We start from the raw sequence: 57,671 nt of genomic DNA, 5'->3' as shown, positions 1-57,671 counted from the left end.
ATGGGCGCCGCCTCCGGTTCGGCTGCGTGCCTGGCGGCCGTGATTCGCAACAACATCCACTACGAGAGCCTCTCGATCCTCGAGAGCGCCTACGGTGTGAGCCTGCGCGAGCTCGCGCTCTTCTCCGAGGCGACCTACACGCAAGACGACGGCATGACGCCTATGGAGAAGGCCATCTCGGTCATCCTGTTCAAGCTTGAGGGACAGGTCATCATGCGCCATCCCAACTGGCACATGGAGGGCAGGCTCCTGCTCGAGCACGTAGACGCCGCCCGGGGTGTCCTTGAGCTTGGCGGCAACGAATACGAGATGCGTACGCGCGACTTCCCCACGCTCGACCCCGCGCACCCCTACGAGCTATCCAAAGACGAGAAGTGCGTGATGGACGGCCTCATGGATGCCGTTCGCTCCTCGGACAAGCTCCGTGCCCACATTGGCTTCCTGTACGACCATGGCGCTGCCTATCTGGTGCGCAACGGCAACGCAATCTTCCATGCGTGCGTGCCCATGAACGAGGACGGCACCTTCCGCGCCGTGCGTCACCAGGACAGACTCCTTGCCGGCCGCGCGTACTACGACTATGCCGACCGCCTTGCGCGCCAGGCGTGGCATGAGCATGACCAGGTCTCTCTCGACTGGATGTGGTACCTCTGGTGCGGGCGCTACTCGCCGCTTTCGGGGCGCGTGGTGAAGACCTTCGAGCGCACCTACCTCACCGACCGTGCCGCCTGGGAAGAGCCGAGGGACCCGTACTTCAGACTCACCGAGCGTCCAGAGGTCGCGCGGCGCATCCTCTCGGAGTTTGGGGCAGACCCGGTGCACGGCCACATCATCAACGGCCACACTCCCGTGCATGTCTCGGAAGGGGAGAGCCCCGTTAAGGCGGGAGGCCTTCTCGTTGTGATAGACGGTGGCTTCTGCCAGGCCTACCACAAGACCACGGGCATTGCGGGCTACACCCTCATCTCGGACCCCAGGGGCATGCGCATCAAGGCCCACCGTCCCTTTGGGACCATCGCTGACGTGCTCGACCTCAACGCCGACATCATGAGTGACGACGACCGCTTCGAGATACACCCTCGGCCCAAGACCATTGGTGACACCGATACGGGCACCCAGATTCGCGGGCAGGTGGCAGACCTGAGGGCGCTGCTCGAGGCGTATCGCACGGGCCTTCTGTCCGAGAGGGGATAGCCCGGGTTGACCGTAGCCCTCGTCCGGCGCGTCCCCTGCGCGCCGCGTGCGGCACTCGTGAATGGTTGTTGCGCGAATACGATCGAAGCACGGCAAATGGGTACGCTAAAGCCAGGTTCTTGCACGGCACCGGACGAAAGGGTCCACAGATGGACATGGATGACAACAAGAGACGCAGGTCGATGCTGGTCTACGTGCTCATCGCGATTGTGGTGTACCTCGCGGTGAGCCAGACGCTCTACCCCAACCTGGTAAGCTCCCGAGTGACCGAGACCAGCTACTCTCAGTTCCTCGAGGATGTCGACAACAACAAGGTTGTCGCCGCCGAGATTGACACGAGCAACTCCACGATCAAGTACACCGAAGGCACGGGCGACTCGCAGAAGGTCTACAGCACAACCGCCTGGCCCAACGACGACAGCCTTGCAACCACGCTCAAGGAGCATGGCGTTGACATGACGGCGTCGATCCCCGATACCTCCGGTGACCTGTGGCTCTACATGTTCATCGCCTATGGGCTGCCGCTCGTCGGATTGCTCCTGCTCGGCTGGTGGGCAAACCGCCAGATGAAAAAGCAGATGGGCGATGATGGCCCATCGATGAACTTTGGCGGCGGCTTTGGCATGGGCGGCGGCCTTGGGCGCTCCAACGCCAAGGAGGTCAAAGGCGAAGACACCGGTGTCACATTCAAAGACGTCGCAGGCCAGGACGAGGCCAAGGAGTCGCTTCAGGAGATCGTCCACTTCCTCAAGAACCCCGGCAAGTACAACGAGATTGGTGCCAAGTGCCCCCGCGGCGCGCTGCTCGTGGGCCCTCCGGGCACGGGCAAGACGCTGCTTGCCAAGGCCGTTGCAGGTGAGGCGGGCGTGCCCTTCTTCCAGATTTCCGGCTCCGAGTTTGTCGAGATGTTCGTGGGCCGCGGTGCCGCCAAGGTGCGTGACCTCTTCAAGCAGGCCAAGGAGAAGGCCCCCTGCATCGTCTTCATCGACGAGATCGACGCCGTGGGCAAGAAGCGCGACATGTCAATAAACTCCAACGACGAGCGCGAGCAGACGCTCAACCAGCTCCTCTCCGAGATGGACGGCTTCGACAACCACAAGGGGATCGTTGTCCTCGCCGCAACCAACCGCCCCGAGACGCTTGACCTGGCATTGCTCCGTCCCGGCCGCTTTGACCGCCGCATTCCCGTTGAGTTGCCCGACCTTGCCGGCCGCGAGGCCATCCTCAAGATCCATGCCAACGACGTCAAGATGGATCGTGACATCGACCTCAGCGTGATTGCCCGCTCGACGCCTGGCGCCTCCGGTGCAGACCTTGCCAACATCATCAACGAGGCCGCCCTTCGCGCCGTCCGCTACGGCCGCAGCCGCGTCTCGCAGGGGGACCTCGAGGAGTCCGTCGACGTGGTTATCGCCGGCGAGAAGAAGAAGTCCACGGTTCTCTCCGAGCACGAGAAGGAAGTCGTGGCCTACCACGAGACCGGCCACGCCATTGTCGCGGCCATGCAGAGCGGCTCTGCCCCCGTGCAGAAGATCACGATCGTGCCGCGCACCTCGGGCGCCCTGGGCTTTACCATGCAGGTGGAGGAGGACCAGCACTTCCTCACCACGCGCAAGGAGGCCAAGGACAAGATCGCGGTGCTCTGCGGCGGCCGTGCGGCAGAGGAGCTCATCTTTGGCGAGATGACCACAGGCGCCTCGAACGACATCGAGAAGGCAACGCAGATTGCGCGCGCCATGGTGACCCAGTACGGCATGTCCGACAAGTTTGGCATGGTGGCCCTGGGCCAACAGCGCAACCGCTACCTTGGCGGCGGCCAGGAGCTCACGTGCTCCGAGGGTACTGCCCAGGAGATTGACACCGAGGTCCAGACGCTCGTCGAGGAGGGTCACGCGCAGGCCATAGAGACCCTCAAGGCCAACCGCTTCAAGCTCCACGAGATTGCCCACTACCTCCAGAAGAAGGAGACCATTACGGGCGAGGAGTTCATGAAGATGCTCAAGCGCGACGACGGCTTTGCCCCGCAGTTCTCCGCCCAGAGCGCGCAGTAGCGGCGCAGCGTCGGACCCGGCGCCCCGGTTCGGGGGTGTCATGAAACATCGGGTGCCGCGCGGGCCCATGTGTCCGCGCGGCACGCCGCTCTTCTCGGATGAAATCCGTCAGCGACGCGACGAGTCCGGCGAACGTGCTATCATGCAGCCCCGAAGGCTGTGAAGGGGACAGGTAGCCTCGGTGTGCGTCATGAGGAGCGAGCGGGGATGGTGGGAGCCCGCCTTGGCGTCCGTCGCAAGATCACCCCGGAGCTGCGGCCCCAAAGCGGGAGGTTTTCTCGCCCGCAAGTAGGCGTCGACGGAGTGGCCGCCGTGACAGGCCAGCCGAGTTTGGCGGAATGTTCGCTCGCTGGGTGGTCATAAGCGAAGTGTGAAGTGAGCGCTTCGTCCCAGCAGGAGGGACGGGCGCTCTTTTGTGCCCGCGAGATGGGGGTTGTCCAGGTGGCAAATGAGTACAAGAAGACGATGAACCTCCCCAGGACGGGGTTCCCGATGAGGGCGTCGCTCGCTCAAAACGAGCCCAAGCGTCTCGCCCAGTGGGACGAGGACAAGCTCTACGAGCAGCTCCTCAAGAAGAACGAGGGGCACGAGAAGTTCGTCCTCCACGATGGTCCCCCGTACGCCAACGGCCCCATCCACCTGGGCCACGCTCAGAACAAGATCAGCAAGGACATCATCAACCGCTACTGGTCCATGCGCGGCTTCCAGACCCCGTACGTGCCCGGCTGGGACTGCCACGGCCAGCCCATCGAGCACAAGGTCGAGGAGATGCTGGGTACCGAGAAGTTCAACCAGCTTCCCACCGTCAAGATCCGCGAGCTTTGCCGCAAGATGGCGGTCGAGCAGGTCGACACGCAGCGCCAGGGCTTCAAGCGCCTGGGCGTTCTCGGTGAGTGGGATAACCCCTACCTCACCTATGTCCACGACTACGATGCCACCGACGTCGAGATCTTCAAGGCCATCTTCGACAAGGGCGCCATCTATCGTGGCCGCAAGCCCGTCCATTGGTGCACCCACTGCCACACGGCACTCGCCGAGGCCGAGATCGAGTACGGCGACGAGGTCTCTCCCGCAATCTTCGTGCGCTTCCAGATGACGACCGTTCCCGAGGGGCTCGAGGCCTATGGGGGCAACCTCTGGGTGGACATCTGGACTACGACCCCGTGGACGCTGCCTGCAGACGACTGCGTCATCCTGCACCCCGAGGCCGATTACGTTGCCGTTGTGGTGGACGGCCGCGCCGAGATCATGGCACAGGCGCTTGTCGAGAAGGATTGCGAGAAGTTTGGCTACGAGTCCTTTGAGCTTGCCAAGCGCGCCGACGGCTCTGTGTGGAGCATGACCGGCATCGAGCTTTACCGCAATAGGTACAAGCAGCCCATCTTTGGCGATCGGGGTGTCGAGGGCGAGTTCATCTACGCCGACTACGTCACGCTTGATGACGGCACCGGCATCGTTCACTCCGCCCCCGGACACGGCGTCGACGACTACAACGCCGGCATGAAGTTTGGCATCCCCGTCGTCATGCCCGTTGACGACGATGGCAACTTCTACAAGGGCGATGACATGGGGACTGGCGGCCCGTGGTCCGGCATGAACGTGAACGACGCCAACCCCAAGATCATCGAGTGGCTGGACGAGCGAGGCGAACTCATCCTCCACGAGGACATCTCCCACAGCTACCCGCACTGCTGGCGCTGCAAGGAGCCAGTCATCTTCCGTGCCACGAGCCAGTGGTTTGTCTCGATGGACAAGACGGGCCTTCGCAAGGATGCCCTTCGCGAGCTCGAGAAGGTCAAGTTCTATCCCGCGCATTCCCGCAACCGCATCACCTCGATGGTCGAGGGGCGCCCAGACTGGTGCATCTCGCGCCAGCGCAACTGGGGTGTGCCAATTCCTGCCTACACCTGCCAGGACTGCGGCGAGACGGTTATGAACGACGCCACGCTTGACAAGGTCATCGAGCTCTTCCGCGAGAGGGGCTCCGACGCCTGGTTTGCCGAGGACCCCGCGAGCTACCTGGGCGCCGCCTGCGTCTGCCCCAAGTGCGGCAGCCACAACCTCAAGGCCAATTCCGACATTCTCGACGTGTGGTGGGACTCCGGTGTCTCCCACACCGCCGTGTGCAAGCACCGTGGCTACCTCAAGTTCCCTGCCGACATGTACCTCGAGGGTTCCGACCAGCACCGTGGCTGGTTCATGAGCTCGCTCATGACCTCGGTGGGTGCCTACGACACGGCTCCCTACGAATCGATTGTCTCGCAGGGCTTCACGCTTGACGGCCAGGGCCGCAAGATGTCCAAGTCGCTCGGCAACGTGATTGACCCCAACAAGGAGTGCGACACCCGCGGTGCCGACGTCTTGCGCCTGTGGGTCGCCTCCGTTGACACCTCGACCGACGTCCCCTGCGACAATGCGATCCTTGACCACGTGGGCGATGCGTACCGTAAGATTCGCAACACCTTCCGCTTCCTCCTCGGTGAGATCGAGGACCAGTTTGACCCCGCTACCCAGGGCGTGCCCCTGGACCAGCTTGCGCCGTATGACCGCATCACGCTTGCGCACATGTGCGAGGTCCACGACACCGTGGCGCGTGCCTACGGGGGCTACCGCTTCAACGTGGTCTTCCGCACGCTCTACGACTATGTGACCGAGCTCTCGAATGGTTACCTCAACGCGACCAAGGACCGCGTCTACTGCGGTGCCACCGACTCGCCCGAGCGCCGTTCCGCGCAGACCACGTGGGCACACATCCTCTCGATGCTGGTCCACGACCTCCAGCCCATCCTCGTCTACACCACCGACGAGGTCATGCCCCACCTGCCCGCATCCATGCGCGACAGCCAGGGGCATGCGGCACTTCTCGACTGGTACGAGGCCCCCATGGCTCCTGCGGAGTACGAACCGCTGCTCAAGGCCCACGAGGCCTTGACCGAGGTGAGGGGTGCCTTCACGAAGGCCTACGAGGAGGCGGCTTCCGAGGGCGTCATACCCGAGAAGACCTCCCAGGCCGCTCGCGCGGCGCTCACTATGCCCGCCGATGCCCTGGAGGTGGTCTGCGCCACGGGCATCGACCTCGCAGAGCCCCTCGTGTGCTCTTCGGTCACAGCCGAGGCGGCAGACGAGTTCTCCGCGACCGTCACCCACGCCGAGGGAGAGCGTTGCCCCAGGTGCTGGAACTGGCGCGAGCTCGGCGAGGACGGTCTCTGCGACCGCTGTCATGATGCTGTTGAGAAGGCGGGCGAGCAGGACTAGCATCACTTGTACGGAACGTATTGGGGACGGCACGCGTAGGGGGACTTTGTGACGGTTGACGCAATGCATAAGGCACGGTCGTGGCGAGGGGCGAGGCTCGTCGTGTTCTGGGTCGTCTGCGTGCTTGCCGTTCTCGTCGACCAGGTCACCAAAGCCGCTGCGCGCGCGTCCCTCGTTCCCGGACAGCCCCAGACCTTCATTCCGGGCATTCTTGACCTCGCGTTTGTGAAGAATGTGGGCGCGGCGTTCTCTATAGGGGAGGGTGCCGGCCCCGTGTTCATCATCTTTGCGGCGGTTGTGCTGGCGTTTGGCATTTGGCTCGTGTGGTCCCATGACGCGCTGCCCATGTCGCTTGTGGTGTCTGTCGCCTGCGTTTGTGGCGGTGGCGTTGGCAATATGATCGACCGTATGATCTTTGGCTACGTCACCGACTTCTTTGCCACTACCTTTATGGCCTTTCCCGTCTTCAATGTGGCGGACATCTTCGTTACCGTGGGCATTGCGGTCTCAGTGGTTCTCTACGTCGTGATGGTTGACGCTCCCGAGAGCGCTGCCGAGAGTGCCGCGCATGCCGACGAGTCCGCACCTTCCAGCGCTGGGGATAGCCAGGATGCCTGATCGCCTCATCGGCCTGCTCGTGGGGCCTGAAGGGGATGGCGTTCGCATCGACGCGTTCCTCTCCGCACAAGACGGCCTGCCGTCGAGAAGTGCCTGCGCTCGTCTCGTCGAGGAGGGCCGCGTGACGCTCAACGCCACGGCCGTATCGTCCAAAAGCGAGCGGCTCTGCCTGGGTGACCGTCTGCAGGTGACGCTGCCCGAGGCAGAACCCGTCATGGGGGGCCTCGCTCCCAACCCCTACATCCCCCTGGACATTCGCTTTGAGGACCAGTATCTCATGGTCCTCTCGAAGCAGGCTGGCCTCGTGTGCCACCCAAGCCCGGGGCACGTGGACGATACGCTGGCAAACGCCCTTGTCGCCCATTGCGGTCACGCGCACCTGGGGCGTCTTCAGGGCGATGACCGTCCCGGCATTGTGCACCGACTGGACATGGACACCTCTGGGCTCATGGTGGCCGCCAAGGACGACGATACCCAGAAGGCCCTGCAGGACCTCATCCGCCTGCGCGTGCTTGACAGGCGCTACGTGACCCTTGTACAGGGCTACGTAGCGCCTGACCAGGGCACCATCGGGAGTGGCATCGCGCGTTCGACGAGGGACCGCCTGCGCATGATGGTCACGGATGACCCCAATGCGCGTGAGGCCATCACCACCTTTACGACGCTCGAGCGCTTCGAGGCTGGTCGCAGAGACGATGGCTACACGCTTTTGGAGTGCCACCTCTACACGGGCAGAACGCACCAGATTCGCGTCCACATGCGCCACATAGGCCATTGCGTGGTGGGAGACCCGCTCTACGGCCGCGGTGACCTGCGTCAGAACCTAGGCCTTACCAGGCAGTTCCTCCATTCGTGGCATATCCGCTTTGACCACCCCGTTACAGGAGAGACCATTGAGCTTGCCAACGAGCTGCCGGAGGACCTGCGCTCTGTACTAGAATCACTGAAGGATACCTCCATGGGCAGGACCGAGGCCGGGGAGCGCATCTGCCCACAGCTCGGCGTATGACGCTATGACGCGTTTTGTCCCGCACGTACGTCACCTGGCGCACGTGAAGATGTGAGAGAGAGCTTGATATGGAGTTCAACAGGATCGGACTCACGCCCATCGTGATTTTCAACTTGGTCGTGTGGCTCTTCTTCACGCTGGCGTACTTTTACCAGTTCGTCTATCTCATCCGCGTGGCCGCACGCGGCACGGTCAAGCTGCCGCCCGCCAAGAAGCTGCACCGGTATGCCTATTTCATCTCGGCACACAACGAGGAGCCGGTCATTGGCAACCTCGTACGCTCGATTCTTGCCCAGGACTACCCCCGTGAGCTTATGGACGTCTTCGTGGTGTGCGACGCCTGCACCGACAACACCCATGAGGAGGCCGAGCGCGCCGGTGCCATTGTATGGGATCGAAACGACCTTGCTCGCCGAGGTAAGAGCTGGGCCATGGACTATGGCTTTGATCGCATCCTCGACGAGCATGGCGACAAGTACGAGGCCTTCTTCGTGTTTGACGCCGACAATCTTGTCTCACCCAACTATACCCGCATCATGAATGACGCGTTCGACGCGGGATACCTTGTGTGCACAAGCTACCGCAACTCGAAGAACTTCGACTCAAGCTGGGTCTCTGCCGCCAATGCGCTGTGGTTTATGCGCGAGGGCAAGTTCTTGAACAACGCCCGCACGATGGTAGGCACGAGCTGTGCCATCTCGGGTTCGGGCTGGCTTGTCTCGGGCAAGATTATCAAGGGCATGCATGGGTGGGACTTCCACACCCTGACCGAGGACATCCAGTTCTCCACGTTCTGCTGTGCGAACAACATCCAGATCGGCTATGCCCCGGCTGAGTTCTTTGACGAGCAGCCAGTCACGTTCAAGGCCAGCTGGGTGCAGCGCCTGCGGTGGACAAAGGGCTTCTACCAGGTCTTTTTCTCGTACTGCAACGACCTTTTCCACGGGATTCGCCACGGCCGCTTTGCCTCGTACGACATGCTCATGACCATCGCACCGGGCATGATCTTGACGCTGCTCTCGGCCTTTGTGAACGCGACCTACCTTATCGTTGGCGGCCTGAGCCACGGTTTTATCGCCACGGAGGCGGAGCTCTCCATGTGCGCGGGATCGCTGGTTATGACGTTCCTCTCGATGTACGTTGTGTTCTTCCTGCTCGCCGTCATCACAACCATCTCGGAGCGCAAGCATATCCACTGCCACAAGAGCAGGCGCTGGATCATCTTCACGAACCTGTTCACGTTCCCGCTGTTCATGATGACCTACATCCCCATGACCGTGGTGGCGCTCTTCAAGAAGGTGGAGTGGATTCCCACCAAGCACGACATCGCCGTGAACGTCGAAGACGTGCTGGGGGAGGACCCTGCGACGTAGCGGCCGGGGCGCGCGGGCGCGGATGGCAGTGCGGCGGGTGGCCCTCCGCGCACGTGGTCCAACCTGTGGCGCGTTGTCGCAGGTCGGCAGCCGGGGCCAAAGAGCTCCCCGCTGGATGCTACAATGGCCCGCAATGGTGGCTACTAGTACCGCAGTGGCGGAGAGTAGGAGCGCGCACGTATGGCAACGTTCTTCGAAGGGGAATCGCACACCTTCTCTGAGTATCTGCTTGTCCCTGGCTATTCCTCAGCGGAGAACATCCCCGCGAACGTCTCGCTGCGCACGCCCCTCGTGCGCCACAAGCGCGGCGAGGAGTCGGCCCTGAGCCTCAACATCCCTATGGTCTCGGCCATTATGCAGGCGGTCTCTGGTCCCAAGCTCGCCGTCGCACTTGCGCAGGAAGGTGGTCTCTCCTTCATCTACGGCTCCCAGAGCGCAGAGGATGAGGCAGCCATGGTCCGGGAGGTGAAGTCCTACAAGGCAGGCTTTGTGGTCTCGGATTCCACGCTCACGCCCGACATGACGCTTGCACAGGTCATGGACATGAAGGAGCGCACCGGCCACTCCACCATGCCCGTCACCGATGACGGCACCTCCCACGGCCACCTCGTGGGCATCGTGACCTCGCGCGACTATCGTCCCTCCCGCGATGACCGCGCCAAGCTCGTCTCCGAGTTCATGACCCCGCGCGAGAAGATGATCGTTGCCGAGGACGGCACCTCCCTCAAGACCGCCAACGACATCATCTGGGACAACAAGCTCAACCAGCTGCCCATCGTCGATGCGGACAACCGCCTGGTCTCGCTCGTCTTCCGCAAAGACTACGACTCCCACAAGTCCCGTCCGGATGAGCTTCTCGACCAGAGCAAGCGCTACCTCGTGGGCGCCGGCATCAACACGCGCGACTACGCCGAGCGCGTCCCCAAGCTGGTCGAGGCTGGTGCGGACGTGCTGTGCATCGACTCCTCCGAGGGCTTCGCGGAATGGCAGAAGCGCACGCTCGCATGGGTGCGCGAGAACTACGGCGACTCCGTTCGCGTGGGCGCAGGCAACGTGGTTGACGCCGAGGGCTTCCGCTTCCTTGCCGACTGTGGTGCCGACTTCGTGAAGGTGGGCATCGGTGGCGGCTCCATCTGCATCACCCGCGAGCAGAAGGGCATCGGCCGTGGCCAGGCCTCCGCACTCATCGACGTGTGCCGTGCGCGCGACGAGTACTTCGAGGAGACCGGCATCTACGTGCCTGTGTGCTCCGACGGTGGCATCGTCTACGACTACCACATGACGCTTGCCCTTGCCATGGGCGCCGACTTCCTCATGCTCGGTCGCTACTTCGCTCGCTTCGACGAGAGCCCCACGCGCCGCGTCAACGTGAACGGCTCCTACATGAAGGAGTACTGGGGCGAGGGCTCCGCGCGCGCTCGCAACTGGCAGCGCTATGACCTGGGCGGCAACAAGAGGGGCCTCTCCTTTGTCGAGGGTGTGGACTCCTACGTTCCCTACGCCGGCCCACTCAAGGATAACGTCGACAACTCGCTGCTCAAGGTGCGCTCCACGATGTGCAACTGTGGCGCCCTCGACCTGAAGGAGTTCCGCGACAAGGCCAAGCTCACACTCGTTTCGGCCACGTCGCTTGTCGAGGGCGGCGCGCATGACGTGCTCCTCAAGGATTCTAGCCAGCAGGTGAACTTCCGCTCGTAGAGATGAGGCAAGGGGACTGTCCCTTTGCCTCTTAAGGGGGTCAGAGTGGGTGAACAGGATTTTGATGATGTGCGTCGCGCCGGTGTCGATGCCGCGCGTCAGGTGGGCGAGGCCCTCTCTCAAATCGACTTGTCTGGCGTCTCTCGGTCGATCGAGAAGGTCATGTGCGACGTGGGGCAGCAGCTCAGCGCCTTTGGGCGCGACCAGAGTTCGCCCTACGTCATCAGTGACTCGCAGGTCGTGAGCCGTGGTCGCTGGCGCATGTGGGCCGGCTTTGCCCTGCTCGTCTTCTTGGCGCTCCCCCTTGTGATAGTCGGGCTGGGGATGTTCCTTTTTAGTCCTGTTTCGGGCTTCGTGACCATGGGGCTTGGCATTGCTGCCACGATTTTTGGCGCGCGTCTGGTGGGGCAGGGCTCTCACGAGAAGAGCTTTGCGCAGGTGCTTCGCCGCGTTGACCAGGTCCTGGGGGCGCGACAGAGCATCCCCGTGCTGGAGCTTGCCAACGAGACGAGCATCGCGGTGCCCCGGCTCTCCGATACCCTCGACGAGGCGATCTCACGGGGCCTCATCCCCGAAGGCCACCTAGGCATGCACGATGGCAAGAAGGTGCTCTACCTCACCGAGGACGCGTGGGGCGCTGCTCAGGGCGTGAGACGCTACGTACAGCCCGCATCGGCATCCCAGACGGGACCTGATGGCGCAGGCGAGAATTCCCCCGGCCTTTCCGAGGAGGCCCGCGAGGTTCTTTCCGCCGTCGAGCAGAGCATCGAGAAGATTCGCGACTCTGCGTCACGTGTCCGTGAGGCCGAGGTCCGCGCCACGCTTGAGCGCATCGCCTCGAAGAGCGAGGGCATCTGCGCATACGTCCTGCGCCATTCGGAGGTGGCATCACAGTTTAGGAAGGCTGCGACCTATTACCTCCCCACAACGGCAAAGCTCGCGGATTCCTACGCAGAGCTGGAGGGTCACGCTACTGGCCCGGAGGCGGTCAAGACCCTCTCCGAGCTGCGGTCATCGTTCACGCAGATAGATGACGCGCTCGCAAGGCTCTCTGACGAGCTCGTGTTCGATCAGTCCATCGATGTCCACAGCGACATCGAGGTCCTGCGTACGGTTCTCAAGCAAGACGGGCTGTCTGAGTAAAAGCCGCGCGGCTGGCCCACCCACAGCCAGCCGTGCGTGTGCACCTACTCCTTTGAAGCCTCAAGCAGCTTGCTCTTGAGCTCTCCCTCGATCTGGGCAAGCTCGGTCTCGGCCTGGCGGCGCTTCTCACGCCCCTCGGTCTGTATGCGCTTGACCTCGTCAAGTGTCGAGATGAGCTGCTCGTTGGTGTGCTTGAGCGTCTCGATGTCCACCACGCCACGCTCTGCCTCGCGCGCGGCGTCGACCGTGGCCACCTTGAGCTTGTCGGCGTTCTTCTTGAGAAGCTCGTTTGTCATATCGGCGACCTCGCGCTGGGCGCGCGCCGCCTGCGAGGCGTGCTCGATGCCCAGTGCGATGACCATCTGGTTCTTCCAGAGCGGGATGGTGTTGACTACCGTCGACTGGATCTTCTCAGCCATCACGGCGTCGGAGTTCTGGACCAAGCGGATCTGCGGGGCAGTCTGGAGCGCCACCTGACGGGTGAGCTCAAGGTCGTAGATGCGCTTCTCGAAGCGATCGCACTTCTGGGCCAGGTCGCGTGCCGCCTGGGCGTCTTCGGCAAGGCCGGTCTGGGCTGCCTTGGCCTGGAGCTGGGCAAGCTCGCCGGAGCGAACCTGCTCGAGCCTCTCCTTGCCGGCGATGACATACATCGTGAGCTCCTTGAAGTAGGACTCGTTCAACGCGTAGAGCTGGTCGAGCATTGCGATGTCCTTGAGGAGCGTGCGCTGGTGGCCCTCGAGCGTGTCAGAGATCTCGTGGACGTTCTTCTCGACCTCGGTGTAGCGCGTGCGGAGCGCCACGAGGCTGTTCTTTGCCTTGTGGAAGATCGAGAGCGGGCCGGACTTCTCCTTCCCCTCGGGGTCGAAGTCCTTGAGCGTCACGATGAGCGAGCTGATGTCGTTGCCAATCTCGCCGAGGTCGCTGTTGCGCACGCCGTCGAGGGCGCGTTCGGAGAACTCCGAGACCTTGCGCTGGGAGCCCACGCCGTAGGCAAGGACGCCGGCGGCGTTGGTTATATCAATCTTCTCGACAAACGCCTCGGTCTTGGCACGTTCTTCGGGCGTGAGGACAGAGGCGAGGTCTGTAGCGGGCGCGGGCGTCTCGATTGCCGAGGGAGTGGGCTCTGTCGCACGCGGCGCGGGGTCGCCAAACTCAAGTTCGAGCTCGGGGACGTTGAGATTGGGGTCGTTTAGGGGGCTGGTCTGGTCCGCCATGGTTCCTCCGTGGGTTGTGACTGGCTAAGATGGTTGCAATTCTAACGCGGAGAGGTAGCTTGGAATCAAGGTTGCGGGCAATGGACGGAGGGCGCTCATGAAGATGGTAAACCTGATCGCTGCGGTTGTATACGTGCTTTTTCTCATAGTGGTCTTCCTGACGTTTTATGCCACTGACCGGAGGATGGTTGCGCTTTTTGTGGTTGTGGGCAGCGCCGTCCTGGCGGTCGTGCTGAGATGGATAAGGGGGTAGCCAATCTCCGCGCACGGCTCGGATGTGGAATTCGAGCAGGATGGGACAGGTCAGAGAGAGCGTCGGGACGGGGTCGAGCGCATCGATTCCGTCCCTTTGCTTGCCGTGCGCAACATAATCCAAGGTCACGTGCGAACGTCGGCTATACTTACCCACGTTGCTGCGCGCACCACCAAGGGAGGACATTCATGGCAGACAGCACCGACAACGAGAGCCGCGAGGGCGTCCCTACCTACGACGCCCAGGCCATCGAGGCCAAGTGGCAGGCGAAGTGGGAGCAGGAGGACCTCTACAAGACCGACGAGGATCCCTCCAAGCCCAAGAGGTACGTCCTCGAGATGTTTCCGTATCCCTCGGGCGACCTCCACATGGGCCACGCACGCAACTACACCATCGGTGATGCCATGGCGCGCCAGGCCCGCATGCGCGGCTTTGACGTCCTGCACCCCATGGGCTTCGACGCCTTTGGCCTTCCTGCTGAGAATGCCGCCATCAAGCATCACACGCAGGCCGCCAAATGGACGCACCAAAACATTGACCAGGCCGTGCGCACCATGAAACGCATGGGCTTCTCGTATGACTATGACCGCATGTTCAACACCTGCGACCCGGAGTACTACCGCTGGGGTCAGTGGATGTTCATCCAGATGTGGAAGCGCGGACTGGCGTACCGCGCCACCTCGCCGGTGAACTGGTGCCCCACGTGTAAGACCGTCCTTGCCAACGAGCAGGTGGTCGAGGGCCGTTGCTGGCGCTGCGGCTCGGTGCCCGAGAAGCGCGAGCTCTCTCAGTGGTACCTCAAGATCACCGACTACGCCCAGGAGCTTCTCGACGACCTCGACAAGCTCACCGGCTGGCCGGAGAACGTCAAGGCGCAGCAGCGCAACTGGATCGGCCGCTCCGAGGGCGCCGAGATCGACTTCAGGCTGGCAGCCGAGGACGGCGTGACGCCCACGGACCGCACCATCTCCGTCTTCACCACCCGTGCCGACACCATCTTCGGCGTCTCGTTCATGGTGCTCCCGCCCGAGAGCGAACTTGCCGCCGAGCTGGTCGCCGGCACGCAGTATGAGGAGGATTACAAGGTTCTGAAGGCCGCCACCGAGAAGGTCTCCTCTGTCGACCGCCAGGGCTCTGCGCGCGAGAAGCACGGCGTCTTCACCGGTCGCTACGTGATCAACCCCGTGACCGGCAAGCCTGCACCGCTGTGGGTTGCCGACTATGTCCTTCTCGACTATGGCACCGGTGCCGTCATGGGCGTTCCCTGCGGAGACCAGCGCGACTTCGACTTCGCACGCAAGTACGGCCTGCCCATCCCGCCCATCATCTGCCAAAAGGACGACCCCCTCTACGAGCGGCTCAAGGACGTTCGCGACCTCGAGGTCACCAGCGTTGACTGGGACAAGGCCATGGCAGCCGAGGGCTACCTCGTGCAGTCCGGCCAGTTCACGGGCATGCTTGGCGGCAAGCACTCCGAGGCCGTCGACGCCATTGTGGCCTGGCTCGAGGAGCATGGCTGCGGCCGTACCAAGGTGCAGTTCCGCCTGCGCGACTGGCTCATCAGCCGCCAGCGCTACTGGGGCAACCCCATCCCCATGATTCACTGCGACTGCTGCGGCGACGTTCCCGTGCCCGAGGACCAGCTGCCCGTGCGCCTGCCCGAGAACCTCGACCTTGGCGCGGGCGAGACCCTGGCCGAGTGCCCGGAGTTCTACGAGACCACCTGCCCCACGTGCGGCCGTCCCGCCAGGCGCATCACGGACACGATGGACACGTTCACATGCTCTAGCTGGTATTACATGCGCTACTGCGACCCCCACAACGGCAAGGCCCCCTTCTCCAAGGAGGCGGTGGACCGCTGGATGCCCGTCGACAACTACATCGGCGGCATCGAGCACGCGATCCTGCACCTGCTCTACTCGCGCTTCTGGACCAAGGTCCTGCGCGACATGGGCATGATCGACGAGGACGAGCCGTTCACCAACCTGCTCTGCCAGGGCATGGTGAAGGACGAGCACGGCGACACCATGTCCAAGTCCAAGGGCAACGTGGTCCCGCCGTCAAGCGTCATCGACCCCTATGGCGCCGATACGATGCGCCTGGCCATCCTCTTCGTGGCGCCGCCCGAGAAGGACTTCGACTGGGATCCCGAGGCGGTGGCCGGCGCCAACCGCTTCATCAAGCGCGCGTGGCGCGTGGTGTGGCTCCTCTCGCACGGTGCCAAGAGGGGAGAGGTCGACCCGGCGAAGCTCTCCGGGGCCGATGCGGAGCTCAACCGCGCCCTCCACGAGCTGGGCATCAAGTGCACGAACGACTTCGACCGCGGCCAGTTCAACACGGCCATCTCCGCCTCGATGGAGCTCGTGAACGCGGCGTCCAAGTACGTGAACGACGTTCCTGCGGACAGACGTGACGCCGCACTCGCCTGGCGCGTGGCCCACGACATCGTGACCATGCTTGCCCCCATCTGCCCGCACTGGGCCGAGGAGCTCTTCCACAAGGCGCTGGGCCTTTCCGGCTCCGTCTACAACGAGCCTTGGCCCGAGTTCGACGCCGAGCAGGCCAAGAGCGACATGGTCGAGATTGCGGTACAGATCAAGGGCAAGGTCCGCGCCCGCATCCAGGTGGCTGCTGACGCCTCGAAGGAGGAGCTTGAGGCCACGGCCCGCGAGGCGGTGGCCGAGCAGATCGCCGGCAAGACGGTGAAAAAGGTCATCGTGGTGCCCGGTCGCCTGGTGAACATCGTCGCCATCTAGGCGAGAGGCGCCTTGCGGTGCCTCGTCGGCTTGGGCTGGCACGTGATGCGGCGGGTCCGGCGCCAGGCGTCGGGCCCGCCTTCTCGTTCGTTGCCTCACGCGGAGAATGCGCATGCACGTTGACCTACACATCATGCCGCTTGCGGACGCCCCCGCAGACTGGGCCTCTCATCTGGGGCTCGTTTGCCCGCGCTACCAGGGGAAGGCTACAACGAAGGCGCCCGAGCCCACGCGGCTGGACGAGTTTGCCGCGGGGCTCCTCCTTGCCAGCGTGCTTGGTGTGCGCGCAGACGGGCAGCTCGCCTTGGGGCCCGAGGGAAAGCCGGAGCTTGCTGCGGGCTCCCCGCACATTGGGCTTTCGCACGACGACGCCATGGCTGTCCTCGCGGTGGCCTGCGGGGTGGTTGGTGTGGACGTCGAGGAGGTTCCGGCCCAGTACGGAAGGCTCCAACGAGATGCCCTGCGCGGCGTGCTCTCTCCCGAGCACATCGAGCGGGTGGAGGGTGCGCCAGACCCGGCACTGTCGTTCGCGCTTGCGTGGACGCACGTGGAAGCGGTGCTCAAAGCCGACGGCCGCGGCTTTGCCTTTGACGTGCGCGGCGGCAGCCTGCCCGCCGGCTGGAAGACCGCGTACACGTTGGTCGGCGGTCATGCGGTGACCTGTGCGACGCGAGAGGAGCCGTCGATTCTTGTCCACCGGCTGGGCATGCGCGAGGCCATGGCCCTTCTCGGCGGCGAGAAGACCGGGCGATAGCAAAGGAGGCCCGGCGCCTCTCGGCGTTCCTTTGCACTGCTGCACAATGCGCCCTTGGCCCCGCAGCCCCAATTTGAATCCCCTTACATTGTCCGGCCCACCGCCTGGCCCCAAACTCATATGCGTCAGAAGCCTTATTGACGCCGCGAAAGGGGCAGAACATGGATCAGGATCGTCAGGAAGTTTGGGACGCGCTCACCACCCGCGCCAGCCAGCTCTTTGGGAAGGACCCCTCCGAGTTCACGGAGGACACCAAGTTCGCGGACCTCGGCATCAAGTCGGTGCAGGTCTCGCAGATCACGACCTATCTCGAGGACGAGCTGGACATCGAGGTCCCGTACATGAAGTTCCGTCGCTGCGCAACGTTTGGCGAGGCCACGGACTTCGTCTGCGACCTCCTGGACCAGTAGGGGGGCGGCAGATGTTTCTTGAGCCTAGGATCCCCGAGGACTGGGTTCCCGTCACCGACAAGAAGCTCCACGACCTCATCCAGATGTCGGGCGAGTGCGCGAGCTTTAACGAGGACGAGTGCCCCATCTATTGGGACCCCGATACCGAGGGCTACATCTTCCTCCACCGCGAGGCGTTTGGCGAGGACGAGGTCATGGCGGCCTACCGCGTGGCGCGCCAGCCCAACGACAACCAGGCCGAGGTCGACCTCTCCGCGAGCGATGACCCCATGGCCCGCATGGGCCAGGGCTTCTGCCCGCCCTTCAACCCCCATACCTACCAGGCCGCAGACGGCGTGGTGTGCATGCAGGACCAGGAAGTGGTCATGCGTGACGGCACCAAGATCTACTGCGACATCTATCGCCCCGAGGGTGACGGCCGCTACCCCACAATCGTCTCGTGGTCATGGTTTGGCAAGCGCCCGGGCGACGGCATGAGCGAGTGGCAAATCATGGGCGTGCCCCCCGCGACGGTCTCGAAGTGCGCCAAGTTCGAGTCGCCCGACCCGCTCTACTGGTGCTACAAGGGCTACGCCGTGGCAAACGTGGACGTCCGCGGCGCCGGCCACTCCGAAGGCTCCGTCCACATGTTCACACACCAGGACCGCGAGGACGGCTACGACTTTGTCGAGTGGGTCGCCGCCCAGCCTTGGTCCAACGGCCGCGTGGGCATGTCCGGCAACTCCGGCGTTGCCATGCACCAGTGGGGCATCGCGGCCACCTGCCCGCCGCACCTGGTCTGCATCGCCCCGTGGGAGTGCACCACCGACCTCTACCGCGAGAGCTTCTTCGAGGGCGGCGTGCCGGCGCTCTCGTTCAACAAGTTCATCGCAGCGCAGGTGACGGGCCCCAACGGCGTGGACGACCAGGTCGCCATGGCCAAGATGTATCCCGACATGAACGCCTACTGGAACGACAAGCGCGCCGACGTGCGCAAGGTCAAGATCCCGGTCTACCAGACCGCCGGCTGGTCGCACTTCCACCTGCCGGGTTCGTTCAACGCCTGGAGGCGCTGCCGCAGCCACCTCAAGTGGATGCGTGCCCACAGGGACTTTGAGTGGCCCGACACCTACAACCCCGACAACCTCGAGGATCTGCTGCGCTACTACGACCGCTACCTCAAGGGCATCCATAACGGCTGGGAGATGACGCCGCGCGTCCGCCTTGACGTCATGGACGGATACGACGTGGACTACCAGGAGCAGCGGCCCGAGAAGGCATGGCCCATCAAGCGCACGCAGTACAAGAAGCTCTACCTCGACGCGTCCGCGCCCAAGGACTGCGCCGAGCTCGACCACAAGAGCTCCTGCTTCTCGCTCTCGACCGAGCCGGTGGCCACGCAGGCCAAGGCCAGCTACAACCCGGAGGACGAGGAGCTTGACTTTGACCTCACCCTCCCGGAGGACGTCGAGATCACGGGGTACATGAACCTGCACCTCTTTGTCTCGTGCGACGGCTACGACGACATGGACCTCTTCGTGAACATCCAGAAGGCCGACGCCGAGGGCAACTGGGTGCCGTGGCTCACGCTCGACGAGCCGCACCCCGGCGCGTGGGGCAAGTGCCGCGTGTCTCGCGCAACCGTGGACACCGCCCTCACCAAGGCGCACACCCCGGTCTACACGATGACCGACACCAGCAAGCTTGCCGAGGGCGAGGTCTGCGCCGTTGACATCGCGATCGTTCCCACAGCCCGCGTGTACCACAAGGGCGAGCGCTTCCGCGTGCAGATCGCTGGCCGCTACATCCGCGACGGCTGGTTCGAGCCGCTCTCCTGGGATACCGAGAACCACGGCACCCACAACATCCACACTGGCGGCGAGTGGGAGTCCTGGATCGAGGTCCCCGTGGTGCCGCCGAGGTACCAGGCGGGGGAGTACATCCACCGCTAGGCGACACAAGCCACGCTCTGGCCCAGGGGGCTCTCCGGCGTGCTGCCAGGGAGCCCCTTTCCGTGAGGCCCCAATCAGACACCGTGCGTTCGCACAACCCATCTCCCAACCCCGGACGCAGTTTCGTCTCGCCAGACGAATACCGCGAGAAGCCCGCCGCCTACCATCAGGGATGCAGGCGCCGGACTGGCAGGGGCCGTCCGTGCGCCGTCTATCCCACATCCCAGGAGAGGGGTTCCTCATGGCACAGCACAAGGTAATGGGCATCTGCGCGGGCATGCACGGCGGCAACAGCGAGATTGCGCTCAAGGCGGCGCTTGAGGTCCTGCGCGACAAGGGCGCGGAGTGCGAGCTTGTGAACCTCTTTGACTACGACATCCTGCCCTGCACCGGCTGCGAGGGCTGCACCATGCAGATGGGCGCCATCGCGCAGGACCCCACCAAGGAGTACAAGGGGTGCGTCCTCAAGGACAAGGACGACGTCGACCGTCTCATCGCCGAGATGCACACCTGCAACGGCGTCCTCATTGCCGTTCCCACCTATGACCTCATGCCCAGCTCGCTCTACACCCGCTTCGCCCAGCGCTTTCTTGCCTACGAGCTCTCGTTCCTGCTCCAGATTGGCGTCGTGAAGGAGAACCCGCACACGGTCGCCGGCCTCATCGCCGTGGGCGGCTCCATGCACGACTGGCAGCCGCTCGCCCTCGAGAGCCTGCAGGCGACCATGTTCACCATGTCGTTGCAGGTCGTCGACCGCTACATGGTCCAGCGCTCCGCGCGTCCCGGCTCGATGCTCATCTTCCCCGAGCAGGTCGAGCGCTGCCGCGAGATGGGCGAGCACATCTGGGAGGCCATGGAGACCCCGTTTGACCAGCGAACCTGGCTGGGCGACCCGGACGACGGCGTGTGCCTCAACTGCCACTCGAGCCTGGTCTACCCCGGCGACGAGCACTGGGACGGCGTCGAGTTTCCGTGGGAGTGCGCCGTGTGCGGTGCCGGCGGCGACCTCGTGGTGGACGAGAAGACCGGCAAGCCAAGGCTCAGGATCGCCGAGAACGGCCTGATTCGCGATCGCAACGATGACAAGGCCCGCGCAGAGCACCTGAACGAGATCATCAAGACCCGCATCGAGTTCATGCAGAAGAAGGACAGTGTGGCCGACCAGGCCGAGCACTTCCGCACGCTGAGCTTCCCCGCGGTCTAGCGGGCACGTTCCCAGGGGCTCATCCGCATGCGTGGCACCGGGCGCGAGACTTGCGTCCGGTGCCTTTCGTTGGTTCGCCGTGGTCCGTCGGTCGGTCTTGGCCCGTCAGCCCCCCTCGGCCCTGAAGTCTCCCCGCGAGATGCTCAGTCGCGACGTGAAGAGGTCGAGGTAGAACAGGACGCGGTACGAGAGCTGGATCATGAACTGGTCCTCGCCGGAGGAGAGGTCGCACCCCAGGATCTCGCGGATGCGGCCCAGCCGGTAGAGCAGCGTGTTCTTGTGCAGGCTCAGCATCCTTGACGAGCGCTGGGTGTTGCAGCCGTTCTGCAGGTAGATGAAGAGGGTGTCCATGAGCTCCGTGCCATGCTCGCGGTCGTAGCGCGCCAGGCGCATGAGCGAGGGGTGCACGAAGTTGAGCAGGTTGTACTGCTTGTTGGTGAGGTCGAGCATCTGGACGTAGGCGTAGTCGCAGTAGTGGTAGACCTGCCCGTCCTCGAGGAAGACCGAGACCAGCCGCCCCGCCGAAATGGCGGCGCGCGCCTGCTCGTAGTGGCTCTGGATGTGCGTGAGGTCCTCGAAGGAGTTGCTCACGCCCACCGAGAGGCCGTTGACGTCGGCGACCTTGCGGAGCAGCTCCTCGGTATACGCGCCGAGGCCGGCTCCCCTCTCGCGGGTGAAGAGCACCACGAGAGCCCGCTCGTACGTGGCATAGATGCTGCTCTGAAGGCAGCCGGTGAGCTGCATGGCAATGGAGTCGAGGTCATGCAGGGCGACGTCCGGGTGGTTGGGGTCGAGGACCACCAGGTAGAGCTCGGGCAGGGGCCTGAACTCGAGCACGCTCAGCCGCCGTGCGGTCACGGCGTGGCTGGGCTGCTCGTCGTTGAGGAGGCTCACCAGGAAGTAGGAGTCCATCTGGCCTCGGCTCGCGGCATAGAGGCTGGTCTTCTGCATCTCCTGGGCCACGAAGCGCCCAAGGCGGGCCATGCACTCCACGTCCACCTCGCCAAAGGGGTGGTTGCGCTCGATCATCATGGTGTGCGCGATGGTCACCCCGTGCACCACCGAGGGCGTGACCAGGGTGTCTGTCCCGAGGACCTCGTTGTACACCACGATGGGCGTCGGGGACTGGGCGCATCGCTCGCTGATGCGCTCGTGCTCGATGAAGGCGACGCCGTCCTCGAGGACCGATTCGTAGTGAAACTCCTGCTCGAGCACCCTGTCGATGCGGTTCTCGGGGTCGAGTTTGCCCTCCACGTGGCGGGCCACGTAGTGGTAGGCGCTGTCCACGACCACGATGGGGTTGCCCAGTGCGCGCGACGCCTCCTCGATGAGGTACTGGAGCCCGTTGTTGCTGAAGTGCGCGGTGAGCATGCGACGAACGATGTCCGTCACCTGGATGTCCTCGAGGAAGAAGCCCTGGAGGTCGTTGTAGCAGGAGAACGGGTTGAACTCCAGGCGCAGCAGGATCACGTTGCACGACGCGCTGTCGAGAAGGGCCTCGGGCACCTCATGGCACCCAAAGAGGACCAGGTTGAAGAGCTCGTCGTCCGGTGCCTCGGGCAGGTGGACGTCATCGGAGAAGTAGAGGACGTTCGAGTGGACGCGCCCCGTCGTGGGGGTGAGGAAGCATATGTTGTCGATGTTGACCTCTGGGTCGCGGAGCTTCCTCAGGGCAACGGACCCCTCGGGCAGGCGTTTGAGCAGCTCTTTGAGTTCCATGGGCAGGCACCTCTCGTCGTATGTGCAAACACACAAATAATAGGGGAACGACGCCTCGCACGTTGGTCTCGCGCGTGACCGGGCGCCCTGGCGCATCGGATATAGTTCTCGTAGTGCAGGTGGGCGGCATCTTGGGGGTGCGCGGATGAGGCGGTGCGCGGAGAAGGGCGCCGGGCGAGACGTCGAGGAGAGGGTCGAGGAGGCGGTCTTCGGCCTCATGGAGACGACCGACATCCCCAACATCAAGGTGCGTGACGTCGTCCGTCGCGCGGGCGTGTCTCGCTCGACCTTCTACCGGCACTTCGACGGCGTCGAGGACGTGGTGAAGCAGTTCGAGGCGGGGCTTCTCGACAACATGCGGACGATCAACAACACCGCGCTCGGCGTGCAGTTCGACAAGGCGGAGCTCAAGCCCACGCACGCGATGGTCGCCCGCATGGAGGTGCTGCGCGAGAACCGCGACAAGATCGTGGCCCTCAACAGCGACCACGGCGACCCCGTCTTCCAGCACCGGGCGACCATGCTCATGCACGAGTACTTCCGCATCCGCCTGCAGGGTGTGAGCGGCTCGGAGCTCCATCGCGACCTGTACCTCTCGTTTGTGATCGCGGGCCACAACAACCTCATCCAGTACTGGCTCGAGAAGCGGCCGGAGATTTCCCCCACCGAGGTCGCCGCCATGCTCAACCGCATGTACTACTCGCCGCTCTTCATAGACGAGAAGACCGCGCTCGAGCTTCCCGCAGACCCGTTCGCCCGTCTGTAGGCACCGCTTGCCAGAGCTGGGCCGCGCTGCGGCTCCAGCCACGACACGCAGGGAGAGCATAGCCTTCTACCAGCTCATTCATGCGCATGCCCAAATCACTTGCCCGTGGCGCCACGTTCTTTTGGACATCCCAAACAACCGGCTGCTACCTGCAAAAAGAGACACCGCTTTACCTTCTGTCCCATACTTCGGGACAGAAGGTGCATATATGTCCCGCCCTTTAGGCGGGACGCCCCATATCCTGTGCTCGTACGCAGCGAGAGTCTTTGCGGCACACGAGCAAAGGAGTGATCGTCTTGGTCAAGCTTGGCAAGCAGGCACGCAGCGTGTCCATCGTGGGCGTCGGCTGCACCCCCTTCAAGAACTTCGAGGACCATCCCCAGACCAAGGGCATGAGCGAGGGCGACGCCTTTGGCTACGCCGCTCTTGAGGCCATCCGCGACGCGGGCCTCGAGCCGCGCGACATCCAGTACTTCTACCACGGCGCCGCCAACCCCTTCATGATTGGCGACTCCATGACGCCCAACATGCAGGTCGCAGACTGGTTTGGCGTTCGCGGCATCGGCTCGGTCCACCACTCCGAGGCGTGCTGCACGGGCTACGTGGCCCTGCAGGAGGCCGTCCAGGCGGTTGCCTCGGGCACCTACGACGTGGTGCTCTCCGGCGCCGTCGACCTTGCGGCGTCGCTCCCCGTGGTCGACGCCCCGGGCTGCTTCCGCCGCGACTTCCCGCTCTCCGAGATGCTCCCCTCCATCCCCAAGGTCTACGACCGCGCCTACGGGCGTCCGTTCGACTCCGCCTTTGGCATCTCGTTCGACAACTGGATAAACAAATACCGCTGGGAATACGACCTCACCGCCGAGCAGATTGACGACGCGCTTAACGGCGTGTCCAAGTCCCTGCGTCGCGACGCCGTGCTCAACCCGCTCGCGTTCTCGACGAAGACCTTCGAGGAGCTTGCCCGGGAGAACGGCCTGCCCGACGCCGACGCGTACCTCAGGGGCTTTGGCAACCCCAAGGTCACGCAGTACCTGCGCGTCACCGGCTTCGAGATCAAGTGCGACGGTGCCGCCGCCCTCGTGGTCATGCCCACCGAGATGGCCGTGGCGCGCGGCCTCGACCACAAGGTGATCGACGTCCTGGGCACCGGTGCCGCGGCATTCGAGGGCGCCACGGCGGACAACGAGTACAACGGCACCAAGGCCGGCGCCGAGCAGGTCTACGAGCTTACGGGCGTGAGCCCCGACGAGCTTGACCTTCTCTTCGTGAACGACTTCTTCCTTGCGGGCGACATCGTGGCCGCCGAGGAGGTGGGCTACATCCCGCGCGGCGAGGCGTGGCAGTACGCCATAGACGGCCGCATGGGCTTCGACGGCGACAAGCCCATCAACACGCACGGTGGCCGCTGCAACTTTGGCCATGCGCACGGTGCCTCCGGCGTGGCGGACATCGTCGAGGCCGTCAGGCAGATGCGCGGGGAGGCCGGTGCCACGCAGATGCCCAAGGTTCCCCAGACCACGTTCCTGCGCGGCTTTGGCGGCGGCCAGAACATCCGCTGCCAGATCCTGCGCACCCACGACTAGCGCCCGGCGCATCCAAGCAACCAAGAGGAGGTACACGATGCTTCTTGAAGACATGGAACCCATCGTTAAGAAGTTCTACGACGGCGTTGCCGAGGGCAAGCTCCTTGGCCGCAGGTGCGCCGAGTGCGGTGCCATCGAGTTCCCGCCGCACCTGGGCTGCAATGCCTGCGGCTACCACAAGACCGAGTGGGTGGAGCTCTCGGGTCACGGCACGCTCGAGTCCTTCGTGGCGCCCGGCATCCAGAACGACAAGCCCTACCTCAAGGAGGTCGCGCCCTACGGCTACGGCAAGGTGAGGCTCGACGAGGAAACGGAGTACTCGTTCGTGGTCTTCTGCGGCAAGAAGAAGGTCGTGAAGGGCCTGCAGGAGCGCCTCTACAAGAACCACGAGACCATCGGGGTCCACTTTAAGCCCATCAAGCGCGTCGTTCCCGAGAAGGAGGGCTCCGACGTGATGGTCGAGTGGTGGGAGCCCTGCTTCGAGCTGGACGAGGTCGCACAGGGGTAAACGCGCGCCAGGCATGGCGCTGCGCATCAAACAGGCAATCAATCGAAAGGAACCAACCATGGACAGCAACGAGCTCTTCTCCACCATCGCGGGCCTCGCCAAGGAGGCCTACAAGACCGACGTCGACATCACGCCCGAGACCACCTTCGACGAGCTGGGCAAGGGTTCCATGAAGATGATCGCCCTCACCTCGATGATCGAGAACGAGCTGGACGCCGAGGTCACCGTATCCGAGATCATGAACATGAAGACCTTCGGCGAGCTTGTGGGCCGCGTTGCCGAGGAGGTCGAGGAGTAGGCCCTCGCATCTCTCGCACGCACGACCGCCAGGAAACCCCGGGGCGGCTCCTTCTGGGGCCGTCCCTCTTTACTCACGGGAGAGACACATGAACCTCATGGATGACATGCGCGAGCGCGCCAGGGCAGACGTCCAGCGCGTCGCCTTCTTCGAGGGCGAGAACCCCACCATGATCCGGGCGGTGGCAGAACTCACCGCAGAGGGCCTTGCCACGTGCACCGTGGTGGGCAACCCCGAGGCCATCAGGGCGAACGCCGCCGAGCAGGGCGTGAGCCTTGCGGGCGTGGAGCTTGTCGACCTCGCGGACGAGGAGGGCAACGAGGCGATCGCCCAGCGCTTCGAGGCGCTCCCCGGCTGCAGGTGGAAGGCAAAGGGCGTGCGCCGTCGCGTGGTGCGCCCCATGGAGCGCGCGCTCATGATGCAGGCGCTCGGCGACGTGGACATCACCTTCGGGGGCATCGACTGCCCCACGGGCGACGTGATCCTTGGTGGTCAGGAGATTATCGGCCTCGCGGACGGCATCGACACGGTCTCGTCCATGGGAATCTTCGACATCCCCGGCTACCAGGGGTCGGACGGCCAGCTCCTAGGCTTCGGAGACTCCGCCGTGTGCCAGAACCCCACGCCCGAGCAGGAGGCGTCCATCGCCATCTCCGCCTGTGACACCTGGACCGCCCTCACCGGCCGTGAGGCCCGCTGCGCGCTGCTCTCCTTCTCGACCGACGGCTCCGGCGCGGGCGAGATGGTCCAGAAGGTGCGAGACGCCCGCGACATCACCCGCGACCGCAGGCCCGACCTCAAGATCGACGGCGAGTTCCAGCTCGACGCCGCCCTACGCCCCGAGGTCGCCGCCCACAAGGTCCGCCGCGAGAGCGACGTCGCCGGCAAGGCGAACGTCATCATCTGGCCCGACCTCAACGTGGGCAACGTGGGCGTGAAGCTTGTGCAGATGTTCGGCCACGCGGACGCGTATGGCCCCATGCTCCAGGGCTTCAGGAAGATCGTCTGCGACTGCTCGAGAAGCGCGCCCGTCTCCGAGATCGTGGGCAACGTCGTGATGTCCTGCGTGCGCTCGCAGTGCCTCAAGGGGGAGTAGCCATGGCCGAGAAGAACTATCGCGTCCTGGTCATCAACCCCGGATCGACCTCGACCAAGGTGGGCCTCTTCGAGGGGGACAGGGAGGTGTTCACCGAGAACGTCGCCCACGACGCGCAGAGGCTCAAGGAGATCGGCGACGTGTCGGCCCAGCTGCCGTACCGTCGCGACATGATTCTCGAGATTCTCGGCAAGCACGGCCTCGATCTCTCGACCGTCGACGCCTACGTGGGCCGCGGCGGTGGCCTCACGGCCTGCGAGGGCGGCGTCTATGAGGTCAACGAGAGGATGCTTCACGACGCCCGACTGGGCGCAAACGGGGTCCAGCACCCAGCCCAGCTCGGCTCCCAGCTCGCCCATGAGTTCGCGCTGTTCGCCACGCCCGGCGGCAAGCCCTGCTACGTGGTCAACCCTCCCGACACCGACGAGCTCTGCGATGACGCGCGCATGACGGGCATCAGGGGCGTCTACCGCAACGTCCACCTGCACGCGCTCAACCTCAAGGAGACCGCCATCCGTCATGCCGCCACGCTTGGGAGGCGCTACGAGGACTGCGACTTCATCGTGTGCCACATCGGCGGCGGCATCTCGATCTCCGCCCACCGGCACGGGCGCATGATCGACGGCTACGACATCGTCGGCGGGGAGGGCCCCATGACGCCAACGCGCTCGGGCGCCGTGCCCGTGGTGGCCGTCCTGGACTACCTTGAAGACCATGATGCGTCCGAGACGCGAAGGCTCAGCCAGCGCTGCGGTGGGTTTGCCGACCTCCTGGGCACCTCGGACGCGCTCGAGGTCTGTCGTCGCGCGGAGGCGGGCGACGAGGCCGCCTCACGTGCCTGGAGCGCCATGGAGTACCAGATCGTGAAGTACATCGGGTCCATGGCGACGGTGCTCAGGGGCAGGGTCGACGGCATTCTCCTCGGGGGCGGCATGGTGCACAACCAGGGGCTTGTTAATTACATCCGGGAGGGCTGCGGCTGGATTGCCCCCGTCACGGCATACCCGGGCGAGTTCGAGCTGGAGGCCATGGCGGCGGGCGCCATCCGCGTTCTCTCCGGCGAGGAGGAGGTCAAGCACTATACCGGGCATCCGGTCTTCTCGGGTTTCGCCTGCTTCGAGTAGGGATGCGAGCCTGTCTCGACGGGCACTTCTCGCTTCGTGCGATAGCACATAAAGATGTCACATATCGTCGAAAGCTTGTGCTAAGAGCCATAGGATGCAATGGATCCCCCTACTAGCATAAAGGGCATCGGGCGGCGTGCGGGAATGCCCCGTGCGCCGCATTTTGTACCTTTGGGCACATGCCCAGCGTCTAGGGAAGGAATCACTCATGCCGATGAAGACTCCAACGCGGTTTGTGAAGGCGGCAATTCTGGATCTCTGCACAGCCCTGGTGCTGTGCGTGCTCTGCGAGTGGCTTGCGATCTACGTCTTTCACACTGCGACGCCGGCCCCGGGCGAGGCGTGGATCTGGCCCATGTTCTGGATCAACTACGTGTTTGCCTGGTGCGTGGCCACCATCATCGGCATGGTTCCCTCACTTCCGGACGCGAGCGTCCGCTGGGCGATGAAGCGCTCCAACCCTTCCGAGGGCGTCAAGTTTGGGGCGCTTGTGAACGTGCCCATCAACACGGTCTACGCCCTCATCCTCTGCTACCTGGTGGGGACGCTCGACGCCTGCATTCTGGGTGGCGCGCCGCTCATCGCGTCGGTCTTTGGCTTCCTGCAGAACATCATTCCGGTGTGGATTGCCTGCTACATCGTCACGTTCTTCCTGCAGGGCCCCATCGAGGGCTTCGCCCGCAAGGTGTGCGACGACCCTGCCCCGCAGATGCACTAGCGCAGACGCACGGGGCACGCATAGGAACTGGCGTTTTGGCACCCGGGCCGTGTGGCTCGGGTGCCGCTTTGGACTCAAGGAAGGAACTTCTCGCATGGACAAGGCCTTTACGGTTACGGATCTCGGCGACGGCCTGTGGGAGATCGCGGACAGCGTCGGCTGCCGCTGCTACCTGGTGAAGGGTCGTGACCGCGTGGCGCTCGTGGACTCCTGCGTTGGCGTGGGCGACCTGCGCCCCGTGGTGCGTGAGCTTGCGGGCGGCCTTCCCGTGACCGTGCTCCTTACGCACCGCCACCACGACCACATTGCGGGATCCTACCTCTTCGACGACGTGCGCATCCCCCGGGAGGAAGAGGTCGACCTCGACGTCGAGGAGGAGCAGAACCTGCATGCCCGGAGCCTCTACGTGGAGCAGGGACGTGCCCCCGAGGGGGCGTTCTGGGCCATGAGCGAGGGCACAAGGCCGACCTTCTCGCACGTTGAGGAGGGAGACGTTCTCGACTTGGGCGGGGTCACCATCGAAGGGTACTTCCTGCCCGGACACACCGGCCACTCCATGGGCTATCTGCTGCGCGAACGGAGACTCCTGCTTGCAGGCGATGCGGTCACGCCCTGCATGTGCCTCTTCTTCCCCGAGAGCTTGCCCATCGCCGACTGGCGCCAAACGCTCAACAAGATGGGCGCAATGCCCTTCGACACGTTCCGGATTGGCCACTACTCCCACGAGTTCTCCAAGGACGACCTGCGGGGATTCGTCACCGCCGCCGACTATGCGCTGAGCGGCGCACGAGGCCTCTCGTGGGTGTACACCTACATTGAGGGCCTCAGGGGCTCGCTCTACATCTCGCCGGAAACGCCGACGGACGATGCGGACTCGCCGGATTTTCGCGCGGTGATCGACCCCTATGTGCCCAGGGAGCACAGGCGTCGCAGGCGCCACGGGGCGCAGGGCGCTGCAGGCGACGGGGCATCCGGCGAGGAGCGGTAGGCACGCCACAGGGCGCGTTTTAGCAGCAAGTGCGTACGTAGTCGCTACTGTGGCGTCGTTTTGACGCCACAGGGCCAGTTCTGGCAGCGAGTGTGTACGTAACCTTCATTGTGGCGTCGTTTTGGCGCCACAGGGCGCATTCCCGCAGCCATCACGTACAGAACGAGCCCTCTGGCGCAGTCCATTCACTGACGCCGGAGGGCTCGTCTCGCGCAGAGCCGTCGTGCGAGGCGCTGCCTATCGCCCGGAACCTGCGGCCCCGTTGGGCGCATGCGCAAGCGCATAGAGCGCCAGCGCCAGGCATGCCGCCATGCACACCAGGGACAAGGCGAACATCAGGCCATATCCGCCGTCCGAATCTATCACCAGGCTCCAGAACACCGCCGCGACGGCGCTCATGAGCGACCCAACCATGGAGACGCGCGAGTAGATATTGGCGTAGTCGGCGGAGCCAAAGGCGCTTCGCACCAGAAGCGGCGTCTCGACCGTGGTCATGGCGTAGACCACGCCAAAGCAGAGCGCCCCCACCAGCAGCAGCGCGAGTAACGAGGGCATGCCCCACATGAGAAGGACGCCCACCGCGCCAACGACGATGCCGCACACGGCACCGAGGCGCACGGAACGGTCGCTTACCGAGCCGAGAAACACCTTGCCGATGGCCTGTCCGCCCATGGCAGCCGAGGCAACGACGCCCGATGCGGCGGCAACCTGCGGCAGCGAATTGGAAAACGACATCGCGTAGCTCGAGAGGAACTGGTAGACGGTCTGGTTGAGCGTAATCAGCCCGCAGAAGGCCACGATGGCCCAAAACGCCGGCATGCGCATGGCATCGGCGGCGGAGACGCCCTCGGTGACAGCGGTTGTTCCCGCATCGGAGCCGACAGCCTCGCCCTTGTCAGCGCCATAGGGGAGAAGGCCCTTGTCGGCGGGCTTGCCACGAACCACGAAGAGCGTGAAGGGCAGCGTCCCCACAAGGATGATGACGCCAAAGACGAGATAGGCCTCGCGCCATCCCTCGGGGGAGGACTGGATGATCGCGGTCCCCATGGGGTTGAAGATGACGCCGCCAATGCCCGTGAAGGCCATGCAGAGCCCCACAAAGAACCCCACGCGCCTGACGCACCAGGCGTTGACGAGCGTGGGAACGGCCAGGTAGATGAGAGGCGCCACGCCTATGCCCAACGCAGCGCCCACGAGGTAGAACTGCCAGATCTGCTGGCAGGACGCCATGCCAAACATGCCCAGCCCACAGAGTGCGGTGGCAGCGGAGAGAACCGCGCGTGCGTCTTGAGCCGCCAGGAGCTTGCCGGCAACGGGAAGCGTGGCCATCATGGCAAGGTTGAGCACCGAGAAGTACAGCGTGAAGGAGGCCTTGGGCACGCCAAAGAACTCGGAGACCGGCGTGAAGAAGATGCCCGCGCACGAGAGGACCAGTGCGCAGGGGAGGCATGTCATCACGATGCACGAGAGGACGATGAGGTAGGCGTAGTGAAAGCCGCCGCGCGCGGCCGCGCTGTTTCTCGCCATGCCCTACGCCTCCACGTCGGCGGGGGCGCCGTCCAGCTTGAAGCCGTCCCAGGAAGGCTCGCCCGTGTAGGTCATGACGTCCTCCACGCCGTCGAGCGCGCGCACCGCACCGGCTGCCGCGCCCTCCATCTCGAAGTCTCCCGCGTACACGAAGACCGGGGCAATCCAACCTACGTGCGCCGTCACGTAGTCAACAAAGCGCTGGTCGTGCGACACGCCGCCCGTGAGCACGACGCCGTCGACCTTGCCCTCGAGCGTCGCGGCGAAGGCGCCGATCTGCTTTGCGGTTTGGTACGCCATGGCCTCGAAGACAAGCTTCGCCCACTCGTCGCCGGCGTCGATGCGCGCGTCGATCTCCATCGCGTCATCGGTGCCGAGCAGGCCCTTGAGTCCGCCTGTCTTGCCAATGACGCCCATGACCTCCTTCTTGTCGTGCGTGCCCGAGAAGGCGAGGGCGGCAATGGGCTTTGCCGGCACGTCGCCGGAGCGGTTGGGGGCAAAGGGGCCCGAGCCCTCCAGCACGTCGTTCGTGTCGACCATGCGCCCGTGCCTGTGTGCGGCAACCGAAAGGCCGCCGCCGACGTGTGCCACGATAACGTTGACCTCGTCGTAGTGCTTGCCGAGGGACGCCGCGCAGCGGATGGCGCACTCCTTCTGGTTGAGGCAGTGCACGTGGCTCTTGCGATAGACGCCGGGATAGCCCGTGATGCGGGCAACGTCCGCAAGCTCGTCGGTGTCCGGCTGGTTCACGGCAAAGGCGGGCCTGCCGCAGCGGCTGGCAAGGTCAAAGAGGATGGGCGCGCCCAGGATGGCAGGGTGGTTCATTCCGCAGTTGAGCACATGCTCGCAGACGGTCCTGTCGATACGGAAGATGCCGCCCTTGGTGGGTCCCATGCCGCCGCAGTAGCCGGAGAACGCGTCGATGCTCTCGAGCGCGATACCTGCCGCACCAAGCGCGTCGAGCACGGTCTTGGTGCGGAACTCCAGCTGGTCAGCCGCGTGATCGAAGCCTGCCAGCACGGCAGGGTCGTGGCGGACGTTCTCCCTCATCAGGGCCTTCTCGCCCTCGAAGACGGCCACCTTCGTGGATGTGGAGCCGGGGGACAGCGTAAGAATGCGATAGGTCATGTACAAGCTCCCTTGGGTTTGCGGTTGCGCGTGGTGCGGGCTAGCGGGCGGAGAGGACGAGCATGGCGATGTCGCCCACCATCTCCTCGACGGAGGAGCCGCGCGAGCTGTCTGCCACCGGGCGCCTGAAGCCCGAGAGGTTGTGGCCGTAGCCCTTGCCGTGCGCGAAGAGCTGGATGAGCTTGACGGCGGTGTTCGCGCAGTTGAGGTCGGGGAACACGAGCACGTTCGCGCGGCCGGCCACGGCGCTCTCGCGCTTGACCTTCTTGGCGGCAACCGCCGGGACGATGGCCGCGTCAAGCTGGAACTCGCCGTCAAGCGCGAGGTCGGGCCTGCGGTCGCGGGCAATCGAGAGGGCCTCGCGGATGCGCTCGACGCTGGGGCTCTCGCCGGAGCCGTCCGTGGAGTAGCTGATAAAGGCGCAGCGTGGCTCCCAATCCATGAGGGATGCCACGTTGTCGCAGGCGGCAATCGCGATGGAGGCGAGCTCCTCGGCCGTGGGCTCGGGGTTGAGGCCGCAGTCGGCGAGCGCGATAACGTCGCCCTCAGGTCCGGTGAAGCTCGGCGTCTGCACAAGCGCCAGGATGGAGGGCACGTCCACGCCGTCTGCCAGACCGATGATCATCTGAGCGGCCATGAGGACGTCGCCGGTGGTGTTGGTGTGCCCGCAGAACGTGCAGTCCACGTCGCCCAGGTCCTCAAGCATCATGGCGTAGTTGAGCGGGTTCTTGAGCTTGCGGCGCGCCGCCTTGGCCGAGAAGAGCCTCTCGCGACCGGCGTTCATGTAGCGCTCGGCAAGGGCGTCCGCTGCTGCAGCGTCCGTGGTGTCGACGATGCGCATCCCCACGGTCGAGACGCCCGCGCGCTCTGCCGTCTGCGCGATGACGTCCGCAGGGCTCACGAGAACCGGGGTCCCAATGCCGTCGTCCGCGACGCGCCGTGCCGCAAGCAGCGTGTCCTCGTTCTCGCACTCGGGAAGCGCCACGGCCTTGGGCGCCTTGCGGGCCTTCTCGATGAGCTCGTCAATAAGTGCCATGTTTTCCTGCCTTTCCTTGGCCTCGTATGCTGTTGGTCGCTATCGCCTGGAGGGGATCTTGAAGAGGATGACCGACGTCACATAGCCGATAAGGACAAGCTGCAGGAACGTCTGGCTCCACGCGGCAAGCATCTGGTCTGGGCCAACCTGCGTCACCGCCTCGGTGAGGGAGATGATCGTGACAAAGATCAGGTTCTCCACGAAGATGGCGACGTACGGGCGCGCGGCCTTCCCGTCAAGACCTGTCGTGAGCGACTGCGAGATGCTCACCGTGGGGACGAGAAGCTGCGCCACGACGTTGGTCGTGAACGCCACGCAGGTGTAGGGATACCAGGTCGCCCACGCAAGCGGCGCGCCGGCAAGCAGCGTCGCGCTCGTGTTGATGACGAGCGCGAGGACGATGTCGTTGACGAGCGTTCTGATGTTCCATTCGCACATGGCATGCACCTCGTGTCTCTCTGCGATAGCCCAGAAGCTAGAGTACGGCGCGCCCAAACTGGCTCCCATGGAACGCGCACCAAATTACTTGCGCGGAGAAGTTACTATGTTTGTGCACGAGCACAGCACGGCCGAGGAGGAGAGATGAGGCTTCGTACCATCCTGAACGAGCTGCCCGTTACAAGCTCCTACATCCACGATGACGAGCTGCTCGAGTGGGACCTCATCGTCTCTCCCGAGTGGAACGTGGGATCGAAGGGCGTCGTGTGCCTGGGCTCCATGGCAGACTTCCAGAGCAACGACGTCCCCCAGACGGGCGACGGCATCATGCTCGTCTACGTTCAAGGCGAGCTTGACGAGCAGTACCACAAGCCCCCGCGCAACGTGGTGTTTGTCACCGGCGAGGCCTCTCCGAGCGACTTCCAGGAGGCATTCATGCGTCTGGTGCTCAAGAGCGGCGAGCTAGCCGTGAGGAGGGAGGCGCTCTTCCGCTGCTACCTGGACTCCTACGACCTCAGGCAGTTCGCCCGGCGCGCCTCGGAGGTGATTGGCAACCCCGTGGTGATAAGCAACACCGACCACAAGGTGCTGGCAACGGCCGGTGAGATTCCCAGCGACCGCCCCGATATCGCTGCCACGGTCGAGAACGGCTACGTCTCGCAGTCGGTGGAGGACCATCTCGCCGAGTCGGGGATCCTCAGCTCCGTGAGGAGCTCCCGCCACTCGATCATCACGACCAACGTGGCCGACAACCTGCGCTGCGTGACCTCGATCATCTACCACCATCGCCTCGAGATGGGGCGCTTCGACGCGTTTGAGGTGACCCACGAGGTCACCGGCGTCGACCTTGAGCTCATCGATTTCGCCACCTCGCTCGCCGGCCTCATGATCGATCGGCTCGGTGTCGCCGGCAAGCGCGTGGACATGGGCTCATCCGTCCTCGCCGACGTCCTCTCCGGCAAGTTCGAGGACAAGGACGCCGTCCGAGAGCACCTGCGGCTCGCTGACGTCCCGCTCGACTGCAACTACGTGCTGCTGCGCGTGGTGGGGCAACCCGGCGCCGGCCACGACTACTACGCACGCGTTGGCCAGCTTGTGGGAGACGCGCTCTCCGGCAGCGTCTGGACCATCTTTGGCTCTGCGGTTGTCGTGCTCGTCTCGCTCGGGGAGGTCACCGACCAGGGCTTTGAGGACTACGAGACGTGCGAGCGCAGGATCTTGAGGGACAGGAACTTCATGGCCGCGCTCGACCACAACGACATGCGCGCCTTTGCGAGCGAGCCCTTCTCCGATGTCATGCTGGTGCGTCCCCGTCTCAAGCAGTGCATTCTTCTCGACGAGGCGGACGTTCTCGAGAGGGGAGGGCGCCAGCGCGTTGTCTTCTTCTGGGAGCGGCGCTTCCAGATGGTGGCGTCCGTCTTCAAGGGCCTCGGCTACTCCGACATGCTCCTCGACAAGCGCGTGGTGGCGATGGCGCGCTACGACCGAGTGCACGGGAGCGCCTACCTCGAGACGGCGGTGATGTCGGTACGCTTCCCAGGAAGCCCCGCCGAGGCGGCGGATGCCCTCAACGTGCACAGGAACACCTACTTCTATCGCGTGAACAAGATAGGCGAGCTTTTCAAGCTCGACCTCAAGGATGGTGACGACCGCCTGGCGGTCTCCTTCACGGCACGGGTCCTCGAGGCGCTGGGGGATGGCGCGGTTGTCAACGGAGACCTCCTCGAGACAAGCTGAGGGACTTTCTCGGCCAATCTTCTATGCAATTGCACAGTATTCCCGGCGATAGGCTTCTGCCATCAGGAAAGGCCGCCGCGCGGGGACGCGGCGGAAACGCTGCGAGAGGGAAGGTTGGAGTCCCATGGCAAAGGTTTTGGGCGTCTCGTTTGGAACCAAGAACGGCAACAACGACAGCATCTGCAAGGAAGCGCTGATGGGGGCCGTCGAGGAGGGCTGCGAGGTCGAGTTCATCCGTGCGATGGACCTCAACATCAAGCACTGCACCGGCTGCATCACATGCGTGAAGATGCTCATGAGCGGCCAGGGCAACATGTGCATCCACAAGGACGACTTCGACTGGCTGTTCTTCAAGATGGCCGAGGCAGACGGCATCATCATGTGCGACCCCATCTTCGAGACGGGCGCGTCGGGCCTCTTCCACACCATCATGGATCGCTTTGGGCCCCGCATGGATACCGGCAACAATGTGATCGCCACCCACGTTGCCGAGAAGATCGCCGCCGAGGGCGGTACGTCAAAGGCACCGGATCCGCGCGTCATCTGCCCGGGCAAGCCTGTCTCCTACATTGGCATCGGTGGCTCCGACTGGGGCACGCACGTCCAGTCCGACCACGCCATCCAGTCGATGACCCCCACCTGGAAGGTCATCGACAACGAGTGGGTGCCCTGGTCAAAGCGCGCCCTTCTCGACGACAAGGTCGTTGCGCGCGCGCACCAGATCGGCGTGAACCTCGCCCGCGTCGCCAAGGATCCCGAGCACGCGTCCTACCAGGGTGCAGAGGGCGTCTGCCCGCACTGCCACGCCAATGACTTCTACCTGGTTCCCGGCACGGACAAGGCCATCTGCTCCGTCTGCGGCCTCGAGGGCCACGTGAGCGTTGTCGATGGCAGGATCCAGGTCGAGTACCGCCACGACGAGTGCTACGACGAGCGCGGGCTCTTCCGTGCGCACGACACCGCCGAGGGCAAGCAGATCCACGGCGAGGACATTGGCCGCATGGAGGGCGAGCTCGCACAGCTGCAGAAGGGTGACGAGTACAAGCAGCGCGTCGCGAAGTACAAGTCCTTCATCCAGCCCACCATGCCCCCGAGGGGCTAGGGCCTGCACGCGGCGCCTCTCCCACGGCATCGCGCACCGCGCACAGTCTTGCGCCGGGCACGGTGCCGTTCTTTTGTACGGACGCACATAGCCCGCGCGGGCAGATGCTGCGACATTACTAACCGTATGGGTTACACAAGGCGTCCTGTTGTCCCAACTTTGGAGGTATGACATGGCCAAGCAGCTTGAAACCGACGTTGTCGTTGTTGCGGCGGGCCTCTCCGGACTCGCCGCGGCGATCTCTGCGGCTGAGAACGGCGCGAGCGTCATCGCGCTCGAGAAGGCGTCCAACACCGGTGGCGCCGCAAACATGGGCATGGGCCCCTGCGCCGCAGGCTCCCCCGTGCAGAAGGCCTCGATGATAGAGGTCACCCCCGGCGAGCTCTTCCGCCGCCACATGTTCTACACCCACTACCAGGTCGACCCCCGTCTCGTGCGCGCGTACTACTTCAAGAGCGGCGACACCATCCAGTGGCTCATGGACATGGGTGTCAAGTTCAACTCCGTGCGCCCCGCGTTCCGCGCCCGCGAGCGCACCCGCGCCTACGCCGACGGCGAGTACACCTGGCACGTCGTCCAGCCCGAGGATGGCTCCGAGCCCGGCCCGCGCGCCGCGACCACGATGACCAAGCGCATGACCGAGCGCGCCCAGGCGCTGGGCGTCGAGTTCATGTTCGAGACACCTGGCAAGGAGCTCATCACCAACGACGAGGGTGCCGTGGTGGGTGCGAAGGCCGTCGACAAGGACGGCGAGGAGGTCGACATCGCCTCCAAGGCGGTCATCGTCGCCACCGGCGGCTTTGGCGCCAACGCCAAGATGATCAAAGATCTCATCGGCCTCGACTGGGGCAAGAACCTCTACTCCTTCGCCGTGCCCGGCATGGATGGCGACGGCTTCAATATGTGCCACAAGGCGGGTGCCGGCCACACGCCCGTGACCATGGAGATGATGTACCAGCTCCCCGACAACATGAACCACTTCTACGTCGAGGGCGGCTTCCGCCAGCCCTGCTACTGGTGCGACCGCAGCGGCGAGCGCTTCATGCCCGAGGACGACATCTTCAACACCACCTTCGTGGGCAACGCGATCAACCACCTGCCCGGCAAGGTCGCCTTCTCGATCTTCGACTCCAAGATGCTCAAGCACTGGAAGAAGGACGGCCCCGACATCGTGAGCCACGTCCACCCCAAGGACCTCTACCAGGGCTTCGACGAGCAGTTCGCCAGCGACGAGGACACCTACCTCGACGGCGACGGCAACCACGTCATCGCCAGGGCCGACACGCTCGAGGAGCTTGCCGAGAAGATCGGCATCGACCCCGAGGGCCTCGTCAAGAACGTCGAGGAGTACAACGCCATGTGCGCCGAGGGCTGGGACTCTCTCTTCGAGAAGGAGCGCGAGTTCATGCAGCCGCTCGAGAACGGACCCTTCTACGCCTGCCGCCAGTACGTTGGCGCCTATGGCACGCTGGGCGGCGTCCTCATCAACCAGCGCATGGAGGTCATGACCGACGAGCACGAGACCATCCCCGGCCTGTACTGCGTGGGCACGGATGCCTGCACCATCTACGGTGACTCCTACAACTACGCCATCCCGGGCAACACCATGGGCTTCTGCCTCAACTCCGGCCGCATCGCCGGTGAGAACGCGGCTGCCCTCTCGATGGAGTCCGCGTCGGACGACGAGTGGGACTAGCACGCACGAGCTTGTGACCGGTGCGCCCCGCTGCGCTTGCGGCGGGGCGCACCGTCTTGGAAGACCATCATTGTCGTTGGAGAGGGACATGATGAAGCTGACGATTGACGGAAGCGAGGTCGAGGCCGCCGAGGGCACCTCCGTGCTCGATGCCGCGCTCGATGCGGGGGTCTTCATCCCGCACCTCTGCAAGCACCCGGACCTCGAGGCCGTGGGCGGCTGCAGGCTGTGCGCCGTGGAGGTGGACGGGTCCGGCCACGCCGTTCCCGCCTGTAAGACGCAGGTGAGGGAGGGCATGGTCGTCGACTCCCACGCCGCCTGCGCCGACCGCGTGCGCAGGATGGCAATGGAGCTCATCCTTGCCACGCACCCCTCGGACTGCACCGGCTGCCCCAAGTACGGTGTCTGCGAGCTGCAGTCCATGTACCAGTACCTGGGCGTCTCGCCCGCGCGCTGGCGCTGCCGCGCCCGCACCGTCCCCACGGACGACTCGAACCCGCTCATCACCCACATGTTCACGCGCTGCGTGCGCTGCGGCCGCTGCGTGCGCGCCTGCCGCGAGCTGCGTGGCGTTGGGGTTCTCGACTACCAGCGCACCGAGGACGGCGTGCGCATCGGCATCGACGGGGGAGTCTCGCTCGAGGAGGCAGGCTGTCGCTTCTGCGGTGCCTGCGTCGAGGTGTGCCCCACGGGCTCTATCGTGGACGTTCTCGGCCTCAACAAGCCCGGGCGCAGCCGCGAGGACAACGTGGTGCCCTGCCGCTCCGGCTGCCCCGCGCACATCGACATCCCGCGCTACCTGCGCCACGTGAAGGCGGGGGAGTGGGAGCAGGCCACGGCCGTCGTGCGCGAGAAGGTCCCGTTCCCCGAGACCCTCGGCTCGATCTGCACGCACAACTGCCAGGGCGGGTGCAAGCGCAACCACCTGGAGGGGCCGCTCTCCATCTGCAGGCTCAAGCGCGCCGCCGCCGTGCGCGACACGGGCGAGTGGAAGTCGCGTGTGCGCCACGAGCCGCTCTCGGGCAAGCGCGTGGCCGTCGTGGGCGCGGGTCCCGCCGGCCTCACCGCAGCCTACTACCTTGCCGAGAAGGGCCATGCGGTCACGGTCTTCGAGGCCCAGGATCGCCCCGGCGGCCAGCTCCGCTACGGCATCCCCGCCTACCGCCTGCCCGACGAGGTTCTCGACCGCGAGGTCTCGACCATCCTCGAGGTGGCGCAGGGGGCGGACGAGAGGCCCCGCATCGAGCTGCGCTGCGGCGAGCGCCTGCACGACGTGAAGTCGCTCCTCGGCAGCTATGACGCGGTGCTGGTGACCGTTGGCACCTTCGACGGCACGGTGCTCCCCATGAAGGGCCACGACCTCTCCGGCGTCATCCGCAACACCGACTTCCTCAAGGCCGCCCGCAAGGGCGAGCCCGTCGAGGTGAAGGGGCGCGTGGTGGTTCTCGGCGGCGGAAACGTGGCCTACGACTGCGCCCGCACCGCCGTGCGCCTTGGTGCCACGAGCGTGGACGTCGCCTGCCTCGAGGCCGAGGCCGCCATGACCTCAACCCCCGAGGAGCGCGAGGAGGCAGCCGAGGAGGGTGTGGTCCTGCACGACGCCTATGCGTTCACCTCCATCAACGAGTCTGAGGAGGGCTCGGGCAAGGTGGGCTCCATCACCATCAACAAGATCGCCAAGTTCTACTTCGACGAGAACCACCGTGCCGTGACCGAGCTCGTGGAGGGAGGCGAGCTCACGCTCCCCGCAGACCACGTGATCTTTGCTGTTGGGCAGAAGCCCGAGGACACGCGCGACATGGGCCTCGAGCTCACGCACGGCCCGTACGTGGTGGCCGACGCCGAGCACCGCACGAGCGAGGAGGGCATCTTCGCCGCTGGCGACGCCGTGACGGGCACCAAGTCCGTGATCGCCGCCATCGAGGGCGGCCGCGAGGCGGCCCAGGCCATCGACCGCTACCTGGGCGGTGACGGCGACATCTCCGAGGTGCTTCTCGACCCCGAGGCTCCCGAGCAGCGCATCGGGCATGCGGGCGAGCACTTCTACGACGTGCCGCTCGAGCCCAAGATCGCGCCCGCGGCAGAGCGCCGCGACAACTTCAGGCAGTACGAGTGCCCGTTCGCGGAGTCCGAGGCGGAGCGCGAGGCGTCGCGCTGCCTCCAATGCGACCTGCGCCTGACCCTCGAGCGCCCGAAGCTGTGGAACGAGTACCCGCAAAGGAGCGCAAACTGATGACTCTCGTCAACTTCATGCCGCTCGACCGCTCGCACCCGGTCGCGCTCGAGCTGCTCCGTTCCAACCTCGAGACGGCCGCGCGTCGCGTGGCGGAGGAGGACGTGCGTCTGCTCGTGCCCGCCTCCGCGACCGACGTCGTCGCGGCGCTGGGCGAGGGGAGCCTCGTCACGGCGGACGACTCCTTCGGCTTCGTCTACGCCAACGACACCGCCGCCTCGCGCGTCCTTGTCGGCGAGAAGCCACTGCCCTCCGCCGTGAGCGGGGCAACCGAGGGCTGCGACCCGGTCGTGCCCGGCGAGCGCTGGCTGCGCGGAGACGAGCGCAAGACGGTCTACGTGGGCGAGACGCGCGTGGACACGGCCGCCGCGACCACGGTCGCGGAGCTTCTCGGTGCGGCCGGCGTCTCCGCCGATGATACCAAGGCCGTCTACCTGGGCTACCCCATGTGCGCCTTCGTGGCACCGGCGCACTTTGGCGATGCCGTGACCCTTTCCTGCGACGAGGTGCGCGTGATAGGCACGGGCGACTGCGCCGTCGACGCCGTGCGCGAGATCCTCGACGGCTTCCACCGCGAGTGCTGCGGTCGCTGCGTCTTTGGCAACGAGGGCGGCCACCAGCTCTGCGCCATTCTCGCCGACGCATGTGCCGGCAAGGGCCAGGCTGCCGACCCCGATCTCATCCGAGATCTTGCACCCACGATGGCGGAGCAGGCGCTCTGCGAGGTGGGCCAGCGCATGGCCGGTGTGGCCGCACAGGCGCTCGACCTGTTTGGCGACGAGCTCGAGGCGCACGTCTCGCGGCACCAGTGCCCTGCGGGAACCTGCCGTGCGCTTGTCACCTATCACATCCTGGTCTCGCGCTGCACCGGCTGCGGCGAGTGCCTGGGCGCGTGCGAGGAGGACGCCATCGAGGGCAAGCCCGGGTTTGTCCACGTGGTCGACCAGCGCGCCTGTGTGCGTTGCGGTGCGTGCCTGGACGCGTGCCCCAAGGGTGCCGTGGTGACGGCCGGGCTCAAGAAGCCCAAGACGCCGCCGCACCCCATTCCCTGTCGCGTGCACTAGACGGCTGAGGCTGTGGCGCTCGGGTCTCCCGTCCTTCGCGCAGAATATCGCTTATTCTTAAAACCAGCACTGCGCAACTGCGCAAATGCGCCGGTTGTTTAGGATAAAGCGATATTCTCCGAGAAGGTCGGGAGATTCAGCCATGGCAGACCATCTCTCCATTCCCCATGGTCCCTCATCGTTCGAAAGCCTGCTCAAGGGTGCGGGACTCTCCGAGCGCGAGGCGGATGCGGCCCGGACGGTAGTCATGGGCCTCACCGCAGCTGACGCTGCCCCGCTTATGGGTGTTGGGGCGTCGACCGTTGGCAGCTATCGGCAGCGGGCCTACCAGAAGCTTGGGGTGTCGACAAAGGCAGAGTTCCTGAGAATGCCCTCGTGCGCCCAGTGGCAGAGTGCGTTGGCGCAAGAAGGTGCTCCCTGCAATGAGACCTCCGAGATGACGTCCGACGCCCTCCATGGCTCGCGGCCGCCTTACCTTCGGCTCTTCCTCAAGTGTTTTCTCGCAAGCGTTGCCATTGTGTCTGCCGTTGTGGTCATCTTCTTGGTTTCTCGGCCTCAGTACGCTTACGTCGAATCACCAAATGGATTCATCTCCTCCGATTTCGGCGATGTCCCAGACGTGACGGGCATGCGCGCGGATGCGGCTGCATCTGCGCTGGCGTCTGCAGGCTACTTCCCGGAGTTTCTGCCCAGTGCTTCCCCGGAATCCCCAGGCACGACGATTCACGTGAGCGAAATCGGAGACATGAAGGACGCTGACGAGAATCGCTCTGCCGTAGCGTGGGACGGCGGCAGCGCCTCTGGTTATAACATGCATGGCGATTGGAAGGCCTACGTCCTGATCGTCGTTGCCGTCTAGGCTCGCGCTTGCGGGTGTAGCTGCGCCGTCGACGGGTGGCAAATGTAGCAAATCGGTCTAACTACAGACATCTCCACCGCGTCAGACTACCTTTTCAGCAGGTCGGATATGCATGACGGCGGAGAAGGGGTGTTCGCGATGGTTCAAGGGCTGGGCGCGTGGGAGATAGTCGGCATGTTCCTCGTGCTGGTTCTCGTGGTTGCGCTCCTGATCTTTGGAATTGCGCTTCTCGTCAGGAAGGCATCTGGTCGGCGCGGGTAGGACTTGGAGCATGTCAATGCCTCCGCGCCGGCATCGGCGAGTCATGTCCGTGGAGGCCTCGGGGCCCGCGAGGTCGACGCCGCCGACCGACGCGCGCACCCCCGGACCTCCCTAAGGAAGACCAACATCTTTGTGCCACGCTGCGGCAGCTGCCATCCGCAGAACGCCCCTAGTGGGCCAACTTTAGTCCCAGGCGTAAAGGACACACCTACAGGCCGAGCACTACGCTCAGCTTCCTGGAGACTTCCTCCATCGTCTCTTCGTCCAGCTTCCCGATTCTCTTGTCCAGCATTGCTCGCCTCACCGAGGCAATCTTGTCGGTCATCACGAAGCTCGTCTTTTCCAAGCCGTTTTGATGCGAGGGTTCCACGCGGACGCGCGTGGGTATGTTGCTTGAGCCGAAGGACGTGAGCAGGCAAAGCACGACGGAGTCGAGGCCCCCCACGCCATCGCTCTGCACGATAACGACAGGCCGGGCCTTGCCGGCGTACAGCTCGTCTCGCATGGTCCATACCTCACCGCGCATCGCGCATCATTCTCAGCACTCGGAATAGCCAGAATGCGAGTTCCATCTCTGACGGAGGTCCAGGAGCATGTTGCCCTCCGCAACCTTGGGGTTGGAAGTGCCTCGCGGAGTTCCTCCGCCCGGTGACATTGCGCTTGTCCAGATGATTTGCCAGACTGTCGCCCGCAGCCGCGCCGGCAACTTACCACGCTGGAGGGGTGCTTGAGTCAGGCACCCCTTCCCGAGTTTTGCAGCATAGCTGAATAGGGTTCCGCTCAACCGCCCTGCTCACGATCGCGACCCGATCGCGACGTCGTGGCGTCCTTGTGACGCCGTTCGTCTCGCTCCTTGACCGCCTGCCGAGAAGTCCCTATACTCAACCTGCAATGCAGTTGTGATTCGCAGGAAGTGGGGTGGATCTTCTCGCCCCGCTTCCTTTCTGTATGTACCTGCGATGTGTGAGGGAGACCAGCTATATGAAGTCAAGCCCTGATTAGAAGCTTTTCGACTGATTTTGGTTTTATTGGATCCTGCACTTTGAAAGCCGAATATCGAATGCTTGCAGGAGCAATGGCGAATCGCCGCTCGGGGTCGTATGGGGCCTGGTCGCGCATGACCGCGTAGACGATGTGGCACAGCTTCCTGGCGACGGCCGTCACCGCCACCCGGTGGCACTTGCCCTCGGCGCGCTTCTTCTCGTAGGACCCTCGCAGCCTGGGGTCGAACCTCCTGGCGGCGTCGGCCGCGAGCCACATCGACCTCCTCAGATAGGGCGACCCCGCCTTGGTGATGGGCCCGCCTTCCGCCTCGAACCGGCCCGACTGGCTCACCCCCGAGTTCAGGCCCGCGTACTTCACGACCGAGGCGGCGTTCCTGAACCTGCGCACGTCCCCGATCTCAGCGACTGTCTGGGCGCCCAGCGTGGACGACATCCCCGGTATGGTCGGGACGAGCGGCTCGATGCGGTCGAGCAGCTCCGCGATCTGGGCGTCGGCCCTGGCGGCCTTCGCCCCAAGGAGGCCTATCAGGTCGACGTACTCGCGGATCTCGAACGCGGCCGCCTCCTCGCCGAGCCGGATGCCCACGGACGGCCTGGCGGCGGCCTTGAGCCCGGCGGCCTTATCGGTCCCGAGCCTCCCGCGCGAGGCGTCGGACATCAGCCTCGCCAGCGTGGACGCCCGCGTCCTGGAGACCTCCGAGGGGGTGCACGCCCTGGCGAGCACCGCCGTGGACGCCGCGCCGAACATGTCGGAGAAGGGCCCCGCGCACTCCGGGAAGTAGGAGTCCATGGGGCAGGTCGCCTTCGCCTTCGCCTCCGCGATCGAGTCGCGGATGGACTGGCGGCAGCGCGTGAGCGTCTTGAGGGACTGCAGCTCGTCGGTCGCCAGCCGCGTCGGGTCGTACTCGCCGATGCGCAGCGTCTCCGCTATGAGCCAGGCGTCGATGCGGTCGTTCTTCACGCCGGAGAGGCTCTTGATCCTGCGCACGGCCTTGACGTGCACGGGGTTCACTACCACGACGGCGAAGCCGCGGGCGGCGGGGTAGGTGAGGCAGGCCGTCCAGTAGTGGCCGGTCGCTTCCATGGCCACGGCGACGTCGGCGGGGCCCTCCGCGACGCCCTCGAGCCACGCGACGCACTTCTCGAAGCCGGCGTCGCCGTCCTTGAAGGACATGGCCTTGGCGACCCGGTCGCCCGACTCGTCGACGGCGTCGGCGACGTGGTCCATCTTGGCGATGTCCACACCTGCGTAGATCATGGGATCGCTCCTTCCTCGTCTCGGCGGGCCCTGCTGCCCGAACCGCCCGGGGCCGCAACCCCCTGGAAGAGATGCGAAGTGGGGCCGACCCCCCTCATCCAGCTAATCCGCGGCCTTGCCCGAACGGGGCAGGATGCCACTCTCCCTCACGAGGTGCCGGGGGCCCTCACGCGACATGACGGCATCCCTGCCCGCCAGAACCTGCATTGCATCTGCAAGCATCCGGTATGACGCCGACAAATGCAACGTATTGAATATAGGAGGGGACATGCCCGCAGTGCCAGAGCACGACACGCGCCAGCGCATCCTGGTTGCGCTCGAGGCCGCAGCGCCCGAGCACGGCATCGATGTCGTCGACGTCGAAGTCGTGGGCTCGAAGAAGAACCCGTGCGTCCGCGTACGTATCGACCACGCAGACGAGGAGGCTGGGCCCATCTCACTCGATGAGGTGGCCGCAGAGACCGCGTGGGTGTCCGCTACAATAGACAAACTCGATCCCATCGAGGGGTCCTTCACGCTCGAGGTCTCGTCGCCGGGCCTCTCGCGTCCGCTCCGTCGCCAGCACGACTTCGAGCGCTTCGCCGGCGAGGACGTCTCGCTTGCTACCACGGCAACGGAGGGTCGCCGCCACTTCACCGGCTGCCTCGAGGGGCTAGATGACGGCAATGTCATCCTCACCGTCGACGGTGAGCGCGTGAGCATCCCCTTCGACCAGGTCAAGAGCTGCAAGATCAAGCCGAACTTCGACGCCCCCTCAAACGGGGCCAAGGGCTAGAAAGGAATTCGCATGGCATCAGAGATGATGGAAGCGCTGATGGCGCTCTGCCAGGAGAAGCACATCGACGAGCTCTACGTGCTCGACCGCCTCGAGCAGTCGCTTGCCCAGAGCTACGCATCCATTCTCAAGCTCCCCTATGGCGCGCGCGTCACCATCGATCACGCCACCGGCAAGGTCTACGTCTACGAGCTCATCCCCAAGGAGGAGTCCTACGACGAGGAGACCGGCGAGTACCTTGACTTCGACGAGAAGGACGTCACCCCGCCCGACACCTCCCGCATCGCGGCGCAGCACGCCAAGGCCGAGATTCGCTCCATCGTGCGCAATGCCGCCCGCGTCCAGATCTACGAGGAGTTCTCGCAGCGCATCGGCGACATCATCACCGGCACGGTCCTCCAGACCACGCCCGACTTCACGATCATCAAGATCCGCGATGGCGTCGAGGCCGAGCTTCCCCACTTCGACCAACGCCGCTACCCCGACGAGCGCAACGAGCGTCCCGTGGGCGAGCGCTACTCGCACAACCAGCGCCTGAAGGCCATCATCATCGACGTGCGCGACCCGAACAACGACCAGCCTACCGTTCGCGGCGAGCGCCAGCGTCCGCCCATCGTGGTCTCGCGCACCCACCCCGACCTCATCCGCAGGCTCTTCGAGCTCGAGGTCCCCGAGGTCTACGACGGCGTAGTCGAGGTCCGCTCCATTGCCCGTGAGCCCGGTATCCGCTCGAAGGTTGCCGTCTCGTCCAAGGACGAGCACCTCGATCCCGTGGGGGCCTGCGTTGGCCCCAAGGGCAGCCGCGTGCGCACCGTGGTCTCTGAGCTTCGTGGCGAGCGCGTCGATGTGGTGCCCTGGTCCGACGACCAGACCCGTTGCGTTGCCAATGCCCTCTCGCCCGCCCGCGTCTCTCGTGTGATACTTGGGCCCGAGGACGGCTACGCTACGGTCATCGTGCCCGACGACCAGCTCTCGCTGGCCATTGGCAAGGAGGGCCAGAACGCCCGTCTGGCTGCGCACCTCACCGGCATGCACATCGACATCAAGAACGAGTCTCTGGCCGCAGGTGTTCTGCGCGACCTTCCTCGCTCCGCCGAGTCCCCCCAGGGCGAGGTCGAGGAGAACGGCGAGCAGCACCGCTGCGAGTACGTGGGCGAGAACGGCATCCAGTGCCGCAACATGGCTCGTCCCGGCTCGCGCTACTGTGGCATCCACGAGAAGCTTATGGAGGCCGAGGTCTCAGACGACCCCGATTCCCTGATCTAGTGTCCCCAGGCGGACCGTTGTTAGCAGGCACTACCCGGGCGGCGCTGTCGCCCGTGAATGAAAGGTTGGTCACATGGCCAAGACTCGCGTACACGACCTTGCCAAGGAGTACGGGATGACGAGCAAGGAGATGCTCGACCATCTCCGCGACATGAAGATTCCCGCTAAGTCTGCATCCTCGACGCTCGAGGATGCCTATGTCTCCATCGTGCGCAAGAAGCTCAAGCCCATCCTCGAGGAGCGTGCCGCGCAGATCGAGGCCGCCAAGAAGGCGGAGCAGGAGGCAGCCGCCGAGGCCAAGAGGGCCGAGGAGGCAGAGGCCGAGAAGGAGCGCGTTGCCGCCGAGAAGCGCCGCGAGCGCGAGCGTGCCGAGGAGGAGAAGAAGCGCATTGCCGCCGAGGCTGCGAGGAAGCGCGCCGAGGAGGAGAAGAGGCGTGCCGAGGAGAAGGCCGCCAGGGAGCGTGCCGAGGAGGCCGAGCGCAATCGCATCCACGACAACGCCCCCAAGTCGATGCCCACCTTCACCTCGCTGCTTGACCAGATTGCCCAGCAGGAGCAGGTGCTTAAGCAGCAGGCCGAGGAGGCCGCGCAGAAGAAGGCCGAGGGCCAGGGTCGTCGCGAGCGCCGTGGCGAGGCAGAGCATGCCCGTGCCGAGCGTCGTAGCTACTCTGCGCCCTCTCGCATGGAGCAAGACGACGGTGCCGAGCAGGGCGAGGGCCGTCCCGGCCGCAAGGGCCGCAGGGGCTCGCGTCGTGGTGACGAGGGCGAGGACCGCTACAGCCGCATGGCTCGCGAGGCCGAGGCATACAACAGGAGTCGCGTCCTGGACGAGGCCCGAGAGGCTGTCGAGGAGGCCTCCCGTGAGTCCACCGGTCGTCGTCGCCGCCGCAAGGAGCGCCGTCAGAAGCAGGCCGAGGAGGCTGCGGAGGAGAGGCGCATAGAGGAGGCCATCGCCAACGACCAGGACCTCTCGCAGCTCGACACCGTGAAGGTCCCGCAGGGTGCCACGGTGGCGCAGCTCGCAGAGCTTCTCGGCGTGCCCGCCAACGACATCATCAAGCGCCTCTTCCTCCTGGGCAACCCCCTCACGCTCACCGAGTCCATGTCTGACGACCTCATCGAGCTGGTCGCCGAGGACCTCGGCCGCGACGTCAAGGTCATGACCAAGGAGGAGGAGAACTCCTTCACCTTCTACGATGACCCCAAGGACCTGAAGCCGCGCCCGCCTGTGGTCACCGTCATGGGCCACGTCGACCACGGCAAGACGTCGCTCCTCGACGCCATCCGCCACACGGGCGTCGCCGAGGGTGAGGCCGGTGGTATCACGCAGGCCATCGGTGCCTCCCAGGTCAAGATCAACGGCCGTACCATCACCTTCATCGACACCCCTGGCCATGAGACCTTCACGGCCATGCGCGCCCGCGGTGCCAAGGTGACCGACATCGTCATCCTGATCGTCGCCGCAGACGACGGCGTCATGCCCCAGACGGTCGAGTCGATCAACCACGCCAAGGCCGCAGGCGTGCCCATCGTCGTGGCCGTAAACAAGATCGACAAGCCCGGCGCCGACCCCACCCGCGTGCGTCAGGAGCTCACCGAGCACGGCGTCATCCCCGAGGAGTGGGGCGGACAGAACATGTTCGTCGACATCTCGGCCAAGAAGAAGGCCGGCATCGACAACCTTCTCGAGGCCGTCCTTCTCGAGGCCGACGTCCTCGAGCTCAAGGCCAACCCCGACACCTTTGCCTCGGGCAACGTCCTCGAGGCCAAGCTCGACCGCGGTCGCGGTTCGGTGGCAACGATGCTGGTCACGCGCGGTACGCTCCACGTGGGTGACGCCCTTGTCGCCGGTGTGGCCTACGGTCGCGTGCGCGCCATGCTCGACCCCAAGGGCAACCCCGTTGACGAGGCCGGCCCCTCTGATCCTGTCGAGATCCTGGGCCTCCAGAGCGTCCCCATGGCAGGCGACGAGTTCCGCGTCTTCCAGGACGACCGCGATGCCCGCGACCTTGCCGACCAGCGCGCCCTTAAGGTCCGCATCGAGGAGCAGAACCGCGTCAAGCACGTCACGCTCGAGAACCTCTTCGACACCATGGCCGACGCCGAGGTCAAGGAGCTCAACCTCATCATCAAGGCCGACGTCCAGGGCTCCATCGAGGCGCTCCAGGACTCGCTCGACAAGATGGACCAGTCCGAGGTCCGCATCAACACGATCCACGCGGCCGTGGGCGCCATCACCGAGACGGACGTCACGCTTGCCGACGCATCCAACGCGATCATCATTGGCTTTGGTGTGCGCCCGGATGCCAAGGCACGCGCCGCCGCCGAGCGCGATGGCGTCGAGATTCGCTCCTACAGCGTCATCTACAAGGCCATCGAGGACATCGATGCGGCACGTATCGGCATGCTCAAGCCTACCGAGGAGGAGGTCCAGACCGGCGTTGCCGAGGTTCGCGACACCTTCAAGGTGCCCAAGGTTGGCATTGCCGCCGGCTGCATGATCTCCGAGGGCGAGGTCTCCCGCGACGACCGGGTTCGTCTCGTGCGTGACGGCATCGTGGTCTACGAGGGCAAGATCGCCTCGCTCAGGCGCTACAAGGATGACGTCAAGAGCGTCAAGGCCGGCTTCGAGTGCGGCATAGGCCTGGAGAACTTCCAGGACATCCACCCTGGCGACCAGATCGAGGCTTACCGCGTCGAAGAGGTCGCGCGTACGGAGTAGGGAGGCACACATGAAGCAGAACCAGCACTCGCGCCGGACCAACGAGCTTGCGCGCGAGAAGCTCGCTACCATCATGCTCTTCGAAGTCTCCGATCCAGACCTGCAGCTCGTGACCGTCACGAGTGTGGAGGTCTCGGTCGACAAGTCCTTCATGCGCGCCTACGTGAGCTGTGAGGCCTCCCGCTACGATGAGGTCTCCGCGGCCCTCGAGCGCGCCAAGGGGCGTATCCGCTCGCTTCTTGGCCACGCGCTCGGCTGGCGCGTGACGCCCGAGCTGGCGTTCCAGATCGACACCACCACCGACGAGGCAGAACGCATCTCTCGCGCGCTCGAGAACGTGCCGCCCACGCTTGGGGTCGAGAAGGACGAGAATGGCTACCCCATTGCGTCGGATGCCAAGGACGCCTCTGGCGAGGCAATCGCAGGACCTTCTGTGGAGGGTGACCCTTCTGCCGAGGACGCTGAGGGCGAGTAGGGAAGAGCTTGATGAGGGTATCCGAATACATGGAGCAGGCCGAGCTGTTCCGGGGTGTTGTCGCGCTGATCGAGGAGGCCGACACTATCGCGATTTGCGCACACACCTCGCCCGACGGCGATGCCATTGGCTCTGGCCTTGCGCTCGCCGAGATCATTCGCACCGCGTGGCCGGGCAAGCGCGTGACTAACCTTCTGGCCGACAAGGACCCCGTCCCAAGGATCTATCGGTTCCTGCCGGGCTCCGGCACCTTCGTGCACGCGGCAGACTACGACGTGACGCCCGACCTCTTTATCTGCGTGGACCTCTCGCAGATGTCGCGCCTGGCCGACGCCGAGGGGATTTGCGCCCGCGCGCATCACGTGGCCGTTCTCGACCACCACCCCTCCGGCGAGCCCTTCTGGGATGCCGGCGTGGTGCGTCCCGATGCTGCTGCCACGGGCGTCATCGTCTCGGAGTTCTGCCTGCATGTCTCGCGGGAGCTTACGCCCACGATCGCACAGAACCTCCTCTGCGCCATCGTGACCGACACGGGTCGCTTCCAGTACCAGAACGCCGACAGTGAGGCCTTCGAGACCGCAAGCATGCTGGTTGAGGCCGGTGCCTCGCCCTCGGAGGTCGCGCTCAACGTGTACCAGTCCGACCGCCTTGCCTACGTGCACCTGGCCGCTCGTGTGCTCGCGCGCATACAGACCTTCGCGGAGGGGCGCATTGCCTACAGCTTTGCCACGGCCGAGGACATAGCCAAGGCCGGCGTCACGCTCGATGAGCTGGACGGCCTTATCGACCTTGTCCGCTGTATCGAGGGCGCCAAGGCGGCGCTCTTCCTCAAGGAGGTCGATGGCGGCAAGGTCCGCGGCAACCTCCGCTCCAAGTGCAACCTGGACGTCTCGGGCATTGCGCGCGAGATGGGTGGGGGCGGACACCGTGCCGCAGCGGGGTTCACCGCCACGGGCACCGTGGACGAGGTGCGCGCCATCGTGCTCCCCAAGCTGTGCGCACTCTTCGATGATGCCCCAGCACGCGGCGCTGCTTCCCCAGACGTTTCTGCGACCGACGCGCAAGGTGCGTCGCGGTGAGACGCGGCGAGTCGGGTGCCAACGCCCTCCTCGGCATTGACAAGCCCTGCGGTATGACCAGCCACGACGTGGTGAACCACGTGCGGCGCGCCTTGGGGGAGCGTCGCGTTGGGCACGCTGGCACGCTTGACCCGGCGGCATCTGGCGTCATGGTCGTGGGTGTGGGTCAGGGCACGCGTCTCATGGGCCTTCTCACCGCTGAGCGAAAGCGCTACACGGGGAGCATCCTCTTTGGCTGCGAGACCGACACGGACGACGCCGATGGCGCACCTACGGTGGCGGCGAACGTCCCCGAGCGCCTTGCCAGCGAGGACGTGGCCCGCGAGACTCTCGCTCGCTTTGTGGGCGAGCAGGACCAGGTCCCGCCTGCCTACTCTGCCATCTCTGTGGGTGGCAAGCGTTCCTACGCGCTTGCGCGCGAGGGGAAGACACCCGAGCTTGCGCCCCGCCGCATCACGGTCTTCTCGGCCACGCTTGTAGAGATTGCCTCTGTCGGGGGGCAGCTCGCCTGGGTCGTGGACTTTGACGTCTCCAAGGGGGCCTACGTGCGGAGCCTCGCACGCGACATTGGCCGCGCTGCGGGGTCTGCCGCGCACCTTGTGGCGCTCAGGCGTACGCAATCGGGCTCGGTTGGCCTTGATGCCTGCCTTTCGCTCGATGCCGTCGATGCGGCGCACGACCCCACGGAGGTTCTCGCCCATGCGCTCGACCCGGTTGCTGCCCTAGGCGTACCAGTGCGCCAGCTCGACGCCGTGGAGGCCGCCGACGCTGCCTGCGGTAAGGCTCTGGTTGCCGGCATGGTATGCGACAAGGACGGCACGCTTCGTGCCCCGCGCGTTGGCGAGCGCGTGGCCATGGTCTTCGACCAGCGCCTCGTTGGCGTGTGGAGCTGTGGAGGGCGTGGCCTTGCCTGCGAGGTCAACTTTCCGGCGGGCATCATGGGGGCATGCGCATGAGAGCCGAGCCCTTCTCCGGTACCCCTGCGTGGCGCAGGCCCACATGGCCGCTTGTTCCCGCCGAGGCGCGCCGGCTTGCGGCGGCATCGGTGCTCTCGGGGGTGCGTCTGGGGGCTTCCGTGCCCGTGAACTCTGGTACGGCCTACCTTGCGCCTGGCGTGACGCTGGGTCCCAGCCAGCGCTTTGTCTGCGTGATTGGCGCCTTCGACGGGCTCCACGCAGGCCACCGCGCCCTTATCGCCGAGGCGGCTGCGGATGCCCGTGCGCGCAACCTTCCGCTTGCCATCGTGACCTTTGACCCCGACCCTTCAAAGGTTCTCTCCAGGCGCTCTCCCGAGCGGCTGCTCTCGGATGCGGACCGCGTGCGCTCGCTTGCCCTTGCGGGGGCGGATGCCGTCGTGGTCCACCGCTTCACGCCCGAGTTCGCGGCGCTTCCATATGACCGCTACGTCACCGAGGTCCTGGGCGGCATCTTCTTCCCGGCGGCCATCCACGTGGGCGAGAACTTCCGCTTTGGCGCCGGTGGCGCGGGCACGGTCGCGACGATGACGCGGCTGGGCGAGAAGCACGGCTTCGAGGCCTTTGGGCATGCGCTCGTCTCGGTGGGGGGAAGCCCGGTCTCGGCCACGCGCGTGCGTGGGCTCCTGCGCGAGGGTAAGGTCGACAAGGCCGCCGAGCTCCTGCTGAGGCATCACTTCCTGGCTGGGCGCATCATCCATGGCCGAGGCGAGGGCACCTCCTTTGGCTTCCCTACGGCCAACGTGGAGCTGGACGGGCGCGACTGCCTGCCCGCCGATGGTGTCTACGCCTGTCTCGCCTGCATTGGCGGCAGCGTCTGGCCGGCTGCGGTCAACGTGGGCGTCCCTCCCACGTTCAACGTGTCCGCGCATCCCATGCTCGAGGCGAATCTCGTGGGCTTCTCGGGCGATGTCTACGGAGAGGAGGCACGCGTGGTGTTTCTCCGCCGCCTTCGCCCCTCTCGTCGATTTGACTCGCTTGCCGAACTGGAAGCCACGGTGTTGGGGAACATCCATTGGGTACGGGATAACGTCGGAGAGGGATGTGTGGGGGTGGTCGTGTGATCAGCGACGAGGACAAGGAGCGGGTTCGCCAGGCCATCGACATCGTGCAGCTGGTGGGTGAGACGGTCGAGCTGCGCCAGCGAGGCCGCGAGTTTTGGGGCTGCTGTCCGTTCCACCACGAGAAGACCCCCTCGTTCAAGGTTGACCCGGCAACGGGCCTCTGGCACTGCTTCGGCGCGTGCAGCGAGGGTGGCGACGTCTTCAAGTATGTGATGAAGCGCGAGAACCTCTCGTTTCCCGATTCCATTCGCTACCTGGCCGACCGCGCGGGCATCGAGCTTGCCGAGGACAGGAGCGCCTCGCGTGGGCCCCGCAAGAACCGCCTGATTGAGGAGCTTACGCTTGCGGACGACTACTACCACACCATGCTCATGCGCGGCCGCGGCGAAGGCCCTACTGCCGCGCGGGCATACCTTGCCGGTCGTGGCTTTGGCTCCGACGTGTGTCGTCGCTGGCATCTGGGCTATGCTCCGGGGCGCGGCTCGCTTGTGGCACACCTGCGCGAGAGGGGCTACAGTCCCAAGGAGATGATTGCCGCAAACCTGGCGGTCGAACGCTCGGGGCGCCTTGCCGATTGGTTCTACGACCGTGCGATGTTTCCCATCCACGACGAGCAGGGCAGGACCATCGCTTTTGGCGGCCGTATCCTGCGTCCCGCCAACAATGCCCCCAAGTACCTCAACACCCGTGACACCACGGTCTTCAACAAGGGCAGGCACCTCTTTGCCTATGACCGTGCCAAGGAGGCCATGGCTGCCACCGGCACGGCCATCGTCTGCGAGGGCTACACCGACGTGATCGCCATGCACGAGGCGGGCTTCACCAACGCCGTGGCGGCGCTGGGCACTGCGTTTCGCATAGACCACATCCGCCTCATGGAGCGCCAGCGCGTCTCTCGCATCATCTGCATGTTTGACGGTGACGAGGCGGGTCAGCGCGCGGCCGAGCGTGCCGTGCAGTTTCTCGACAAGACCTCTGCCTCGATGACCTGCGTGGTGCTGCCAGACGGGCGGGACCCGATGGAGTTCCTCTCGTCCCATGACGCCTCGGCCATGCAGAAGCAGCTCGACAAAGCGGTGCCGCTCATGGACTTCGTGTTCTCCAAGCGCCTGGCCAGCTACGACCTCTCGGCGCCAGGGCGTCGTATCAAGGCGCTCGACGAGATGGCCCAGCTCCTGGCCCCGCTTAAGCACTCGGTCCTTCTCGACGAGTACGCCACGCAGCTTGCGGACGCCCTGGGCATGGACGCGGCAGAGACAAAGCGCGTGATTCGCGAGAAGCCCGTGAAGGCGTCTGAACCCGGGGCACCGCGGCGTCGCGAGGCCGCAAGCGCTCCGTCTGCCGCTGCCGCACCGCCGGCTTCTGGCGACGAAGACGACTACGTGCCCATGCCCGATGACTATGTGCCGGCAGAGGCCTACGGGGACGGGAACGTCGCCCCTGTGGCCGCCACTCCCGCAGGAGGCGGTTCCTTCTCGGTTTCACGGATGCTCTCGGGTGACGAGCGCATGCAGGTTGCCGTCGAGCACGAGCTCCTCTCGATGCTTGCAGCCATGCCAGACGAGGTTCGCTCCTATGCGGACCGCTTAGCAGACGTGATGTGGGTGGACTCACGCCACGAGGGGATGGCCTGGGCCATGCTCGCCACGCCGGAGGGCACCTCGCCCGCAGACGTCGTTGCGGCGGCGACGGCGGTCGAGCCCGATGCGCCACAGATTCTCTCGTCCGGTCGCGTTGTCTCGAGCATGGGGATGGACACGCACGAGAAGGTCGCCTTCCTCGTGGATTCTGTTGAGCTCTACTCGTGTAAACGGCGTGTGCGCGAGATCAAATCCCGTCTGCGCCAGGCCGGTGATGCGGGTGGCGAGAACGCCGAGGCGCTCTTTGAGCAGGCAACGTCGCTCCAGAAGCGTATCAATGCGCTGACAAAGAAACTTTCCTCTGTTGTTGAGCAGTAAAAACGGGTAGCATCTTGAAGGCTATTGCGTCGAAGGGAATAACTTGGCTGCTGCAAAGAAGACGAAGGACGACATCAAGCTCTCCGACGAGCTGGGACGCGTGGTCGATGTGCTGGTGAGCGCCTCTGCCAAATCGGGCGGGAGCGTGTCCGAGGATGACATCCAGGTTGCTATCCGCGACGTCGACGTTGATGGGGACGAGCTCTCCGACCTCTATGACTCGCTGCGCTCCAGGGGCGTCGAGATCACCGCGTCGGGCGAGGTGGCTAACCCCGCCTACGGTCTCGGCTCCATTGACACTGGTGACGACGATGACGATGACTTTGGCTCGGATGACAGCTTCTCCGACGATGAGGACTCGCTTGACAGCGAGGATGACGAGGAGTCCGAGGCTGCCGACGAGGCCAAGGAGATAAAGGAGGCCCTCCGCTCAGTGCCCAAGGCCAAGGTCTCCAAGCCCAAGCGCTCGAGCCGCGCGCGTGCGCGTCGACAGGACACCTCAACCGTCATGCTCACGGGCGACCCAGTGCGCATGTACCTCAAGGAGATTGGCAAGGTAGACCTGCTCACCGCCGACGAGGAGGTCCATCTGGCCATGAAGATCGAGGCCGGTACCGAGGCCTCCAAGAGGCTCGAGGCCGCCGAGAACGGTGAGATTGAGCTTGCCCGCGCCGAGCAGCGCCGCCTCATGCGCATCGAGCAGGTGGGCCTTGACGCAAAGCAGCAGCTCATCTCTGCAAACCTGCGCCTCGTGGTCTCCATCGCCAAGCGCTATGTAGGCCGTGGCATGCTTTTCCTCGACCTTATCCAGGAGGGCAACCTTGGCCTGATTCGCGCGGTCGAGAAGTTCGACTACACGAAGGGCTTCAAGTTCTCCACGTATGCCACGTGGTGGATTCGTCAGGCCATCACCCGCGCCATCGCCGACCAGGCCCGCACCATTCGTATTCCGGTCCATATGGTCGAGACGATCAACAAGCTCATTCGCGTGCAGCGTCAGCTCTTGCAGGACCTTGGCCGCGACCCCACACCCGAGGAGATTGGTGCCGAGATGGGCATGACTCCCGATCGCGTGCGCGAGATCCAGAAGATCAGCCAGGAGCCCGTCTCGCTCGAGACGCCCATTGGCGAGGAGGAGGACTCCCAGCTGGGTGACTTCATCGAGGATTCCTCTGCCGTGGCGCCGCCCGAGGCCGCGAGCGACTCCATGCTCCGCGAGCAGCTCGACCAGGTGCTTGACGGGCTTGCCGACCGTGAGCGCAAGGTTATCAAGTTCCGCTTTGGCCTTGAGGACGGGCATCCCCGCACGCTTGAGGAGGTCGGCCGCGAGTTTGGTGTGACGCGCGAGCGCATCCGCCAGATTGAGTCCAAGACGCTTGCCAAGCTGCGCCATCCCAGTCGTTCCGGTAGGCTCAAAGACTACATGGGGGAGTAGGCGCCAACAGCGAAGACCCGGGTAGATTGTGCTACCTGGGTCTTCTCGTGTTCCTCGTGCATCTGCTTGTGCTGGCGCTACGCCTGCACGCGCACAAACGTGAGCCTCTCCTCGGTTGAGCGACTTCGACTCAGGCGATACCCGCGCTCTGCAAACTCCGCGAGCAGATCGACACTCTCAACGCCCCGCTCGGCGCACCAGCGCACAAAGGCACCTCGAGCGGCCTTCGCCTCGGTTGCACGTTGGACAAACTTTCCGTCCGATGTGCGAAGTTCCCCAAAGACGCAGGTGACAATCGGCATGCCGGCCTTTCTTGCCCAGGGGACCACGGCCTTGGCGTACTCCTGCGAGGCAACGTTTACCAGGGGCGTGGCACCGGAGCGGACAAGGGCATCGAGAAGTCTCTCCCCAAAAACCGTAGAGGTCGCGATGCCCGCCCACGGCAAGCCTTGCCTGCATCTCGAGCCTGTAGGGCACGACGCCGTCAAGTGGGCGGAGAGTCCCGTACATCCCTGAGAGTATGCGCAGGTGAGAGGAGAGCCAGGTGAGCTCGCGTTCGGTCATGACCTGCGGGGCCAGGTGCTGATACTGGATGCCCACGTACGTGAGGACGGCACTGGAGAGCAGACGCGGGTCGCTCGCCATGTCCTCGGGCAGCGTGGAGAGTCGCTCCCAGTTGGGCCGTGCGAGGGCATCGCTGCAGCTCCAAACGGCACGGGCTCCCTCATAGCCAAGGGAGCGGAGTTCGTATGCGAGATGCTGTGCGTCTGCGAGGAACTCGGGACTCGTTGCGGCGACAGGCGGTCCTTCGACCACATCCATCCGCTTCGCGGGCGATATCACGAGCATCATGGTCATGGGCTCCTCCTATCTTCAAGTCGTTGCATCTGAGAGCCGGATACCGGATGCTTTGATGC

At 64.8% G+C, this 57,671-nt stretch carries 46 protein-coding genes and 1 pseudogene (1 of these 47 running past the window's edge); 38 read left to right on the top strand and 9 right to left on the bottom strand.

Translation table 11 applies throughout. The features are described from left to right. From ACO59D_RS03750 to ACO59D_RS03715, 8 genes are all read left to right on the top strand, one after another. Positions 1–1,194, top strand: the 3' portion of a protein-coding gene (locus tag ACO59D_RS03750) for a fructose-1,6-bisphosphatase (RefSeq protein ID WP_485125827.1). It extends 702 nt beyond the left edge of the window; only the last 1,194 of its 1,896 coding nucleotides appear in the window; the start codon falls outside the window, past its left edge; the stop codon is at positions 1,192–1,194. A 149-nt stretch (positions 1,195–1,343) separates the two neighbouring features. Next, positions 1,344–3,245: an ATP-dependent zinc metalloprotease FtsH gene (gene ftsH, locus ACO59D_RS03745; RefSeq protein WP_485125826.1), complete on the top strand. Its 1,902-nt coding sequence runs from the start codon at positions 1,344–1,346 to the stop codon at positions 3,243–3,245. A 441-nt stretch (positions 3,246–3,686) separates the two neighbouring features. Then, a complete protein-coding gene (ileS, locus tag ACO59D_RS03740; RefSeq protein WP_485125851.1) occupies positions 3,687–6,500 on the top strand; it encodes an isoleucine--tRNA ligase in 2,814 nt (937 codons plus the stop codon). Between the two features lie 48 nt (positions 6,501–6,548). Next, entirely contained in the window at positions 6,549–7,118 is a 570-nt protein-coding gene (lspA, locus tag ACO59D_RS03735; RefSeq protein WP_485125825.1) for a signal peptidase II, read from the top strand. Beyond that, on the top strand, positions 7,111–8,127 hold the full coding sequence (locus tag ACO59D_RS03730; RefSeq protein WP_130811960.1) for an RluA family pseudouridine synthase: 1,017 nt from the start codon (positions 7,111–7,113) through the stop codon (positions 8,125–8,127). The genes lspA and ACO59D_RS03730 overlap by 8 nt, the downstream gene beginning before the upstream one ends. A gap of 68 nt (positions 8,128–8,195) precedes the next feature. Further along, complete coding sequence (locus tag ACO59D_RS03725; protein WP_130811961.1) at positions 8,196–9,500, top strand: glycosyltransferase family 2 protein; 1,305 nt, start codon at positions 8,196–8,198, stop codon at positions 9,498–9,500. Between the two features lie 180 nt (positions 9,501–9,680). Next, entirely contained in the window at positions 9,681–11,198 is a 1,518-nt protein-coding gene (locus ACO59D_RS03720) for an IMP dehydrogenase (protein ID WP_485125824.1), read from the top strand. A gap of 45 nt (positions 11,199–11,243) precedes the next feature. Then, positions 11,244–12,341, top strand: coding sequence for a 5-bromo-4-chloroindolyl phosphate hydrolysis family protein (locus ACO59D_RS03715; RefSeq protein ID WP_485125823.1), 1,098 nt, complete (start codon positions 11,244–11,246; stop codon positions 12,339–12,341). Between the two features lie 44 nt (positions 12,342–12,385). On the opposite strand, the gene ACO59D_RS03710 is transcribed toward ACO59D_RS03715, so the two are convergent. Next, positions 12,386–13,555, bottom strand: coding sequence for a toxic anion resistance protein (locus ACO59D_RS03710; RefSeq protein WP_485125822.1), 1,170 nt, complete (start codon positions 13,553–13,555; stop codon positions 12,386–12,388). Positions 13,556–13,652: 97 nt separating this feature from the next. Here ACO59D_RS03710 and ACO59D_RS03705 point away from each other — a divergent pair, with 97 nt between their 5' ends. The 6 genes from ACO59D_RS03705 (at position 13,653) to ACO59D_RS03680 (ending at position 20,863) form a co-directional block, all read left to right on the top strand. Next, on the top strand, positions 13,653–13,808 hold the full coding sequence (locus ACO59D_RS03705) for a hypothetical protein (protein WP_165443615.1): 156 nt from the start codon (positions 13,653–13,655) through the stop codon (positions 13,806–13,808). Between the two features lie 188 nt (positions 13,809–13,996). Then, entirely contained in the window at positions 13,997–16,564 is a 2,568-nt protein-coding gene (gene leuS / locus ACO59D_RS03700) for a leucine--tRNA ligase (protein ID WP_485125821.1), read from the top strand. A gap of 112 nt (positions 16,565–16,676) precedes the next feature. Beyond that, the gene (locus tag ACO59D_RS03695) at positions 16,677–17,318 is read left to right on the top strand and encodes a 4'-phosphopantetheinyl transferase superfamily protein (protein ID WP_485125820.1); all 642 of its coding nucleotides are present in this window, start codon (positions 16,677–16,679) and stop codon (positions 17,316–17,318) included. A 161-nt stretch (positions 17,319–17,479) separates the two neighbouring features. Beyond that, the gene (locus ACO59D_RS03690) at positions 17,480–17,728 is read left to right on the top strand and encodes an acyl carrier protein (RefSeq protein WP_059055526.1); all 249 of its coding nucleotides are present in this window, start codon (positions 17,480–17,482) and stop codon (positions 17,726–17,728) included. A gap of 11 nt (positions 17,729–17,739) precedes the next feature. Continuing rightward, complete coding sequence (locus tag ACO59D_RS03685; RefSeq protein ID WP_485125819.1) at positions 17,740–19,659, top strand: CocE/NonD family hydrolase; 1,920 nt, start codon at positions 17,740–17,742, stop codon at positions 19,657–19,659. Between the two features lie 241 nt (positions 19,660–19,900). Next, the gene (locus tag ACO59D_RS03680) at positions 19,901–20,863 is read left to right on the top strand and encodes a flavodoxin family protein (RefSeq protein ID WP_485125818.1); all 963 of its coding nucleotides are present in this window, start codon (positions 19,901–19,903) and stop codon (positions 20,861–20,863) included. Between the two features lie 105 nt (positions 20,864–20,968). On the opposite strand, the gene ACO59D_RS03675 is transcribed toward ACO59D_RS03680, so the two are convergent. Next, a complete protein-coding gene (locus ACO59D_RS03675; RefSeq protein ID WP_485125817.1) occupies positions 20,969–22,582 on the bottom strand; it encodes a PucR family transcriptional regulator in 1,614 nt (537 codons plus the stop codon). 145 nt (positions 22,583–22,727) lie between these two features. On the opposite strand from ACO59D_RS03675, the gene ACO59D_RS03670 reads away from it, so the two are divergent. The 8 genes from ACO59D_RS03670 to ACO59D_RS03635 all read left to right on the top strand — a co-directional run bounded on the left by ACO59D_RS03670 (position 22,728) and on the right by ACO59D_RS03635 (position 29,663). Further along, a complete protein-coding gene (locus ACO59D_RS03670) occupies positions 22,728–23,348 on the top strand; it encodes a TetR/AcrR family transcriptional regulator (protein ID WP_485125816.1) in 621 nt (206 codons plus the stop codon). Between the two features lie 287 nt (positions 23,349–23,635). Beyond that, positions 23,636–24,931: a thiolase family protein gene (locus ACO59D_RS03665; RefSeq protein WP_485125815.1), complete on the top strand. Its 1,296-nt coding sequence runs from the start codon at positions 23,636–23,638 to the stop codon at positions 24,929–24,931. Between the two features lie 37 nt (positions 24,932–24,968). Then, the gene (locus ACO59D_RS03660; protein ID WP_485125814.1) at positions 24,969–25,439 is read left to right on the top strand and encodes a Zn-ribbon domain-containing OB-fold protein; all 471 of its coding nucleotides are present in this window, start codon (positions 24,969–24,971) and stop codon (positions 25,437–25,439) included. Between the two features lie 58 nt (positions 25,440–25,497). Further along, complete coding sequence (locus ACO59D_RS03655) at positions 25,498–25,737, top strand: acyl carrier protein (protein WP_485125813.1); 240 nt, start codon at positions 25,498–25,500, stop codon at positions 25,735–25,737. An 88-nt stretch (positions 25,738–25,825) separates the two neighbouring features. Continuing rightward, positions 25,826–26,833: a phosphate acyltransferase gene (locus tag ACO59D_RS03650; protein ID WP_485125812.1), complete on the top strand. Its 1,008-nt coding sequence runs from the start codon at positions 25,826–25,828 to the stop codon at positions 26,831–26,833. A gap of 2 nt (positions 26,834–26,835) precedes the next feature. Next, positions 26,836–27,957: a butyrate kinase gene (gene buk / locus ACO59D_RS03645; RefSeq protein WP_485125811.1), complete on the top strand. Its 1,122-nt coding sequence runs from the start codon at positions 26,836–26,838 to the stop codon at positions 27,955–27,957. A gap of 208 nt (positions 27,958–28,165) precedes the next feature. Beyond that, complete coding sequence (locus tag ACO59D_RS03640) at positions 28,166–28,675, top strand: hypothetical protein (RefSeq protein WP_485125810.1); 510 nt, start codon at positions 28,166–28,168, stop codon at positions 28,673–28,675. A 94-nt stretch (positions 28,676–28,769) separates the two neighbouring features. Next, positions 28,770–29,663: an MBL fold metallo-hydrolase gene (locus tag ACO59D_RS03635; RefSeq protein WP_485125809.1), complete on the top strand. Its 894-nt coding sequence runs from the start codon at positions 28,770–28,772 to the stop codon at positions 29,661–29,663. Between the two features lie 237 nt (positions 29,664–29,900). Here the strand turns inward: ACO59D_RS03635 and ACO59D_RS03630 are convergent, their stop codons facing one another. From ACO59D_RS03630 to ACO59D_RS03615, 4 genes are read right to left on the bottom strand one after another with little or no spacing between them, the layout of a single operon-like run. Then, entirely contained in the window at positions 29,901–31,190 is a 1,290-nt protein-coding gene (locus ACO59D_RS03630) for an MFS transporter (RefSeq protein WP_485125808.1), read from the bottom strand. A gap of 3 nt (positions 31,191–31,193) precedes the next feature. Next, positions 31,194–32,318: a butyrate kinase gene (gene buk / locus ACO59D_RS03625; protein WP_485125807.1), complete on the bottom strand. Its 1,125-nt coding sequence runs from the start codon at positions 32,316–32,318 to the stop codon at positions 31,194–31,196. 40 nt (positions 32,319–32,358) lie between these two features. Further along, entirely contained in the window at positions 32,359–33,354 is a 996-nt protein-coding gene (locus tag ACO59D_RS03620) for a phosphate acyltransferase (protein ID WP_485125806.1), read from the bottom strand. A 39-nt stretch (positions 33,355–33,393) separates the two neighbouring features. Continuing rightward, positions 33,394–33,792 carry an ABC transporter ATPase gene (locus ACO59D_RS03615; RefSeq protein WP_485125805.1) on the bottom strand — a complete coding sequence of 133 codons (399 nt, stop codon included), beginning with the start codon at positions 33,790–33,792 and terminating at the stop codon, positions 33,394–33,396. Positions 33,793–33,936: 144 nt separating this feature from the next. On the opposite strand from ACO59D_RS03615, the gene ACO59D_RS03610 reads away from it, so the two are divergent. The 7 genes from ACO59D_RS03610 (at position 33,937) to ACO59D_RS03580 (ending at position 42,744) form a co-directional block, all read left to right on the top strand. Beyond that, positions 33,937–35,529, top strand: coding sequence for a PucR family transcriptional regulator (locus ACO59D_RS03610; protein ID WP_485125804.1), 1,593 nt, complete (start codon positions 33,937–33,939; stop codon positions 35,527–35,529). 124 nt (positions 35,530–35,653) lie between these two features. After that, positions 35,654–36,631: a flavodoxin family protein gene (locus tag ACO59D_RS03605; protein ID WP_485125803.1), complete on the top strand. Its 978-nt coding sequence runs from the start codon at positions 35,654–35,656 to the stop codon at positions 36,629–36,631. A 172-nt stretch (positions 36,632–36,803) separates the two neighbouring features. Continuing rightward, positions 36,804–38,327, top strand: a complete 1,524-nt coding sequence (locus tag ACO59D_RS03600) for an FAD-dependent oxidoreductase (protein WP_485125802.1) — start codon at positions 36,804–36,806, stop codon at positions 38,325–38,327. 88 nt (positions 38,328–38,415) lie between these two features. Then, complete coding sequence (locus tag ACO59D_RS03595; protein ID WP_485125801.1) at positions 38,416–40,560, top strand: FAD-dependent oxidoreductase; 2,145 nt, start codon at positions 38,416–38,418, stop codon at positions 40,558–40,560. Then, positions 40,560–41,624, top strand: coding sequence for an NADH-ubiquinone oxidoreductase-F iron-sulfur binding region domain-containing protein (locus ACO59D_RS03590; RefSeq protein WP_485125800.1), 1,065 nt, complete (start codon positions 40,560–40,562; stop codon positions 41,622–41,624). Before ACO59D_RS03595 ends, ACO59D_RS03590 begins: the two co-directional genes overlap by 1 nt. A 142-nt stretch (positions 41,625–41,766) precedes the next feature. Then, complete coding sequence (locus tag ACO59D_RS03585) at positions 41,767–42,483, top strand: helix-turn-helix transcriptional regulator (RefSeq protein ID WP_485125799.1); 717 nt, start codon at positions 41,767–41,769, stop codon at positions 42,481–42,483. Positions 42,484–42,621: 138 nt separating this feature from the next. Then, the gene (locus ACO59D_RS03580) at positions 42,622–42,744 is read left to right on the top strand and encodes a hypothetical protein (protein ID WP_485125798.1); all 123 of its coding nucleotides are present in this window, start codon (positions 42,622–42,624) and stop codon (positions 42,742–42,744) included. A gap of 208 nt (positions 42,745–42,952) precedes the next feature. On the opposite strand, the gene ACO59D_RS03575 is transcribed toward ACO59D_RS03580, so the two are convergent. Both ACO59D_RS03575 and ACO59D_RS03570 read right to left on the bottom strand, forming a co-directional pair. Continuing rightward, entirely contained in the window at positions 42,953–43,270 is a 318-nt protein-coding gene (locus ACO59D_RS03575) for a type II toxin-antitoxin system PemK/MazF family toxin (protein WP_485125797.1), read from the bottom strand. Between the two features lie 461 nt (positions 43,271–43,731). After that, complete coding sequence (locus ACO59D_RS03570; protein WP_485125796.1) at positions 43,732–45,006, bottom strand: IS110 family RNA-guided transposase; 1,275 nt, start codon at positions 45,004–45,006, stop codon at positions 43,732–43,734. 277 nt (positions 45,007–45,283) lie between these two features. Here ACO59D_RS03570 and ACO59D_RS03565 point away from each other — a divergent pair, with 277 nt between their 5' ends. The 9 genes from ACO59D_RS03565 to rpoD all read left to right on the top strand — a co-directional run bounded on the left by ACO59D_RS03565 (position 45,284) and on the right by rpoD (position 56,754). After that, positions 45,284–45,781: a ribosome maturation factor RimP gene (locus ACO59D_RS03565; RefSeq protein ID WP_485125850.1), complete on the top strand. Its 498-nt coding sequence runs from the start codon at positions 45,284–45,286 to the stop codon at positions 45,779–45,781. A 12-nt stretch (positions 45,782–45,793) separates the two neighbouring features. Continuing rightward, on the top strand, positions 45,794–47,047 hold the full coding sequence (nusA, locus tag ACO59D_RS03560; protein ID WP_130811973.1) for a transcription termination factor NusA: 1,254 nt from the start codon (positions 45,794–45,796) through the stop codon (positions 47,045–47,047). 73 nt (positions 47,048–47,120) lie between these two features. Next, positions 47,121–49,769, top strand: a complete 2,649-nt coding sequence (gene infB / locus ACO59D_RS03555) for a translation initiation factor IF-2 (RefSeq protein ID WP_130811974.1) — start codon at positions 47,121–47,123, stop codon at positions 49,767–49,769. A 10-nt stretch (positions 49,770–49,779) separates the two neighbouring features. Continuing rightward, complete coding sequence (rbfA, locus tag ACO59D_RS03550; RefSeq protein ID WP_130811975.1) at positions 49,780–50,244, top strand: 30S ribosome-binding factor RbfA; 465 nt, start codon at positions 49,780–49,782, stop codon at positions 50,242–50,244. Between the two features lie 11 nt (positions 50,245–50,255). Continuing rightward, positions 50,256–51,323 carry a DHH family phosphoesterase gene (locus ACO59D_RS03545; protein ID WP_130811976.1) on the top strand — a complete coding sequence of 356 codons (1,068 nt, stop codon included), beginning with the start codon at positions 50,256–50,258 and terminating at the stop codon, positions 51,321–51,323. Further along, a complete protein-coding gene (truB, locus tag ACO59D_RS03540) occupies positions 51,320–52,279 on the top strand; it encodes a tRNA pseudouridine(55) synthase TruB (RefSeq protein ID WP_485125795.1) in 960 nt (319 codons plus the stop codon). Before ACO59D_RS03545 ends, truB begins: the two co-directional genes overlap by 4 nt. Next, positions 52,276–53,361, top strand: coding sequence for a riboflavin biosynthesis protein RibF (gene ribF, locus ACO59D_RS03535; RefSeq protein WP_485125794.1), 1,086 nt, complete (start codon positions 52,276–52,278; stop codon positions 53,359–53,361). The genes truB and ribF overlap by 4 nt, the downstream gene beginning before the upstream one ends. Continuing rightward, complete coding sequence (gene dnaG, locus ACO59D_RS03530; RefSeq protein WP_485125793.1) at positions 53,358–55,319, top strand: DNA primase; 1,962 nt, start codon at positions 53,358–53,360, stop codon at positions 55,317–55,319. Before ribF ends, dnaG begins: the two co-directional genes overlap by 4 nt. Positions 55,320–55,362: 43 nt before the next feature. Continuing rightward, the gene (rpoD, locus tag ACO59D_RS03525) at positions 55,363–56,754 is read left to right on the top strand and encodes an RNA polymerase sigma factor RpoD (protein ID WP_485125792.1); all 1,392 of its coding nucleotides are present in this window, start codon (positions 55,363–55,365) and stop codon (positions 56,752–56,754) included. A 77-nt stretch (positions 56,755–56,831) separates the two neighbouring features. Here rpoD and ACO59D_RS03520 read toward each other — a convergent pair. Next, positions 56,832–57,576: pseudogene (locus tag ACO59D_RS03520) on the bottom strand (YaaA family protein). Positions 57,577–57,671 lie beyond the last annotated feature (95 nt).

It is taken from the genome of Tractidigestivibacter sp. (assembly GCF_057241865.1).
Note: the sequence above shows the minus strand (reverse complement) of the source record. Positions and strands in the feature narration are given on the sequence as shown.

Bases quoted from the DNA above. Each gene is read 5' to 3' on its own strand.
- ftsH (WP_485125826.1), top strand. From the start codon at position 1,344: ATGGACATGGATGACAACAAGAGACGCAGGTCGATGCTGGTCTACGTG.
- ACO59D_RS03730 (WP_130811960.1), top strand. From the start codon at position 7,111: ATGCCTGATCGCCTCATCGGCCTGCTCGTGGGGCCTGAAGGGGATGGC.
- ACO59D_RS03725 (WP_130811961.1), top strand. From the start codon at position 8,196: ATGGAGTTCAACAGGATCGGACTCACGCCCATCGTGATTTTCAACTTG.
- ACO59D_RS03720 (WP_485125824.1), top strand. From the start codon at position 9,681: ATGGCAACGTTCTTCGAAGGGGAATCGCACACCTTCTCTGAGTATCTG.
- ACO59D_RS03710 (WP_485125822.1), bottom strand. From the start codon at position 13,555: ATGGCGGACCAGACCAGCCCCCTAAACGACCCCAATCTCAACGTCCCC.
- ACO59D_RS03705 (WP_165443615.1), top strand. From the start codon at position 13,653: ATGAAGATGGTAAACCTGATCGCTGCGGTTGTATACGTGCTTTTTCTC.
- leuS (WP_485125821.1), top strand. From the start codon at position 13,997: ATGGCAGACAGCACCGACAACGAGAGCCGCGAGGGCGTCCCTACCTAC.
- ACO59D_RS03695 (WP_485125820.1), top strand. From the start codon at position 16,677: ATGCACGTTGACCTACACATCATGCCGCTTGCGGACGCCCCCGCAGAC.
- ACO59D_RS03690 (WP_059055526.1), top strand. From the start codon at position 17,480: ATGGATCAGGATCGTCAGGAAGTTTGGGACGCGCTCACCACCCGCGCC.
- ACO59D_RS03685 (WP_485125819.1), top strand. From the start codon at position 17,740: ATGTTTCTTGAGCCTAGGATCCCCGAGGACTGGGTTCCCGTCACCGAC.
- ACO59D_RS03680 (WP_485125818.1), top strand. From the start codon at position 19,901: ATGGCACAGCACAAGGTAATGGGCATCTGCGCGGGCATGCACGGCGGC.
- ACO59D_RS03675 (WP_485125817.1), bottom strand. From the start codon at position 22,582: ATGGAACTCAAAGAGCTGCTCAAACGCCTGCCCGAGGGGTCCGTTGCC.
- ACO59D_RS03670 (WP_485125816.1), top strand. From the start codon at position 22,728: ATGAGGCGGTGCGCGGAGAAGGGCGCCGGGCGAGACGTCGAGGAGAGG.
- ACO59D_RS03660 (WP_485125814.1), top strand. From the start codon at position 24,969: ATGCTTCTTGAAGACATGGAACCCATCGTTAAGAAGTTCTACGACGGC.
- ACO59D_RS03655 (WP_485125813.1), top strand. From the start codon at position 25,498: ATGGACAGCAACGAGCTCTTCTCCACCATCGCGGGCCTCGCCAAGGAG.
- ACO59D_RS03650 (WP_485125812.1), top strand. From the start codon at position 25,826: ATGAACCTCATGGATGACATGCGCGAGCGCGCCAGGGCAGACGTCCAG.
- buk (WP_485125811.1), top strand. From the start codon at position 26,836: ATGGCCGAGAAGAACTATCGCGTCCTGGTCATCAACCCCGGATCGACC.
- ACO59D_RS03640 (WP_485125810.1), top strand. From the start codon at position 28,166: ATGCCGATGAAGACTCCAACGCGGTTTGTGAAGGCGGCAATTCTGGAT.
- ACO59D_RS03635 (WP_485125809.1), top strand. From the start codon at position 28,770: ATGGACAAGGCCTTTACGGTTACGGATCTCGGCGACGGCCTGTGGGAG.
- ACO59D_RS03630 (WP_485125808.1), bottom strand. From the start codon at position 31,190: ATGGCGAGAAACAGCGCGGCCGCGCGCGGCGGCTTTCACTACGCCTAC.
- buk (WP_485125807.1), bottom strand. From the start codon at position 32,318: ATGACCTATCGCATTCTTACGCTGTCCCCCGGCTCCACATCCACGAAG.
- ACO59D_RS03620 (WP_485125806.1), bottom strand. From the start codon at position 33,354: ATGGCACTTATTGACGAGCTCATCGAGAAGGCCCGCAAGGCGCCCAAG.
- ACO59D_RS03615 (WP_485125805.1), bottom strand. From the start codon at position 33,792: ATGTGCGAATGGAACATCAGAACGCTCGTCAACGACATCGTCCTCGCG.
- ACO59D_RS03610 (WP_485125804.1), top strand. From the start codon at position 33,937: ATGAGGCTTCGTACCATCCTGAACGAGCTGCCCGTTACAAGCTCCTAC.
- ACO59D_RS03605 (WP_485125803.1), top strand. From the start codon at position 35,654: ATGGCAAAGGTTTTGGGCGTCTCGTTTGGAACCAAGAACGGCAACAAC.
- ACO59D_RS03600 (WP_485125802.1), top strand. From the start codon at position 36,804: ATGGCCAAGCAGCTTGAAACCGACGTTGTCGTTGTTGCGGCGGGCCTC.
- ACO59D_RS03595 (WP_485125801.1), top strand. From the start codon at position 38,416: ATGATGAAGCTGACGATTGACGGAAGCGAGGTCGAGGCCGCCGAGGGC.
- ACO59D_RS03590 (WP_485125800.1), top strand. From the start codon at position 40,560: ATGACTCTCGTCAACTTCATGCCGCTCGACCGCTCGCACCCGGTCGCG.
- ACO59D_RS03585 (WP_485125799.1), top strand. From the start codon at position 41,767: ATGGCAGACCATCTCTCCATTCCCCATGGTCCCTCATCGTTCGAAAGC.
- ACO59D_RS03580 (WP_485125798.1), top strand. From the start codon at position 42,622: ATGGTTCAAGGGCTGGGCGCGTGGGAGATAGTCGGCATGTTCCTCGTG.
- ACO59D_RS03575 (WP_485125797.1), bottom strand. From the start codon at position 43,270: ATGCGCGGTGAGGTATGGACCATGCGAGACGAGCTGTACGCCGGCAAG.
- ACO59D_RS03570 (WP_485125796.1), bottom strand. From the start codon at position 45,006: ATGATCTACGCAGGTGTGGACATCGCCAAGATGGACCACGTCGCCGAC.
- nusA (WP_130811973.1), top strand. From the start codon at position 45,794: ATGGCATCAGAGATGATGGAAGCGCTGATGGCGCTCTGCCAGGAGAAG.
- infB (WP_130811974.1), top strand. From the start codon at position 47,121: ATGGCCAAGACTCGCGTACACGACCTTGCCAAGGAGTACGGGATGACG.
- rbfA (WP_130811975.1), top strand. From the start codon at position 49,780: ATGAAGCAGAACCAGCACTCGCGCCGGACCAACGAGCTTGCGCGCGAG.
- ACO59D_RS03545 (WP_130811976.1), top strand. From the start codon at position 50,256: ATGAGGGTATCCGAATACATGGAGCAGGCCGAGCTGTTCCGGGGTGTT.
- ribF (WP_485125794.1), top strand. From the start codon at position 52,276: ATGAGAGCCGAGCCCTTCTCCGGTACCCCTGCGTGGCGCAGGCCCACA.